The sequence below is a fragment of the Streptomyces sp. NPDC059668 genome (assembly GCF_042734135.1).
Classification (GTDB): Bacteria; Actinomycetota; Actinomycetes; order Streptomycetales; family Streptomycetaceae; genus Streptomyces.
This window is the reverse complement of the sequence record NZ_JBHWEL010000009.1, coordinates 46,468-103,521: the sequence shown is the minus strand read 5'-3', so window position 1 is coordinate 103,521 and position 57,054 is coordinate 46,468. Positions and strand designations below refer to the sequence as shown.

The following is a 57,054-nucleotide window of genomic DNA, read 5'->3' as shown; positions in this document are numbered from 1 at the left end:
CGAGGACCGGACGACCGTCCGCCGGACCGCCGGACCGCCGGGCGATCGGGCTGGGCGGGCGCTCCGGCGGACGATCCGTTGAGGCGGCCCCGAGCGGTCAGGCGGAGGCGATCGGGAGCACGTCCGGGGAGAGGGCGCCCGCGCGGGCGGTGGCCGCCGTCATCCGGCGGCGGTGGTGGCGACGGCACAAGACCTCGTAGCCGACGTTCTCCGCCTGGTTGACGTCGCCGACGACCACCTGGGCGCCCTCGACGACCATGGCGCCGCCTATCGTGCGGGCGTTGTGGGTGGCGCGGGCGCCGCACCAGCACAGGGCCTCGACCTGGAGGACCTCCACCCGGTCGGCCAGCTCCACCAGGCGCTGCGAGCCGGGGAAGAGCTTGGAGCGGAAGTCGGTGGTGATACCGAACGCGAAGACGTCGATGTCCAGTTCGTCGACCACACGTGCCAGTTGGTCGATCTGCCGGGGGGCCAGGAACTGGGCCTCGTCGGCGATCACGTAGTCGGCGCGGCCGCCCTGCGAGAGGTGTTCGACGAGGTAGGCGTACAGGTCCTGGTCGTCGGCGACCTCCACCGCGTCCGTGACCAGGCCCAGGCGTGAGGAGAGCTTGCCCTCGCCCGCGCGGTCGTCCCGCGTGAAGATCATGCCTTGCAGGCCCCGGGCCGAACGGTTGTGCTCGATCTGCAGAGCAAGCGTCGACTTCCCGCAGTCCATCGTTCCGGAGAAGAACACCAGCTCGGGCATGGGGAGTTGAGCACCTTTCGGCGAGGAGGGGGCGGGCGGACGGAGGGTCAGGAACGTACTTCCAGGAGCGGGACGTGCTGCTCCGCCGGGGTCATCGAACCGTGGTTGCCGACCATCGCGGACTCCTTCGGCTCCCGCTCGGTCGCGATGATCAGCACGTCGTCCCGGGCCGCCGCGACGACATCGCCGATCCTGGCGTACACCCGTTCGTCGACGCGGGGTCCGAACCAGCCCGCCGCGATCGCCTCGTCGCGCGAGGCCACCCAGAACTGCTCGCCGAGCACCTCGCGCCAGCAGGTCAGGACGTCCGCCTCGGCGCCCGGGACCGCGTACACGTGCCGGGCCCGGCCCTCGCCGCCGAGCAGGGCGACCCCGGCCCGCAGCTCCCAGTCCTCGTCGAAGTCGATGCGGTGCTGCTCGTCGAACGGGATGTCGATCATGCCGTGGTCCGCGGTGACGTACAGCGCGGAGCGCGGCGGCAGCTGTTCGGCGAGGCGCTGGACCAGTCGGTCGACGTACATCAGCTGGCCGCGCCAGGGGTCCGAGTCGACGCCGAACCGGTGGCCCTTGCCGTCCACCTCGGCGTAGTACGTGTACACCAGGGAGCGGTCCCCCGCGGCGAGTTGCGCGGCCGCGAAGTCCATCCGGTCCTCGCCGGTCAGCCGGCCGTGGAAGGTGCCGCCGCTCAGCGCGACCTTGGTGAGCGGAGTGTTCTGGAAGGCGGGGGACGAGACCTGGGCGGTGTGCACTCCCGCCGCGTCCGCCAGCTCGAAGACCGTGGGGTACGGCTGCCAGGTGCGGGGCTGGGTCCACGGGATCCAGCGGAGCTGGTTCATCAGCTCGCCGGTCCCGGGGTTGCGCACGGTGTACCCGGGCAGACCGTGCGCGCCGGGCGGCAGGCCCGTACCGACGGAGGCGAGGGAGGTCGCGGTGGTCGCCGGGTAGCCGGCGGTGATCGGCCGTCCGGTGCCGCCCCGGGAGGACTCCAGGAGCGACGCCATGAAGGGGGCCTCGTCGGGATGCGCCTTCAGCTGCTCCCAGCCGAGACCGTCGATCAGGAAGACGCAGTTGCGGTCGGCGCCGGTCAGCTCCGGTATGGCGGCGGTCGTCCCGGGGACCGACATGCCCGCGGCGAGCGTGGGCAGCAGATCCGCGAGCGAGCCGGCGCCGTACTCGGGGACGGGCGCGGACCCGACGGCCAGGGGTTCCGGGTGATCCCAGGTGGAGAGGGCCATCAGCGCGTGGGGTCCGCGGTCGCCTCGGAGAGGGACTGCGCGAAGGCCAGGGCCTGGCGGACCGTCTCCGGGCCGTCCCCGGCCTCGCTGACGCGCAGGCTCAGGTCGTCGGCCGTCGAATTGCCGGTGTAGCCGTGGTCCGCCTCGCAGTTGGGGTCGCCGCAGGCCGCGGGCTCCAGGTCGATACGGGCGACGGCGCCCCAGCCGATGGTCAGGACGACCTCGCGGGGCAGGGTGCCCGGCGCATACGACTCGGGGTTGGCGACGACACGGCTGACCACGACCGACGAGATCCGGCCGAGCTTCACGGACTCCGTCGACGTGGTCGCGTAGGGCGTCGGCGAGGTCGTGTCCGCGTTCTGCTCGTCGGTGTGGCTCACGATGAAGCGGTTGCCCGTCAGGACGAGCACGGTGACGTGCCGGCGCACCTCGTTGGCGTCGAACGTCGTCTCCTGGTGGACCAGGTACGACCGGATGGCCTCGCCGCCGATCGCGGCCTCCACCGCCTCGGCCACGAGGGCCGGGTAGTAGCCGCTGCGCTCGATCGCCGCTCGCAGCCCCTGGGTCGTCGTACTGGTCTTGGCCATGACGTCCATCCTACGGGGGCCCACTGACTGCGAGGCACCGCTCGTGGGTCTCTGTCGTGGACGGATCAGAACGAACGCGCGGACGGCGCCGGTGCGGCCCGGGACCGCCGGTCAGACGACGGGCAGCGTCCGGGGGCCGAGGTCGTCGCGGAGGGGGGCGCGGGCCAGCCGTACGGTGGCGCCGAGCACGCTCAGACCGTGCGGGGCCACCACCACGGGCTCCAGGGAGACTCCGACGACCTCCGGATGATCGTCCACCAGGCGCGACACCCGCAGCATCACCTCTTCGAGGGCCGCGGTGTCGACGGGTGCCGAGCCGCGCCAGCCGAACAGGAGCGGCGCCGTCCGGATCGACCGGACCAGCGAGCTCGCGTCCCGGTCGGTGACCGGGATCAACCGGTGCGCGGTGTCCCCCAGCAGCTCCGAGGCGGCTCCGGCCAGGCCGAACGAGAGCACCGCGCCGGCCGCGGGGTCGATGACGGCCCGGACGACCGTGTCCACCCCGCGCGGCGCCATGCCCTGCACGACCGGCCGCAGCTCCTGCGGTGTTCCGAAGAGCTCGGTCAACTCCGCGTACGCCCTGCGCAGTTGTTCCTCGTCCGCCAGGTCCAGGCGTACGCCGCCGAGGTCGGCGCGGTGCCGCAGGTGCGGGGCAGTGGTCTTGAGGGCCACGGGGTAGCCGAGGGTGCGCGCGGCCGCGGCGGCCTCGCCGGGTGTGGGGGCGGGCAGTGCCCGGCGCACGTCGACTCCGTACCGCGCGAGCAGCGCGCAGGTGTCCTCCGCCGCCAGCGTCAGCCCCGTGCCCCGGGAGAGCAGCGCGTCGATCTGCTCGGCGGCGCCCTTCTCGTCGATGTCGTCGTACTCGGGCACCCTGCCGGGCTCGGCCGCCTCGCGTCGCCACTGGGCGTACTTCACGGCCTCGGCGAGCGCGCGCACGGCGCGCTCGGCGGCGGGGTAGGCGGGGATGAGACGCGTCTCGTCGGGTGCACCGGCCCCGGCGGACGGCCCCTCCGGGTCCTGCCGCCCGACGGGAACGGGGTGCGCGCCGGGCCGGGCGGCCTCCGCGGGGCCGCCGGGACCGGTCTGCGGGGCCGTACTGGCGGCGGCCGACAGCGCCTCGGCGAGCCCACCGAGCTCGACGTGCGCCACCAGCACCGGCTTCGCCGGGGCCGACGCCGAGGCCGAGCGCAGCGCCTCCGCCAGGGCGGCGTCCTGCACGGAGCTCTCCCCCACCGCGGGGATGGCCGTCACCACGACGGCGTCGCACCTGTCGTCGGCCAGCGCACGTGCCAGCGCCCGGCGGAAGTCCTCCGCCGAGGCCTCGGTGGTCAGGTCCAGCGGCGGCAGCGGCCGCAGCCCCTCGGCGAGGCACGCGTCGAAGGTCAGCAGTCCCAGCGACTCGGAGTTGCCGAGGATCGCCACCCGGGGGCCGGGCGGGAGCGGCTGGCGCGCGAGCAGCAGGCCCGCGTCGACCAGCTCGGTGATCGTGTCGACCCGGATCACCCCGGCCTGCCCGAGCAGCGCGGAGACGGTGGCGTGCGGCAGCCGGGTGGCGCGTACCGCGTGGCCCTGGGGAGCCGCGGCGTGCCGCGCGCCCTGCACCACGACCAGGGGTTTCGCCGCCGCCGTCCGCCGCGCCAGCCGGGTGAACTTGCGCGGGTTGCCGATGGATTCGAGGTACATCAGGGCGACGTCGGTGTCCGGGTCGTCGTACCAGTACTGGAGGACGTCGTTGCCGGACACGTCCGCGCGGTTCCCGCTGGAGACGAAGGTGGACACGCCGGTGACGCCCGTGACGCCGCCGCCGCGCCGGTGCAGCCGGGACAGCAGGGCGATCCCGATGGCGCCGGACTGGGCGAACAGGCCTATCCGGCCGGGGCGTGGCATCTCCGGCGCCAGGGAGGCGTTGAGGCGCACGGCGGGCGAGGTGTTGATGATCCCGAAGGTGTTCGGGCCGATGATCCGCATGCCGTACGTGCGGGCCTGGCGGACGAGTTCGCGCTGGCGTTCGCGCCCGCCGGGACCGCTCTCCGCGTACCCGGCGGAGACGACGACGAGGCCCTGCACCCCGTGCTCGCCGCACTCCGCGACGACCTCGGGGACGTAGGGCGCGGGCACGGCGACGACCGCGAGGTCGACGGGCTCGCCGATGTCGCGGACGGAGCGGTGCGCGGGGACCCCGTCGAGCTCCTTCTCCTCGACCGACCTGTTCACCGCGTACAGCCGGCCCGTGAAGCCCGCCTCGCGGAGGTTGGCGAGGACGCTGCGGCCCACCCCGCCGGCCGTACGTCCGACGCCGACGACGGCGACCGAGCCGGGCGCGAGCAGCCGCTGCACGGAGCGGGCCTCGGCGCGCTGTTCCCGCGCGCGCTGCACGGCGACGGAGCGGTCGGTGGGTTCGAGGTCGAACTCCAGGCGTACGACGCCGTCCTCGAAGTGCCGCTTCTGCTGGTACCCGGCGTCCGTGAACACCTTGATCATCTTGGTGTTGGCGGGCAGTACCTCGGCGGCGAACCGGCGGATCTTCCGCTCCCTGGCCACCGCGGCGATGTGTTCCAGGAGGGCCGAGGCGACGCCGCGCCCCTGGTGCGCGTCCTGCACGAGGAAGGCGACCTCGGCCTCGTCGGCCGGCGCGGAGGCGGGCAGGCCCCCGACACCAATGCGATCATAGCGTACGGTGGCGATGAACTCGCCGCCGATGGTGGCCGCGAGCCCCACCCTGTCCACGAAGTCGTGGTGCGTGAAGCGGTGGACGTCCTTGGCGGACAGGCGCGGGTACGGCGCGAAGAAGCGGTAGTACTTCGACTCGTCCGAGACCTGCTCGTAGAAGCTGACCAGGCGCTCGGCGTCGTCGACGGTGATGGGCCTGACACGGGCCGTGCCTCCGTCGCGCAGCACCACGTCGGCCTCCCAGTGGGAGGGGTACTCGTGCCGGTCCGACGAGGTCTGCATGGGCCCCAGAGTACGGCTCGCGTCCGACAGCGGCGCGAGGCAGGCTAGGGGCAGCGGATTCGGATCCAGGCCGGGGTCCGAAGCCGGGTCCGGGGCAGGTACGACACCCGCTCCGGGCGCGCTTCACTCTATGGAACACTGGTCTAGACAACCCTGAACCCCTGAAGGGCAGCATCACATGGCTGAGCGCCGCGTCAACGTCGGCTGGGCCGAGGGCCTCCACGCCCGTCCCGCCTCCATCTTCGTCCGGGCGGCCACGGCCTCCGGCATCCCCGTGACGATCGCCAAGGCGGACGGCAGTCCCGTCAACGCGGCCTCCATGCTGGCGGTCCTCGGCCTGGGCGCCCAGGGCGGCGAGGAGGTCGTCCTCGCCTCGGAGGCCGAGGGCGCGGACGCCGCCCTCGACCGGCTGGCGAAGCTGGTGGCGGAAGGCCTCGAAGAGCTTCCCGAGACCGTCTGAGGAATCCCCCTCACGGGGTTCCCCACAGGCGGCGGTGAAGGCCTTTCACACCGAAGGACTTCGCCTCGTACGCATTTCGAAGGGCTCGCCCGAAAAAAACGGGCGGGCCCTTCTTTTTTTCGAATTGCGGGCAGCAGAAATAATCCCCCGCGAATTACCTCTCTTTGTATACGGCCCCCGTGTTAATGACGCAGGCCCGTCATGTTTACGGGATGTTGCGAAGTCCTCACACGGTCCGGGCGATCTCCCCCACCGGGAAACCTCAGCCGGTGCGCGGCCGTCGCGCGCTCGGTGTGCAGCGCCGTGACGGTCCGGGCCCGCTCACCGTCGCCGCGCGCCACCGCGTCCACGATGCCGCCGTGCTCCGCCCAGGACTCCACCGGGTCGGCGGGCGCCTCGACCGTGTACATCCAGGCGATCTTGTGCCGCAGCTGGGCCAGCGTGGACGTCAGCGCGGGACTCCCGGAAGCCTGCGCGAGCGTCTCGTGGAACCAGCCGCCCAGGGAGCGCAGATCCTCGCTGTTCCCCCTCCTGGAGCGTTCCTGACCCAGCCTGACCAGGCCTCGCAGCACCTTGAGGTGGGCCTCGGTGCGCCGCTGGGCGGCCCGGGACGCCCCCAGCGGCTCCAGGAGCATGCGCATCTCCAGCAGGTCCGCGGCCTCCTGCTCGGTGGGCTCCGCCACGCACGCGCCCGCGTGCCGGCGGGTGACGACGAACCCCTCGGCCTCCAGGGTGCGCAGGGCCTCGCGCACCGGGACGCGCGAGACGCCGTAGCGGCGGGCGAGCAGTTCCTCGGTGAGCCGGCCGCCGCGCTCGTAGACACCCGCGACGATGTCGTCGCGGATCGCCGTGCATACCGAGTGCGCGGGAATGCGCATGACCCGACCTCCGCCTTAATCCCCGCGAAACGCGGTCGATTGACGCTCGTTCGGCGACTCTATTGCAGCGAGCCGGAATTTCCGATGGCGGGCCGGAATCCATGGATATTTTTTGGACAGACAGCCGTTCGAAACGACGAAGCCCCGGCTCGGGTGAGCCGGGGCTTCGAAAGCGGGGACGCCGGGCGTCAGACGTTCACGCCGTGCGAGCGGAGGTAGGCGACCGGGTCGATGTCGGAGCCGTACTCCGCCGTGGTGCGGGCCTCGAAGTGGAGGTGGGGCCCGGTGGTGTTCCCGGTGGCCCCGGAGAGGCCCAGCCGGTCGCCGGGCGTGACGGTCTGGCCGACGGCGACACCGATGGACGACAGGTGGCCGTACATCGTGTACGTGCCGTCGTGCATCCGCAGGACGACCTGGTTGCCGTAGGCGCCGCCCCAGCCGGCCGTGACGACCGTGCCCGAGCCGACCGCGTGGACCGGGGTGCCGGACGCCGCGTGGAAGTCCACGCCGGTGTGACTGCCGGAGGACCAGAGGCTGCCGCCGGCCTTGTAGCCGGTGGAGACGTACGAGCCGGGGATCGGCAGGACGAAGGTGTTGAGGCGCTTGCGCTCGGCGGCGCGGGCGGCGCGCTCCTTGGCCTCGCGCTCCTTCTCGGCCTCCTCGACGGCCCGCTTGCGCGCGGCCTGTTCGGCCTGCCGGCGGGCGGCGGCCTCGTCGGCGGCGCGCTGCTGCGCGGCGGCCTGCGCGTCGATCTGGGCGGCGACCGTGTCGCCGATGGTGACGGCCTGGGTCAGCCCGGTCTGCTCGACGGAGCTGTCCGCGGCGAAGGCCGGGGCGGCCAGGGTTCCGATGACACCGGTGGTGGTGAGCGCCGCGACGCCGACGGCGTTCGAGGTGGTGCGCTTCACGCGGCTCGGACGACGGTGTTTCCCGGTGCCACAGGTGAACGCCATGAAGGGGCTTGGTCCTTTCCTTCCCTCTCGCCTACCGGGTTAGCTGACGGGTTCGGAGCAGGAAGGTCTCCTACGGACGCCCTCACGGGGAGGGGGGTCCGATTCACCCCAGGGACTGCGTACGGGTCCCCGGCTCCCCTGGCTCGCGCCGTACGGGGACTCGGCGATGACTGTCCGGTGCCGCGGACGCGGCGCACTGCCTGACGAACAGCCGGACCGACGCTAAGGGGGCCGACTTTCAATCAACAAACGGATCACGGTTTTTGTAGTGCATGCCACAGGGCAGAAAGGCAACCACCCCATCAATACGGACAAATTGAGGATGTTGTCCGGGCAAAAGGGGACCCGGGCGACTCTTCGGTCACCCGGGCCCCCTGGGACGTGCGTTTTCCGCCGCGTTCCCTGGCGCGTTCTTTGCCGCGCTCTCCGTCCGGCTTCTACTCCGCGGCCACGACGGTCACTTCACCGATACCGAGCGCCTTGACGGGCTCCTCGATCTGCGCGGCGTCGCCCACCAGGACGGTGACCAGACGGTCCACCGGGAAGGCGCTCACCGCCGCCGCGGTGGCCTCCACGGTGCCGGTCGCGGCGAGCTGCTGATACAGCGTCGCCTGGTAGTCGTCCGGCAGGTACTGCTCGACCTGGTCGGCGAGGGTGCCCGCGACGGCCGCCGCGGTCTCGAACTTGAGGGGCGCCACACCCACCAGGTTCTGCACGGCGACGTCCCGTTCGGCGTCCGTCAGACCGTCCGCGGCGAGGGTGCGCAGCACCTTCCAGAGATCGTCCAGCGCCGGCCCGGTGTTCGGGGTGTCCACGGAGCCGCTGATGGCGAGCATCGCGATACCCGTGCCGTCCGGGGCGGAACGCATCACCTGACCGAAGGCCCGCACCCCGTAGGTGTAGCCCTTCTCCTCACGCAGCACCCGGTCCAGGCGCGAGGTGAGGGTGCCGCCGAGGCAGTACGTGCCGAGCACCTGGGCGGGCCAGACCCGGTCGTGCCGGTCCGAGCCGACACGGCCGATCAGCAGCTGCGTCTGGACCGCGCCGGGGCGGTCCACGATGATCACGCGGCCGGTGTCGTCGGCGGTGACCGGCGGTACCGGACGCGGCTCGGCGGAGGAACCGGTCCAGGCGCCGAGCGTCTCGGCGAGCAGCCCGTCGAGGTCCACGCCGGTGAGGTCGCCGACGATCACGGCGGTGGACGTGGCCGGGCGCACGTGCCGGTCGTAGAAGGCGCGGACGCCCGCCGCGTCGATCTTCCGCACGGTCTCCTCGGTGCCCTGCCGGGGACGGGACATCCGCGAGGTCACCGGGAACAGCTCCTTGGAGAGCTCCTTGGCGGCACGGCGGGCCGGGTTCGCGCTCTCGTGCGGGATCTCGTCGAGCCGATTGCGCACCAGCCGCTCGATCTCGCTCTCCGCGAACGCCGGTGCCCTCAGGGCGTCGGCGAGCAGACCGAGCGCCTTGGGGAGGCGCGAGACGGGCACTTCGAGGGAGAGGCGTACACCGGGGTGGTCGGCGTGCGCGTCCAGGGTGGCGCCACAGCGCTCCAGCTCGGCGGCGAACTCCTCGGCGGAGAGCTTGTCGGTGCCCTCGGAGAACGCGCGCGCCATGATCGTGGCGATGCCGTCGAGTCCGGCCGGCTCGGCCTCCAGCGGCGCGGCGAGCAGCACCTCGACGGCCACGACCTGCTGGCCCGGCCGGTCGCAGTGCAGCAGCGTCAGGCCGTTGTCCAGCGTGCCGCGCTCGGGGGCGGGGAAGGCCCAGGGCTTGGGCCGACCGGCCTGGGGCTGCGGGTGGAAGTCCATGGTGGCGAGCTCGGTCACTTCGCCGCCTCCTCGTCGGTGTCGTCGGCGGCGTCGGCCGAGTCGGTGGCGTCGGTGGTCGGCTCGTAGACGAGCACCGCGCGGTTGTCGGGGCGCAGGCGGGCCTTGGCGACCTCCTGGACCTCCTCGGCGGTGATGTCGAGGATGCGCTGCACGGCCGTCAGGGCGAGCAGCGGGTCGCCGAACAGGACCGCGTACCGGCACAGTTCGTCGGCGCGGCCCGCGACCGTACCGAGCCGGTCCAGCCACTCGCGCTCCAACTGGGCCTGGGCGCGCTCCATCTCCTCGGCCGTGGGGCCCTCCTCGGCGAACCGGGCGAGCTCCTCGTCGACGGCCGCCTCGATGACCGGGACCTCGACGTCGCCGGACGTCTTCACGTCCAGCCAGCCCAGGGAGGGCGCCCCGGCGAGCCGCAGCAGACCGAACCCGGCCGCGACGGCGGTGCGGTCGCGGCGTACGAGCCGGTTGTACAGGCGGGAGGACTCACCGCCGCCGAGGACGGTCAGGGCGAGGTCGGCCGCGTCGGACGCGCGCGTGCCGTCCTCGGGGAGCCGGTAGGCGGCCATCAGGGCGCGCGCCGGGACCTCTTCCTCGACGACCTCGCGCAGCTGCCCGCCGATGGTCTCGGGCAGCGAACCGTCGCGCGGGGCGGGCTTCCCGTCGTGGCCGGGGATGGAGCCGAAGTACTTCTCGACCCAGGCGAGCGTCTCCTCGGGGTCGATGTCCCCGACGACCGAGAGCACCGCGTTGTTGGGCGCGTAGTAGGTGCGGAAGAAGGCGCGGGCGTCCTCCAGGGTCGCCGCGTCCAGGTCCGCCATCGACCCGATCGGGGTGTGGTGGTACGGGTGGCCCTCGGGGTACGCGAGCGCGGTCAGCTTTTCGAAGGCGGTGCCGTAGGGCACGTTGTCGTAGCGCTGCCTGCGCTCGTTCTTGACGACGTCCCGCTGGTTCTCCATGGACTCGTCGTCGAGCGCGGCGAGCAGCGAGCCCATCCGGTCCGCCTCCAGCCAGAGGGCGAGCTCCAGCTGGTGGGTCGGCATCGTCTCGAAGTAGTTGGTGCGCTCGAAGCTGGTGGTCCCGTTCAGGGAGCCGCCCGCGCCCTGCACCAGTTCGAAGTGGCCGTTGCCCTTCACCTGGCCCGATCCCTGGAACATCAGGTGCTCGAAGAGGTGGGCGAGTCCGGTGCGGCCCTCGACCTCGTGGCGCGAGCCGACGTCGTACCAGAGGCACACCGCCGCGACCGGGGTCAGATGGTCCTCGGAGAGCACCACGCGCAGGCCGTTGGCCAGGCGGTGCTCGGTCGCTGTCAGGCCGCCGGAGCCTGTCTCAGCTGTGGCCGTGTGACCCATGGGCATGTACGTCCCTTCGATCGCGGAAACTGCAGAATTCCTGCCGGTCCTGCCACTGTATGCAAGCGCGCCGACGGGTGGCGAAGTTCCCGCGCCCCGTACGCCGAGAGCGAGACTCACCTGCGCCGCGAGGGCGGCCCTCCGGTCGCCGGGAGCACGCGGAAAGGGGCTCCGCGCAGCCCCTACGGACGGGTCGCGGTCCGCGTTGTCAGTGGGGCGGTCCACAATGGTGCGCGTCAGATCCCGTTCATGCCCCGGCAGAGACTGTGAAGGAGCCGCAGCAGCGATGGCCCGCCGCAGCACGAAGACCCCGCCGCCCGACGACTCGTACGAGGAGAAGATCCTCGACATCGACGTCGTGGACGAGATGCAGGGCTCCTTCCTCGAATACGCGTACTCGGTCATCTATTCGCGAGCCCTGCCGGACGCCCGTGACGGCCTCAAGCCCGTGCACCGACGCATCGTCTACCAGATGAACGAGATGGGGTTGCGCCCCGACCGCGGTTACGTGAAGTGCGCCCGTGTCGTCGGCGAGGTCATGGGCAAGCTCCACCCGCACGGCGACGCGTCGATCTACGACGCGCTGGTGCGGCTCGCCCAGCCCTTCTCGATGCGCCTGCCGCTCGTCGACGGCCACGGCAACTTCGGTTCGCTCGGCAACGACGACCCGCCGGCCGCCATGCGTTACACCGAGTGCCGGATGGCCGACGCCACGTCACTGATGACCGAGTCCATCGACGAGGACACGGTCGATTTCGCGCCGAACTACGACGGCCAGGAGCAGGAGCCCGGCGTCCTCCCCGCGGCGTACCCGAACCTCCTGGTCAACGGCTCGTCGGGGATCGCCGTCGGTATGGCGACCAACATGCCGCCGCACAACCTCGGCGAGGTCGTCGCCGCCGCCCGGCACCTGATCCGCTACCCGGGCGCCGACCTGGACACGCTGATGAAGTACGTGCCGGGACCCGACCTGCCCACGGGTGGCCGGATCGTCGGCCTGTCCGGGATCAGGGACGCCTACGAGTCGGGCCGCGGCACCTTCAAGATCCGTGCCACGGTGTCCGTGGAGGACGTGACGGCGCGCCGCAAGGGCCTCGTCGTCACCGAACTGCCCTTCACCGTCGGTCCGGAGAAGGTGATCGCCAAGATCAAGGACCTGGTCGGCGCCAAGAAGCTGCAGGGCATCGCCGACGTGAAGGACCTCACCGACCGCGCGCACGGCCTGCGCCTCGTCATCGAGGTCAAGAACGGCTTCGTGCCGGAAGCGGTCCTGGAGCAGCTCTACAAGCTGACGCCGATGGAGGAGTCCTTCGGCATCAACAACGTGGCCCTGGTGGACGGCCAGCCCCTCACCCTGGGCCTCAAGGAGCTCCTGGAGGTCTATCTCGACCACCGCTTCGAGGTCGTACGCCGGCGCAGCGAGTTCCGCCGCGGCAAGAAGCGCGACCGGCTCCACCTGGTCGAGGGTCTCCTCGTCGCGCTGATCGACATCGACGAGGTCATCCGTCTGATCCGGTCCAGCGAGAACTCGGCGCAGGCCAAGGAGCGCCTGATCGAGCGCTTCTCGCTCTCCGAGGTCCAGACGCAGTACATCCTGGACACCCCGCTGCGCCGCCTCACCAGGTTCGACCGCATCGAGCTGGAGTCGGAGCGCGACCGGCTCAACGGCGAGATCGACGAGCTGACCGGCATCCTGGAGTCGGACGCCGAGCTGCGCAAGCTGGTCTCGACCGAACTGGCCGCGGTGGCCAAGAAGTTCGGCACCGACCGGCGCACGGTGCTCCTGGAGTCGGCCGGCTCGCTCGCGACGACGGTTCCGCTCCAGGTGGCGGACGACCCGTGCCGGGTACTGCTGTCCTCGACGGGGCTGCTCGCCCGTACGGCCAACGGTGATCCCTTCGCCGAGGCGGAGGACGCCAAGCGCACCAAGCACGACCTGATCGTCTCCGCGGTGCCCGCGACGGCCCGTGGTGAGATCGGGGTGGTCATCTCCTCGGGCCGGCTGCTCCGGCTGAACGTGATCGACCTCCCGCAGCTGCCGGAGACCGCGTCGGCGCCCAACCTCTCGGGGGGTGCGCCGATCTCGGAGTTCCTGTCCTCCCTGGAGCCGGACGAGACGGTCGTGTGCCTGACGACCCTCGACGAGTCGTCGCCCGGTCTGGCGCTCGGCACCGAGCAGGGCGTCGTGAAGCGTGTGGTACCCGACTACCCCCTGAACAAGGAGGAGTTGGAGGTCATCACGCTCAAGGACGGTGACCGGATCGTCGGCGCGGTCGAGCTGCGCACCGGCGAGGAGGACCTGGTCTTCGTGGCCGACGACGCCCAGCTGCTGCGCTACCAGGCCTCCCAGGTCCGCCCGCAGGGCAGGGCCGCGGGCGGCATGGCGGGCATCAAGCTCACCGACGGCGCCAAGGTGATCTCCTTCACCGCGGTCGACCCCGCGGTGGACGCGGTGGTCTTCACCGTGGCGGGCTCCCGCGGCACGCTGGACGACTCCGTCCAGACCACGGCCAAGCTGACACCGTTCGACCAGTACCCGCGCAAGGGCCGGGCCACGGGTGGCGTGCGCTGCCAGCGGTTCCTGAAGGGCGAGGACTGCCTGTCGCTGGCCTGGGCGGGCGCGGCTCCGGCGCGCGCCGCGCAGAAGAACGGCACACCGGCCGAGCTGCCGGAGATGGACCCGCGCCGCGACGGCTCGGGCGTGTCGCTGGCGAAGACGGTGTCGGTGGTGGCGGGTCCGGTGTAGCGCCGGTTCAGTCCTCCGGGCCCTGTTCCTGAGTGCCGGTCGAGTCCTCCGGGCCCTGTTCCTGTACGTAGCGCAGGACGCCCCACATGCTGTGCTCGTCGGCGTGCGGGGCGTCCTCCTCGCACGCCGCCAGCGCCTTGCCCAGGGCGGTGGTGTCGATGCCGGAGCCGATCAGTACGAGCTGGGTGCGGCGTCCGCCGACGGCCCCGGGCTCCGGACCGGCCGCCCAGGGCTCCGGGCGGAACCGCAGGAACGGTCCGACCGCGTGCACGGCGTAGCGGTTGCGGCGGTCGTGGGCGCCGAAGTCGACGTACCCCTTGATGCGGTAGAGCCCTTCGGGCCTGCTGTCGAGGAACTCCATCAACCGCCTCGGGGAGAGCGGGACTTCGGAGGTGAAGGAGAGGGATTCGTAGGCCGCGTGCAGGTGGCCTGTGTGACCGTCGGGGTCCGTGCGGCCGGCCTCGTCGTACGCGTGGAGGTCGTCGAAGGAGAGCTGGCCGACGCGGTCCACGCTCGGCCTGCGGTCGAAGAGCAACTCGGGGTCGACGCGGCCGTACGCGGCGGGCACGACGGCGGCGCGGTCCACGAGGTCCCGTACGGTGCGCAGCACCCTCTCCCCGTCGTCGGCGCGGTCGGTCTTGTTGACGACGACGAGGTCGGCGAGGGCGAGATGCCGGTCGATCTCGGGATGCTTCTCGCGCGTGCCGTCGAACTCGGCCGCGTCGACGACCTCGACGAGTCCGCCGTAGACGATCCGCGGGTTCTCACCGGCGAGCACCATCCGCACGAGCTCCTGGGGCTCGGCCAGGCCGCTCGCCTCGATGACGATGACGTCGATACGGGCCGAGGGCCGGGTGAGCCGCTCCAGATAGCCGTCGAGCTCACTGGCGTCGACGGCACAGCACAGACAGCCGTTCCCGAGCGACACGGTGGAGTCGCCGAGCGCTCCGGCCACCGCCATCGCGTCGATCTCGATCGCCCCGAAGTCGTTGACGACGGCGCCGATGCGGCTGCCCCCGCTGTGGTGCAGGAGGTGGTTGAGCAGTGTGGTCTTGCCGGAGCCGAGGAAACCGGCGAGGACGATGACGGGGATCTGCCGGTCACCGGCCGGGGGCAGCCCGTCCGGGGCGAGCGGGACCTGCTGCGGGCTTGGCTGGCTCAACGAGCGACCTCTTTCACACCGACGCGTGCGCCGGCTCGTGAACCGGCTCTTCGACGAGGGCGGCTCGCGGACCGGCGCTCGTACGGGGAATGGCTGTCGTCCCAGGATACGAGTGGGGGGAATCGCCCCGAAGTGAACGATTGTTAGCGGCGCTCGCGGGGCACACGTTGGGCATGGCGCCGGGACGCGCAACCCTCACTTCCCTCCGTGCGCCTCCTCTCCGCCTCCCCGCCGATCAGCGCCGCTCGGCAAGATTGGGAGACGGCAAGCGCGCCGCCCACCGCTCGCCGGTCCGCTCCCTGTCGCCCCACAACCGACGACCGGCGGAACGGTCGCCTGATTCGGGGGTTGACATGGCCACACAGAAATTCGGGGTACAGGGGTGGGGTTCCGCGGCCGTCGCGGGGCTCGCCTTCGCGGCGGGGGCCCTCGCCGTCCTCGCCACCCGACGACAACGCTACGAAGAACTGCGCCTGCGGGTCGCGGAAGTGGAGCGGGGAGCCCGGCAGAACGCCATGCTCGACCAACAGCGCGCCCAGCACTACCTGCTGAGCAAGGCCATGGACGACGCCGATCTGGCAGCGGTGTACAGCACCGTCCAGGCGGATTCCCCCGTCCGGCAGCGCCAGTATCTCTTCGCGAACGCCATGTACACCAACGCCCTTCTCGCCTACCGTGTCGAGGTGGTCACGTGGGAGGAGCTCCACGGCCACCTCCGGATGTTCTGCCAGAACCCGATCTTTCGCGCCTACTGGGACGCGCACCGCCCTCACCGGGCGAGCCTCGAGGGCAACTCGACGGAAGCACGTGTGGGCCGAATGGTTGACCGTCTCATCCTCGATCTTGACGAGGCCGACACGGAGGAATGGTGGGTGGTCGGCGAACCACCAACGGAGTGAACGAAGTTGATCCGTCTCGCCCCTTCTGTCGACCCGGTCAACCAATGGGTCAACCAAACGGTCAAGGGGGTACCCGAGACCATCAACGTGGAAACCCTCGGCAATAATGCCGCTATTCTGACCCCGCCCTCAGCCGTCGAGACGTGAGGACCCGGGGTCCATCGGCGTTCTAGACACGAGGGCAGGGATCTTGAAAATCGTTCGTCGCATCGGCGCGTCCCCACGCGAGAGAGGCAGCATGTCCGGCGATTCATGCCCGGACATCTTCGAGCTCAGCGACGGCAACTTCGCCGTCATCGGAACCGAGGCCACGGCGGCCCTCGACAACGAGCTCCCCTCCGACGCCGCTCGCGCCGACTACGAGCGCATCGTGATCGTCAGCAGAGAAACACTGGTACGCGCCAAGGCCGACATTCCCGATAAGTGACGCAACCGTAGGACCGCGGCATGGACTGCTCCGTCAACCGTTTGCTCCGTCAACCGTTGAGGCCGACACCCCGGTCACCCCGTTGAGGCTCGATCTCCGGACGCGGCACCCCAGCAGGCCCGTGCGAACATGAACAGCCTTCGCCCCGCGCAAGACCCTTGACGCGCTGGGCCGCTCCGAGCACACCGCGTCCACCGCGCCCGGCGATGCTCGACCACTCCTTCGTGAGGTCCGATACCGGACCGGTGCCGGACCTCACGCAACGCGCTCAGGGCGCCTCACACTCCCCCTCGGACCACTGGCGGAACCGCCACCGGCGGCACCGGCCCCACGTACCGCGCGGCCGGACGGATGATCTTCGAGTCCTGTGCCTGCTCCAGGATGTTGGCGCTCCAGCCGACGACCCGGGCCGCCGCGAAGGTGGGGGTGAACATCTCGCGCGGCAAGCCGCACAGCTCCATGACCACACCGGCGTAGAACTCGACGTTGGTGTGGAGTTCACGGCCGGGCTTGAGCTCCGCCAGGATCGCCTCCACCCGGTGTTCGACCTCGACGGCGAAGTCGACCAGGGAGCCGCCGAACCCCTGGGCGATGTCACGGAGCATCCGGGAGCGCGGGTCCTCGGTGCGGTAGACGGCATGCCCGAAGCCCATGATGCGCTCACCCGCGTGGACCCGCGCGCGGATCCACGGGTCGACGCGGTCGGCGGTGCCGATCGCGTCGAGCGTGTCCAGGGCACGGCTCGGCGCGCCACCGTGCAGCGGTCCCGACAGCGCCCCCACGGCTCCCACGAGACAGGCGGCGACGTCCGCTCCCGTCGACGCGATCACCCGCGCCGTGAACGTCGACGCGTTGAATCCGTGGTCGATGGTGGAGATCAGGTACTGCTCGACCGCCCGCGCCCGTGCCGCGTCCGGTTCCGAACCCGTGAGCATGTACAGGTAGTTCGCGGCGTACGGGAGGTCCTCGCGCGGCTCGACCGGCTCCAGCCCCCGGCCCAGCCGGTACAGCGCGGTGAGCAACGTCGGCACGGCCGCGCACGCGGCCAGCGTGTCCGCCAGACGCCGGTCCGCGTCGATGTCGTAGACCGGCCGGAACCCCGACGCCGCCCCGAGCAGCGACAACGCGGTCCGCAGGCCCGCGAGCGGTCCGGACGGTCCGGTCGCCGCCGCGATCGCGGGAAGCGCGGCACGCACCTCGTCCGGGAGCCGGCGCAGCGCCGCGGTCCGCGCGGCGAAGGCGGCACCGCGGGCCGCGTCCGGCAGTTCACCGTGGACCAGCAGGTGCCAGACATCCTCGAACCCGCGGGTCCGCGCGAGGTCGACGGCCGAGTACTGGCGGTAGTGGTAGAAGCCCTCCAGCCCCCTGACGTCCCCCAGCGCGGTCTCCGTGACGACGACGCCCGCGAGCCCTCGCGGGATGTCGGCAGGGGCGGCGGCTGTCGCGGGGGCCGTGGCGGTGGCGGTGGCGGCCCGGTTGTTCGGCATGACTTTCCTCCCTGGAAACTTGATTCGACTGTCCATGCTTGACTGGATCTCTGTCAATATTGATTGCATCAATACATCGATCCATAGATACGGTGTCGTCCATGAGCGATCAGGAACCGGGAACGCCGGCGCACGCGGGCCGACGGCTCAGCACCAGGGAGACCGCCGACCTGCTCGGCGTGAAGGCGGAGACCGTGTACGCGTACGTGAGCCGCGGTCAGCTCAGCAGCCGGCGGGACCCCGGCGGCCGGGGCAGCACCTTCGACGCCGACGAGGTGGAGAACCTCGCGCGACGCAACAGGCGTGATTCCGGCGGGAGTTCGACTGCGGTCGGTGAGCTGTCCGTCCGCACCCGCATCACCCTGATCGAGGAGGACCGGTACTACTACCGCGGTGTCGACGCGACCGAACTGGCCGCGCGCCACTCGTACGAAGAGATCGCGGAGTGGCTGTGGACCGGACGGCTGCGCCCCGGCATCACGTTCACCGCTCCGGAGGCGACCGTCGCCGCCGCCCGCCGGGCCGTCGACGCGCTGCCCGAACACAGCGGCCCGACGGACCGGCTGCGCGTCGCCGCGATCGCCGCCTCGGCCGCCGACCCGCTGCGCTTCGACCTGTCGGAGAGCGCCGTCCTCGGCACCGCGCGCACCCTCATCCCCACCCTCGTCGCCGCCCTCCCGCCGAAGCGCCACGACCACCGCGACGAGGGACCGCTGGCCCACCGGCTGTGGCCGCGGCTCACCGGCCGGAATCCTGACGAGGCGTCACTGAGGGCGCTGGACACGGCACTCGGCCTGCTCGTCGACCACGACCTGGCCGCCTCGACGCTCGCGGTACGGGTCGCCGCGTCGGCCCGGGCGCACCCGTACGCCGCCGTGTCCGCGGGCCTGGGCGTGCTGGAAGGACCCCTGCACGGCGCCGCCGGAGGCCTGGCCCACCGGCTGCTCCTCGACGTACTGGACCAGGGCACCGCGGCACCGGTGGTCGCGGACGAACTGCGCGCCGGGCGCCGCGTCCCCGGTCTCGGCCACCGGCTCTACCCCGCCGAGGACCCGCGCGCGCGTGCCCTGTTCGCCCTCCTGGAGGAGGTACCCGACGCGGCGCCGGCCCTGGCGGCGGCGCGGGACATCGTGACCACCACCGCCCGCCACACCCCCCTGCACGCCAACGTCGATCTCGCGCTGGCCGTGCTCACGGTCTCCTCCGGCATGTCCGCCTCCGCCGCGGAGACGGTGTTCGCCGTCGCCCGGACGGCCGGGTGGATCGCCCACGCCCTGGAGGAGTACGGGGAACGGCCGCTGCGCATGCGTCCCAGTGGCCAGTACGTGGGAGCGCGGCCGCCACAGCCACTCCCGGAGTGCGCCCCCTGAGCCTCCTGAAGCCTCTCCGAGCGCCGAATGCGCCCAGAGCGCGCCCCTGTTCACACGGCCGGAGGCCACCCTGGCCCAAGGTCGGAAGTCGCCTTGGCCGAAGTCAGGTTAGGCTCACCTCTGTGAGTAGGTGCACGACCGCGTCCCGCGACTTCGACGAGCCCCTCGCGGGGACCGCGGCCACCGCGAGGACATGGTTGCTGCTCGAGCAGCCCGGACCCTGGGGAGCCAAGGCGCTCACGTCGAGCCACCTGGACCCCGCGCTCGGGCGCGCCCTCGAAGCGGCCGCCGAGGGCACCGGCGTACGGATCGCGCTCATCCGGCGCCCCGGACGGCACGCGGACAGCGGGGCCTCCGCCGAGCGCCAGGTGTACGCGGCCCACACCACTCCGGGACGCGCGTGGCTGCACAGCGCCACGACCCGCACCCCCGAGCAGCTGCTCGACCTGGACTTCACCGCACTCGGCGCGGGGGATCCGTACGCCTTCGACACGGTGCTGCGGGGCCGCCCGCACCAGGGCGACCCGCTCGCGCTCGTCTGCACCAACGGCAAGCGCGACCGTTGCTGCGCCCTCCTGGGGCGGCCTCTCGCCGCCGAGCTCGCCGCCTCGGGGGTGGGCGGCGCCTGGGAGGTCACTCATCTGGGTGGTCACCGTTTCTCGCCCACCCTGCTCGTCCTGCCGTACGGCTACGCGTACGGACGGGCCGCGGCCCACTCCGTCAAGGAGATCCTCCAGGGCGTCCGGGAGGGGCGCATCGTCACCGAGGGCTGCCGGGGCTGCTCGGCCTGGGACCGGCCGGGACAGGCGGCCGAGCTGGCCGTGCGCACGGCCACCTCGGAGCACGCGGCGGACGCCTTCCGGGTCCTGCGCACCCGCGGGGCGGCACCGCGCTGGGAGGTGACCGTCACCCACACCGACGGTCGTGTGTGGCGGGTCGTCGTCGCGCAGGGCGCCTCGCTGCCGCCCCGCCCGGAGAGCTGCGGCTCGGCGCTCGGTTCCCCGGCCCGCATGGACGTGGTGGCCGTACGGGAGCTGCCCCGCACACCGATCCCGATCGCCTGCTGACCGCGGCTCACCAGGACTGGGCCCCATGTGCCGGGCCCGTGCGCCCCCGGGACCACGTACCACCGCCCCCGCACACATGACGCGGCCGGTGACACACGGCACCCCACAGCCCCGCCCGCGCCGCCCGCACGGCGATCAGGAGATCCACGCCACACCCCCTACGGCGGGCAGCGCCCTCCCCCGTACGGTCATGGGTATGAGCTCCCCTCCCCGTGCCCGACGACTGCGCCTCGGGCTGCCGCGGCGGGTGTTCTCGCAGGTGCTGCTGATGCAGGTGACGATCGCCGCCGGAGTCGCCGTCCTCGCGACCGGGCTGTTCCTCGCCCCGCTGAGCGCGCAGCTCGACGACCAGGCCATGCGCCGCGCGCTCGCGATCGCGCAGACCACGGCGGCCCAGCCGCGCATCGCCGAGGACCTCCAGACGTCCCTGCCGTCCGTGAACGGGCCCGTGCAGACCGCCGCCGAGCGGATCCGCCGGGCAAGCGGAGCGGAGTACGTGGTGGTGATGAACACGCACGGCGTGCGCTGGTCGCACAAGGACGTCAAACAGATAGGCGGAGTCGTCTCCACCGATCCCAGCCGGCCCCTGGCAGGCAAGGACGTCATGCAGATCGACAGCGGCACGCTGGGGCGCTCGGCACGCGGCAAGGTGCCCCTGCGCGACGTCCACGGGCGCATCATCGGCGCGGTCTCGGTCGGCATCGAGTACGACAGCGTGCGCGGCCGGCTGATCCACGCCATCCCGGGCCTGTTCGCCTATGCGGGGGGAGCACTGGCCGTCGGTGCCTTCGCCGCGTATCTGCTCTCCCGCCGGGTCCAGCGACAGACCCGTGACCTGGCCTTCTCCGACATCTCGGCGCTGCTCGCGGAACGTGAGGCGATGCTGCACAGCATCCGGGAGGGCGTCGTGGCCCTGGACCGGACCGGCCGGGTACGCCTCCTCAACGACGAGGCCCAGCGGCTGCTCGGGCTCGACGCGGCAGCCATCGGCCGGCCGCTCGACGACGTGCTCGGTCCGGGCCGTACCACCGACGTGCTGGCCGGCCGGGTCACCGGTACCGATCTGCTGACCGTGCGCGGTCAGCGCGTCCTGGTCGCCAACCGGATGCCGACCGACGAAGGCGGCGCCGTGGCCACCCTGCGCGACCGCACCGAACTGGAACAGCTCGGCCGTGAACTCGACTCCACGCACGGACTGATCGACGCTCTGCGGGCCCAGGACCACGAGCACGCCAACCGGATGCACACACTTCTGGGCCTGCTCGAACTGGAGATGTACGACGACGCCGTGGAGTTCGTCGGCGAGGTGGTCGGCGACCACCGGATCACCGCGGAACAGGTCACCGAGAAGGTCCACGATCCGCTGCTCGCCGCCCTGTTGGTCGGCAAGGCCACCGTCGCGGCCGAGCGCGGCGTGGCCCTGTGGATCTCGGACGGGACCCTGCTGCCCGACCGGCTGGTCGACCCGCGCGGACTGGTCACCGTCGTCGGGAACCTCGTCGACAACGCGCTCGACGCCGTGGCCGGTACGCCGCACGCGCGCGTGGAGGTCGAACTGCTCGCCAGGGGACGTACCGCCGTGCTGCGCGTGCGGGACACCGGGCCGGGCATCCCGGCGGACCGGCGGGAGCTGATCTTCACGGACGGGTGGTCCACCAAGAAGCCGCCTGCGCACGGCAAACGCGGGATCGGTCTCTCCCTGGTCAGCCGGCTCGCCGAGCGGCAGGGCGGCAGCGCGGAGGTGGCCGAGGCGAGCGGCGGGGGCGCGGAGTTCACGGTCGTCCTGCCCGAGGCGCTGACGGAGCCGGACCCGACGGCGGAACCCACCGTCCCCACGGCCGCCGAGGAGGGGTCGCGATGATCGAGGTGCTGGTCGTGGACGACGACACCCGGGTCGCGCGGGTCAACGCCGCCTACGTCACCAAGGTGCCCGGCTTCCGGGTCGCGGGCGAGGCGCACAGCGCCACCGAGGCGATGCGTCTCGTGGAGACACTGCCGCACCTGGACCTGGTTCTGCTGGACCACTACCTGCCCGACGAGACGGGCCTCACGGTCGTCCGGGAGATGCGCCGTCGCGGTCATCAGACCGACGTCATCATGGTGACGGCCGCCCGCGACATCTCCACCGTGCAGGCGGCCATGCGGCAGGGCGCGCTCCAGTACCTGGTCAAGCCGTTCGCCTTCGCGGGCCTGCGCGCCAAGCTGGAGGCGTACGCGGATCTGCGCCGTACCCTCGACGGCGGGGGCGAGGCCGAACAGGCCCAGGTGGACCGGATCTTCGGCGCCCTGTCGACGACCGCCGAGCGGGACCTGCCCAAGGGGCACTCCCCCTCGACGGCGGAACTCGTACGCCGCGCCCTGGTGAACGCCGAGGGGCCGCTGTCGGCCCAGGAGGTCGCCGAGGAGACCGGACTGAGCCGGCAGACCGCCCAGCGCTACCTGAAGCTCCTGGAGCGCACGGGACGGGCCAGGCTGACCCTCAGATACGGCGACGCGGGCCGCCCGGAGCATCGCTACGCCTGGGCGACCCGCGTCTGAGAACACGGCTCAGGAGGCACGGGGCCGTGCCTGACCGCGCGTCCGGCCGCCGGGGAAGAACAGCCGTGCGCGCGGTGGGCTGTCCGGACTGTTCTGCCCGCGGTTCGGGCCGATCAGCCGGCGGCCTTCACGAACTCCGTGGTGAAGGTCTTGGCGAGGTCCACCTTGGCGTTCTTGATGTTGGGGTTGAACGCCTTGAGCACCTTCTCGACGGTCTCGGGGCCGCCCTCGGGCATCACCCCGTCCTTGGTGAACATCGGCAGCGTGCTCTCGATGGCGGTGACGTAGAGCGCCTTGTCGCCCTGCGAGTAGTCGGCGGGCATCTTGGCGGCGATCTCGGACGCGCTGTGCGTGGCCATCCACGCGAGCGTCTTGACGAAGGCGTTGGCCAGCTTCTGGACCGTCTCCTTGTGGCCGTTCACCCAGTCCGTCTGCATGTAGAGGCTGGACGAGGGGTACGGGCCGCCGAACGCCTCCACCGAACCCTTCGGCGTACGCATGTCGATGAGCACCTTGCCCAGGCCCTTCTTCAGGACCGTGGCGACCGTCGGATCCGTCGTCATACCGCCGTCGATCGCCCCCTTCTGGAGCGCGGAGATGAAGGTCGGTCCGGCGCCGACGGCGACCGGCGAGAAGTCGCTGACCTTCACCCCGTTCTTGACCGCCAGGTACTTGGTGAGGAAGTCGGTGGAGGAACCGAGCCCGGTGATGCCCAGCTTCTTTCCCTTGAAGTCCTTGGGCGACGTGATGTCGCCCGCGCGCTTGGCGGAGACCAGTTCCACCTCCCCGGGCGCGTGCGAGAACTGGACGACGGACTCCACGGACTTGTGCTTGGTCTGCAGGTCGAGCGTGTGGTCGTAGAAGCCGACGGCCCCCTGCACCTGACCGGAGACGAGGGCGGTCTCCGCCTGCACACCGGCCGGCTCGCTGAGGAGTTCGACATCCAGGCCCTGGTCACTGAAGTAGCCGAGCCGCTGGGTGAGCATCGCCGGCATGTAGATGACCTTGTCGAGGCCGCCCACCATGATCTTGACGTGCTCCCCCTTGCCGCCGCCCGAGCCGCTGCCGCTGTCGGCGGTGGAGGAGGCCGCGTCGTTGGCGCAGGCGGTGAGCGAGGAGAGGGCGAGCAGACCGGCGGCTGCCAGCGCGGAGTATCTGGCGGTCTTGCGCATGATAGGTCACGTCCTTGTGAGAGGGCGGTGCGGGCGGAACGGACGCCCTGAGGGGCGTCGAATCGGGAACGGACGTCCTGAAGAGGGAGGTTGAGCCAGGAACGGACGTCGTGGGGTGAGGCGTAGGGGTGGGTGACCGGGCGGTCGGGAACCCGGGCCCCCGGGCAGGTCAGCTCTCGGAGTCCGACGGCTTCCAGCGGAAGATGCGGCGCTCGGCGAAGGTGAGCAGCCCCTCGGCCAGCAGCGCGACCACGGCGAGGATGACCATCGCGGCGTACACACCGGCCGCGTTGAAGGTGCCCTGGGACTGCGCGACGAGCAGACCGATGCCCTTGGTGGCGCCGATGTACTCACCGACGATCGCGCCGATGAGGGCGAAGCCGAAGCTGACGTGGAGGCTGGTGAAGATCCATGAGGTGGCCGACGGGATGACGACCTGAAGCGTCACCCGGCGGTCGCTCGCGCCGAGGATCCGGGCGTTGGCGACCAGGTTGCGGTCGACCTCACGGGCACCCTGGAACGCGTTGAAGAAGACCGGGAAGAACACCAGGACCACCGCGGAGGCGACCTTGGAGGCGGGGCCGAGCCCGAACCAGATCACGAAGATCGGGGCCAGCACGATCCTCGGTATGGAGTTGAGCACCTTGATGTACGGACCAAGGACATCGGCGAGGAAGGCGACGCGTCCCAGCGCGATACCGAAGACCACACCGGACACCACGCCGATGATCCAGCCGAGCAGCGCCTCGTGGAGCGTGAACCAGATCTGCTCGCCGAGCGAACCGAGCGCGGTCCCGTGGGCCGTCCAGGTGTAGATCTGGTCCCAGATCTTCGACGGCATGGAGAAGTTGAACGGGTCGATGATCTCGGCTCGCGCGAACACCTCCCACAGACCGAGCACGGCGACCAGAAGCACCGCGCGGACCGCGGCTACGATCGTCCTGCGTCTGCGAGCGGCTCGGGCCCGTGAGTGGGCGCGCCCCGGCTTCACGGGTTCGCTGTCGGCCGGAGTGACGACGGCCTCGGGTATGACGTCAGGCGACATCGGCCGCACCCCTCTCGCGCGTGATGCGGACCTCTTCGCCCAGCGACTCCCAGATCTCGCGGTAGATCTCGATGAACCGCGGCTCCAGGCGTACCGCCTCGACCTTGCGGGGCCGGGGCAGATCGATGTCGAAGATCTGCTTCACGGTGGCCGGGCCCGCCGTCATCACGACCACCTTGTCGGCGAGCGCGATGGACTCCTCCAGGTCGTGGGTGACGAAGACGACCGAGGCGCCCGTGCCCTCCCACAGCTCCAGCAGTTCGTCCGACATCAGAGCCCTGGTCTGCACGTCGAGCGCCGAGAAGGGCTCGTCCATCAGCAGGATCTCGGGGTCGTTGACGAAGGTCGCGGCGAGCGCGACACGCTTGCGCTGACCGCCGGAGAGCTGGTGCGGATAGCGGTCCTCGAAGGCGGCGAGACCGACCCTGGCCAGCCATTCGCGGGCCCGCTTCTTCGCCTCCGCCTTGGGCACCCCACGAAATCGCGGGCCGGCCATGACGTTCGACAGGACCGTGCGCCACGGGAAGGTGGCGTCCTGCTGGAAGACGAAACCGACCTTGTCGCCGACACCCTCGACCGGCGCGCCCGCCACCAGGACCTCGCCCTCGGTGGGCTCCTCCAGGCCGCTCACCAGGGTCAGTGTGGTCGACTTCCCACAGCCCGTGGGCCCGACGACGGCCACGAACTCGCCACGGCCTATGGTCAGGTCCAGTTCCCTGACCGCCGTGTGCAGACCCCCTGACGGGGTCTTGAAGATCTTGCTGGCGCCCCGCAACTCGATGGCGGGGCCGGTGTCTGCGCTCATGGGCCCGGACGGTAGATGTGGTGCGGGCCACAGCATCAGTCTTCTGGGCGCAAGGTGTTCTTCTGCTTGCAAGAGTCTGTTGTGCTCGTTTTGCTCGCGCTACAACAGCGGAGCCGAAACACGGGCTTAACGCTCGCCCAGGGCTTGAGAGGAAGAGGCCCGATGATTGACGTCCTGGTCGTGGACGACGACTTCCGCGTCGCTGAGATCAACGCGAAGTACGTGGGGAAGGTTCCCGGATTCCGGGTGGCCGCCCGCGCGCACAGCGCTGCCCAGGCCCTGGCCGCCGTGGAGCGCGCGCCCGTCGACCTGGTCCTGCTCGACCACTATCTGCCCGACCAGACAGGCCTCGAACTCGTCCACCACATGCGCGAACGGGGTCACGGAACCGACGTCATCATGATCACCGCGGCGAGCGACGTGGTGACCGTCCGGGCCGCGATGCGTCTGGGCGCCCTGCACTATCTGGTCAAGCCGTTCACCTTCGCCGCGCTGCGCACCCGCCTGGACTCCTACGCGGCCCTGCGGCGGACCGTCGACCGGGTGGGCGGGCGCGGCGTGGCCGGCCAGGAGCAGGTCGACCGGATCTTCGGCGCTCTGCGTACGGCGCCCACACCGGCGTCTCCCGGGCTGCCGAGGGGCCACTCGGAACCCACCACCGACCTGATCTGCGGTGTGCTGCACCGTTCGGGCCAAGCGTTGTCGGCCCACGAGGTGGCCGCCGAGACAGGCCTCAGCCGCTCCACCGCCCAGCGCTACCTGCGCCATCTCGAACAGGCGGGACGCCTGCGCCTGTCCCTCAGGTACGGCGACACCGGACGCCCGGAACATCGGTACGCGTGGGTGGCGCCCTGAGGGCTGCCCCACGCGCGACGGCCGCCCCCGCCTGGCGGCGCGAGTCGGATTCTCCCCCGGCCCCGGCACGGACCCGCGGCGGACGGGGTACTCCGCTGGAGGCCCGCGCCGCCGCGGGCCTCCACCACGGGACTCCTCAAGGGCCCCTCGCCTCGCCACGGACTTGGCGCCACCTGGGTACCGCGCGGCCCTCAGACCGCACCGGCCCCCGTCAACGACCGCACCTCGGTCTCCGCGTGCTTGGCCTCGTCCGGCGGCTCCACCGAGGTGACCGTCCCCAGCCAGCCCGAGAGGAAGCCGAGCGGGATCGACACCAGGCCGGGGTTCTGCAGCGGGAAGTACTGGAAATCCACGCCCGGGAACAGGGAGTCGGGACTGCCCGACACCACCGGCGACAGCAGTACGAGCACCAGCGCGGGCACCAGCCCTCCGTATACGGCCCAGACCGCGCCGCGGGTGGTGAAGCTCCGCCAGAACAACGAGTACAGCAGCACCGGCAGGTTCGCGGACGCGGCGACGGCGAAGGCGAGGCCCACCAGGAAGGCCACGTTCAGGTCGCGGGCCACCAGCCCGAGCGCGATCGCGACGACTCCGATGCCCACCGCCGCCGCCCGCGCCACCGCGACCTCGCTGCGTACCTTCGCGTGCCGGCGTCGCAGGGAGGTGTACAGGTCGTGCGCCACGGACGCGGAGGACGCCAGGGTGATGCCGGCCACGACCGCGAGGATCGTGGCGAAGGCGATGGCCGCCACGACCGCGAACAGCACTGTCCCGCCGGTCGAGTCGGGGCCGCCGCCCAGGTCGAGCGCGAGCAGCGGAACCGCCGTGTTCCCCGCCGCGTTCGACTCCCTCACCGCCTTCGGTCCGACGATCGCCGCAGCGCCGAAGCCCAGCACGATCGTCATCAGGTAGAAGCCCCCGATGAGTCCGATCGCCCAGACCACCGAACGCCGTGCGGCCCGCGCGGTCGGCACGGTGTAGAAGCGCGACAGGATGTGCGGCAGTCCGGCCGTGCCGAGCACCAGCGCGAGGCCCAGGCTGATGAAGTCGAGACGCGCCGTCCAGTCCCCGCCGTACTTCAGACCGGGCACGAGAAACGCGTCGCCGTGCCCGCTGCGCCCGGCGGCCGAGAGCAGCAACTGGTTGAAGTCCCCGTGGAAACGCACCAGGACGAGCACGGTCAGCGCGACGGCGCCGCCCATCAACAGGACCGCCTTGACGATCTGGATCCATGTGGTGGCCCGCATCCCGCCCAGCGACACATAGATCACCATGAGCGCGCCGACACCGATCACCGTCCAGTTCCGCGCCGCGCCGCTCGTACCTCCCAGGAGCAGCGCGACCAGGCTGCCCGCGCCCACCATCTGCGCGACCAGATACAGGACGGACACCGTCACCGAGGCCGTTCCCGCGGCGATCCGCACCGGTCGCTCGCTCATCCGCGCCGCGACGACGTCGGCGAGGGTGAACCGCCCGCAATTGCGCACGAGTTCGGCGACGAGGAACAGAACGACGAGCCAGGCGACGAAGAATCCGACGACGTACAGCAGTCCGTCGTAGCCGTAGAGCGCGATGAGTCCCGTGACCCCGAGGAAGGACGCCGCCGAAATATAGTCACCAGAAATGGCAAAACCATTCTCCATTGATGAGAACAGTCGCCCCCCGGCGTAGAACTCCTCGGCCGAACCGTGCCGGTTGCGGCTCACCCACGTGGTGATCGCCAGCGTCACCGCCACGAACACGCTGAACAGCAGGAGCGCCAGCGTCTGATGGTTGCCGGTCACCGCTCGGCTCCTCCGACGCTGCGCGTCAACTCCTGGGTGTCCCAACGCAGTTCGAGAGCGGCCCGGTCACGGCGCAGCCGCGCGTGGCGCGCGTAGGCCCAGGTGAGCAGGAACGTGGTGAGGAACTGCCCGAGTCCCGCCACCATGCCCACGTTCACCGCGCCGGCGACCGACCGGGCCATGAACCCGGGCGCTGCCGTGGCGGTCACCACGTAGCCGACGTACCAGGTGAAGAACACGGCGAAGGCTGGCACCACGAACCTCCGGTACCGGCCGCGCACCTCCTGGAAGGCCGCGCTGCGCTGCACCTTCAGATAGACCTCGGCCGTGCCGCCCGTGCGGCCTCCCTGCCCCTGGCGCGCGGGCGGGACGACGGGCGCGGGCGCCCCCGTGCCGTCCAACTCGCCCCAGCCGGAGGCGAGCGCGTCATACCAGGGGTCGTCGAACCGGACCTCCCCCGTGTCGCGGCCGTCGTGCTTCTCCACCGAACTCTCCTTGTCCGCGACCTGATTCGGCCGCGTACCCAAGGATGTACAGATCGGGAAGATCCCGGACTCTTCTACCCACCCACTTCACCCCATCAGGTGACTCAATTCACCGGTGGCCGGACGAGACCCTTCCCATAGGCATAACGCACCGCTTGGGCACGGTCCTTGAGCCCGGTCTTGGCGAAGAGATTGTTGATGTGGGTCTTCACCGTGGCGGTGGAGACGTGCAACTTGCGGGCGATCTCCTGGTTGGTGAGTCCGTCGGCGATCAGCAGCAGCACCTCTGTCTCACGCGCGGTGAGTCCGTCGGGCGGCGCCACGGGCGCGGCCGGCGGCGGTTCCGGCTGCGACAGCCGTTCCAGCAGCCGCCGTTGGACACTCGGGGAGAGTCCCGCGTTTCCGGACAGCACGCTCTCCACGGCGCGCACGATCTCGTCGCCGCCCGCGTCCTTGGTGAGATATCCGCGGGCCCCGGCCCGGAGCGCCGGGAACAGCGACTCGTCGTCGGCGTACGTGGTGAGCACGACCACCTGCGTCCCCGGATGCTCGGCGCGGATGCGCCGGGTCGCCTCGACGCCGTCGCAGCGCGGCATGCGCAGGTCCATCAGCACGACGTCCGGGGCGAGTTCGGCGACGAGCGCCACGGCCTCCTCCCCGTCTCCGGCCGCACCCACGACCTCGATCCCCGGCAGCAGGCCCAGCAGCATCACGATGCCCTCGCGCACCACCGTCTGGTCGTCCGCCACCACGACCCGAGCCGCCCTTCCGGTCTCCTCCGTCGTCATACGGGCACCTTCAGCGTGACCACGAACCCCTCCTCGTCCGGCCCGGCCTCCAACGAGCCGCCCAACAGCTCGGCACGCTCCCGCATGCCCAGCAGACCGTACCCGGCACCTGCGGTACCGAGCTCTCCCGGCGCTCCCCCTGAGTCCCGTACGGCCAGCGTCACTTCGTGTTCGCCGTAGTCCAGCCGCACGTGGACCTTGGCCCCCGGCGCGTGCTTGCGGACGTTCGTCAGGGCCTCCTGCGCGACCCTGCGCACCGCCTGCGAGGCCTCGGCCGGCAGCAGCTGGCGTTCACCCGTGACGGTGACGTCGGCACCGTCGGACGTGGCGACCAGTTCACCCAGGAATTCCTCCACCGGGGACATCTCGCCCCGCAGCGCGGAGAGCGCCTGCCGTGTCTCGGCGAGCCCCTCCCTGGCCATCCCGCGCGCCGCCACGACGCGTTCGAGGATCGTCTCCCGGTCGGCGCCCCGCTCGATCAGCAGCCTGGCCGCCTCGAGGTGCACCATCTGCGCCGAGAGGCTGTGCGCCAGCACGTCGTGGATCTCCCGGGCGATCCTGGCGCGCTCCGCGAGCGCCGCCGACTCCGCCTCGGCCGCACGTGCCGCGCGCTCCTGGTCGAGGAGCCGCTGGGCGCTGCCCCGTGCCTCCGCGTCGAGGCGCAGTACGTATCCCGCCAGGACGAGCCCCACGGCGGTGGCCACCGTGGTGAGCCAGATGTCGTCGTTGACCGCCGCGTAGGCGCTCAGCGCCACCGTGGTGAGGGGCAGCGCCGCCGCCAGGGGCAGCCTCTCGACGGCGCTGATCCCGCACGCGCACCACAGCACGAGCGCCGGAACCCTGAATCCCGTGCTCGCCGCCACCGTCGCCATCGCGAGCAGCAGCGCGAGCAGCGCCACGGAGGGCAGCAGCCGGTGCTGGAGCGTGCACTGCCAGAACGCCCAGGCGGCGGCCGCGCAGACGATGACCCCGAGCGCCGCCGCCGCGGTCTGCCATCCGCTCAGATCGCTCTTCGAGAAGGTCGTCCACAGGAGCACGCCCAGTCCGAAGAGGCGCGTCGCCCAGGCGAGCACGCGCCTGGCCCTGGTCACTCCCGCTCGGGAGAGCGCCTCGCGGGAGGGCCAGCGGGTCCAGGAATGCTCGCTCACACGCGCTCCTTCCACGGGGCCTGGGGCACGCCGCCACCGTACGCCGCGTCCTGCGCGACCGCCGGGCGCAGGGACTGCGAACGCCAGAGCAGGAGTCCGGAGCGGACCAGCAGGGTGGCCGCGAGCGCGAGCAGCAGCGCGGAGCTGTTCTGACGCACACCGAGCAGCGCACCGATCCCGTAGAGCCCCAGCCGCGCGGCTATGCCCACGCCCCAGACGGCCGCGCCGGTCTTGGTGCTCCTGCTCCAGACCGTGCCGTCCGGCTCCATCCACATCCGCGTGGTCCACGCCCAGGCGGCTCCGACGGCCAGCCCGATGACGATCTCGGTCCCTATGAGGAGGATCGCCCCGGTCCGGTGGTGGGAGTCGACGAGCCCGGGCTCACGCAGAGCGATCACGGCCAGCACGGCCGGCACGATCCACCAGCGCCTGTCCGTGCTCACCCTGCGCGTACGGAATTGGCGTGCGACGACCAGAACAACAACGGCGACGATCACCAAGGCGTTGACGAGCCCGGACATCGCGACCTCCATGGGCGAGGAAGAGCGGCTACCGACAGCGAGCGCTGCCGACGCCTTCGACGCTACGGAAATCGCGAGGTCAGCAGATCGGAGCCCGGGTGGATCCCGGGTGGACCCACCCGACCCCCAGCCCTCCACCCCCAGGTGGAGCCAAGTCCGTCAGCCCCTGGTCCGAAGCCCCGCGCGTTCCCCCGCACCCGACGAGCACGCGAGGGGCCGTGCCGGCACGTCGCAGCCCGTCGCTTACGCCCGGATCGAACAACGGCTCCCATGCCCGGCCCACATCTGATCCAGCGGCGACGGGCTCGACGTACCGGCACGGCCCCGCCCCACCACCGGCCGCACCCGCACCCGCACGCACCTCAGGCCGGCGAACCCGCAGCAGTGCTCAAGCCCACGAACCCGCAGCCGCACGCACCCACACACCCGCTTCCCAAGCGCGCGAACCCACAGCCGCTCTCAAGCGCCCGAACCCACAGCCGTAGCCACACCCGCACCCAAGCCCGCGAACGCCCCGGCCCACCCCGACCGCCCGCGCAGCCCCTACGCATCGATGCGCGACCGGTCCAACGTCGCCGCGGACCTGGAGATGAACTCCTTCCGCGGGGCCACGTCGTTCCCCATCAGCAGATCGAACACCTGCTCGGAGGCGTCCAGGTCGGAGATGTTGATCCGCCGCAGCGTCCGGTACCTGGGGTCCATCGTCGTCTCGGCCAGCTGATCGGCGTCCATCTCGCCGAGACCCTTGTACCGCTGGATCGAGTCCTTGTACCGCACGTTCTTGCGCTGCAACTCCAGCAGCGTCTCCCGCAGCTCACGGTCCGAGTACGTGTAGACGTACTTGTCCTGCCCCTTCTTGGGCTGGCTGAGCTCGATGCGGTGCAGCGGCGGCACCGCCGCGAACACCCGCCCGGCCTCGACCATCGGCCGCATGTACCGCTGGAACAGCGTGAGCAGCAGGATCCGGATGTGCGCGCCGTCGACGTCGGCGTCGACCAGGAGAATGATCTTCCCGTAGCGCGCGGCGTCGATGTCGAACGTCCGCCCGGACCCGGCCCCTATGACCTGGATGATCGCACCGCACTCGGCGTTCTTGAGCATGTCCGTCACGGACGACTTCTGAACGTTCAGGATCTTGCCCCGGATGGGCAGCAGCGCCTGGAACTCCGAGTTCCGCGCCAGCTTGGCCGTACCGAGCGCGGAGTCGCCCTCGACGATGAACAGCTCGCTGCGCTCGACGTCGTCGCTGCGGCAGTCGGCGAGCTTGGCGGGCAGCGACGAGGACTCGAGGGCCGTCTTCCGGCGCTGCGCGTCCTTGTGCTGGCGCGCGGCGATCCTCGTGCGCGCGGCGGAGACGGCCTTCTCCATCACGACGCGGGCCTGCGCGGCGGCGTCCCGCTTGGCGGAGGTCAGGAACGCCTTGAGCTCCTTGGACACCACGTTGGTCACGATGCGGCGGGCCGCCGAGGTCCCGAGGACCTCCTTGGTCTGGCCCTCGAACTGCGGCTCGGCGAGACGCACGGTGACGACGGCGGTCAGGCCCTCCAGGGCGTCGTCCTTGACGATGTCGTCCTCGGCGACGCGCAGCAGCTTCTTCGCCCGCAGCACCTCGTTCATCGTCTTGGCGACGGCCTGCTCGAAGCCCGCGACATGGGTGCCGCCCTTGGGGGTGGCGATGATGTTCACGAACGACTTCAGGGTCGTGTCGTAGCCGGTGCCCCAGCGCAGCGCCACGTCCACGCCGAGCTCACGGGTGACCTCGGTCGGCGTCATCTGTCCGTGGTCGTCGAGGACCGGGACGGTCTCCTTGAAGCTGCCCTGCCCGGAGAAGCGGAGCACGTCGCAGACGGGCTTGTCCGTGGCCAGGTACTCGCAGAACTCACTGATGCCGCCGTCGAAGCGGAAGGACTCCTCGCCCTTGCTGCCGCCCTCGCCGAGCCCGTACTCGTCGCGTACGACGATGGTGAGGCCCGGGACCAGGAATGCGGTCTGGCGGGCACGCTGGTGCAGGTGGTCCAGGGAGAGCTTGGCGTCCTTGAGGAAGATCTGCCGGTCGGCCCAGTAGCGCACCCGCGTGCCGGTGCGGGTCTTGGGGACCCGCTTGAGCTTGCGCAGCCCGCTCGTCGCGTCGAAGGCCGCCTCGGGCCCGTCCGCCTTGAACGCTCCCGGGGTGCCGCGGCGGAAGCTGACCGCGTGCGTGTTGCCGCCGCGGTCCACCTCGACGTCCAGACGGGCGGAGAGCGCGTTCACCACGGAGGCGCCCACGCCGTGCAGACCGCCGGAGGCCGCGTAGGAGCCGCCGCCGAACTTTCCGCCGGCGTGCAGCTTGGTCATCACGACCTCGACGCCGGAAAGGCCGGTCTTGGGCTCCACGTCGACCGGGATGCCACGGCCGTTGTCCCGCACTTCCACCGAGCCGTCGTCGTGCAGGATCACGTCGATGTGGTCGCAGTACCCGCCCAGGGCCTCGTCCACGGAGTTGTCGATGATCTCCCACAGGCAGTGCATCAGACCGCGACTGTCGGTCGATCCGATGTACATGCCAGGGCGCTTGCGGACGGCTTCGAGCCCCTCGAGGACGAGCAGGTGCCGCGCGGTGTAGTTGGAACCGTCCCGGTCTGATCCGGTCAGCAACGCTGTGGACGGCACGGACGTGTCGGCGGTCACGCGGTTCGCTCCTCGCTGAATTTCAGATGGGGCCCTTTTGGGTAAGGGGCCGGCTTCGGTCACCGCTGAGAGGGTACCGAGGCCTGGTAGAGCCGTTGTAACGCCACCCTCGCATGAACTCAGACTAGTCCAGGGTCGCATGGGTGTTCGATCCCTCGATGGAGTGAAGTACATATCACGTTCCCTTCGGGGCATGAACCATTTAGGCTCCGGGCACGTCCTCTTGAACAACCGGCAAGCCAGCCGGGAGGACCGACCCTGACAGACAGCGCGAACCCGTAAGACGCGAAGACCACGCAATACGGCTCATTCGCCGCCACCCGGCAGCAGACAGCCGCCCCGAAGAGAAATTTTCGAGGAAAAGCCACGAGCGGGAACGTTTTCGGCCTGGTTGGATGTTGACCCTGGTACGACAGCTCGTCGAGCTAGAGAAGAGGCGACGTGACTACTGTTCTGACCCCCGCGAGCCCGCTGACGGCCGCTGACCGCTGCGACCGTTGCGGCGCCCAGGCATATCTGCGCGTCGTCCTCCTCAGCGGCGGTGAGCTGCTCTTCTGCGCCCATCACGGGCGTAAGTTCGAGCCGGAACTCAAGAAGATCGCCGCTGAGATACAGGACGAGACGGAGCGACTGACGTCGGTCCCGGCAACGTCCGAACCCGAAGAGCGCTGACACTTCGCATCAACGACGAGCCAGCTCCGGCCCAGGCCGGGTGTACGGGCGGCCATCCCTGTCACCAGGGGTGGCCGCCCGTATGCGTACCGCTCGCCGTTCCGCTCGGTGAACGCGCCGTCGCACACGGCTCAGGCCGCTTCCACGCCACGGCAGGAACGGCCCTGGCGGTCCGCATTTAGGTCCGCACCCCTCCCGGACCCCCACGGAGCCCTCTCCGGGGCCGCGGAGCTTCCGAGGGCGCAGCGCCCGCACCACGGGACCGCACGGCCCCCACGGCGTCCGTGCGCACCCGGAGCGGCCGACGACCCTCTTCCGACCCGCGCGCCGTCAGCGCCGCGCGCCGAGCACCCTGGCGACTTCGGAGACCCGCGTGTAGACCCCGGGGCTTCCCGGCTGCCCGCAGCCGCTGCCCCACGACACGAGGCCGATCAGCCGGCCCCTCGCGACCAGCGGCCCACCGCTGTCGCCCTGGCAGGCGTCCCGCCCGCCCTCGATCTCGCCGGCGCACAGCATGGAGGCGGCCCGGTAGGTGCCGTCCGCGTTTCCCGGATAGGCTCGCTCGCACACGGCGTCGGACAGCACGTTCACGCCCACGGAGCGCAGGGTGAGCGCGTAGTCACCCCCGCCCGACGTGTCTCCCCAGCCGTAGACCGCTGCCTGTGTACCGGGCGCGTAGGCGGCGTCCCCGGTGGTCGCCATCTTGATGACCGAGCTCTGGGGCAGTGGGGAGGCGAGCGTGAGAACCGCGAAGTCCCCGGCGTTCGCGGTGGCGTCGTAGGCCGGATTGACCCAGGTCTTGCTGACCGGGATCTCCTCACCCTTGCTGGAGAGCAGATCCCCCCGGCCGGCGATGATCCTCAGGTCGCGGACCCGCTGGGGCGGCCCTCCGAGTACGAGCGGTCCCAGGCAGTGGGCCGCGGTCAGTACGAGCTTCGGACCGATCACCGCACCGCCGCAGAACTGCCCGGCCCGCGTACCCCCGAACCGGTCACGGCTGGACAGTGCCACGGTCCACGGGCTCTGGGCGATGTCGACGGGTTGGCCTCCGATGATGACGTCACCGGTCGCGGCCGGGGCGGGGGACGCCAGCGGTATCACGGCCGCGGCGGCCGCAAGGGCCAGCGCGGCGACAAGGGGGCGGCGCATGCGCGCTCCTCACTCTGGGATGGTCCTGGAACACCCAGAGTGATCCAGCGCGTGACGACGCGCACTCCGCGCACAGACCGAGGGCCCGGCTCCCCAGCGGGAGTCGGGCCCTCGTGACGTGCGGCCGAGACCTAGTCGAGGTAGTCGCGCAGCACCTGCGAGCGCGACGGGTGACGCAGCTTCGACATCGTCTTGGACTCGATCTGACGGATCCGCTCTCGCGTGACGCCGTACACCTTGCCGATCTCGTCGAGGGTCTTCGGCTGACCGTCGGTGAGACCGAAGCGCATGGAGACGACGCCCGCCTCGCGCTCGGACAGGGTGTCGAGAACGGAGTGCAGCTGCTCCTGGAGGAGCGTGAAGCTGACCGCGTCGGCCGGGACGACGGCCTCGGAGTCCTCGATGAGGTCACCGAACTCGCTGTCGCCGTCCTCACCCAGGGGGGTGTGCAGCGAGATGGGCTCGCGGCCGTACTTCTGGACCTCGATGACCTTCTCCGGGGTCATGTCGAGTTCCTTGGCCAGCTCCTCCGGGGTGGGCTCGCGGCCCAGGTCCTGGAGCATCTGGCGCTGCACGCGCGCGAGCTTGTTGATGACCTCGACCATGTGCACCGGGATACGGATGGTGCGGGCCTGGTCGGCCATGGCGCGGGTGATCGCCTGACGGATCCACCAGGTGGCGTACGTGGAGAACTTGTAGCCCTTGGTGTAGTCGAACTTCTCGACCGCGCGGATCAGACCGAGGTTGCCCTCCTGGATGAGGTCCAGGAAGAGCATGCCGCGGCCGGTGTAACGCTTGGCCAGGGAGACCACCAGACGGAGGTTGGCCTCCAGGAGGTGGTTCTTCGCCCGACGGCCGTCCTCGGCGATGATCTCCAGCTCGCGCTTGAGCTTCGGCGCGAGCTTGTCGGCGTTGGCCAGCTTGTCCTCGGCGAAGAGGCCCGCCTCGATGCGCTTGGCGAGCTCCACCTCCTGCTCGGCGTTGAGCAGGGGGACCTTGCCGATCTGCTTCAGGTAGTCCTTGACCGGGTCCGCGGTGGCACCGGCGGCGGCGACCTGCTGCGCGGGCGCGTCGTCCTCGTCCTCGTCGGACAGTACGAAGCCCTGGGCGCCGTCCTCGGCGGGCTCCTCGGCACCGGGCTTGCCCGGGGTCTCCTCGACCGCCTCGTCGTCGACGAGCTCGGCGTCGTCCTTCTTGGCGGTGGTCTTCTTGGCCGCCGTCTTCTTGGCGACCGTCTTCTTCGCGACGGCCTTCTTGGCGACCGTCTTCTTGGCTGCGACCCGGCCGTCGGACGTGTCCTCGGCCGGATCGTGGGTGGCAGGTACGGCCGGGGCTGCGCCGGCGGTGGCCTTCTTGGTGGTCACCGTCTTCGCCGCGACCGTCTTGGTGGCGGTGCGCTTGGCCGGACTCTTCGCTGCGACGCTCTTTCGGGTGCGCTTGGGCTCCGCGGCACTGACCATCAGCGTCACACCCTCTTCCTCGAGGATCTGGTTGAGGCTGCGCAGTACGTTCTTCCACTGAGTGGCCGGAATCTGGTCAGCTTCGAAGGCCCGACGCACGTCATCGCCGGCGATCTGCCCCTCAGCCTTTCCCCGCTCGATGAGCGCCATGACAGAGACGGACTCGGCGATCTCCGGCGGGAGCGTACGGGATGTGCTGGCCGACACGAACAACCTCTCGGAACGTTGGAAAACGGCTTCCGGCCCCGTCCGGTACGGACTGGGACCGACGACCGCCGACTTGGGGATGGGTCGACGGCGCGGGCGGGGGCCGGGAAGATTCACAGCGCCGTGAACGGCGTCCGTATTCCTTCCTCGGCTGTCACCTCTTAGGTCATCGCGCAGTTCCGAAGAGCGTTACGCCCAATCTGCGTGGCCCGAGTCACACCCCGTAAGAGCCCAAAAGCGGCCAGATACGGTCAAAGAGTGTCAGCTGATGGACTCATCACCTCAAACCGACAGGTGCATCACCTCATCACATCACCGGACCCCGCCGGATCCCGGAAGGATCCGAAGGAGTCCGGCGAGAGATGGTTCACCGGCCGGGCGATGCCACGCGAGGACACACGCCCCCGTCCGCGCCGCCCACGGAACGCGGTCAGTGCTCGCGCGGCGCGGGCACCACGCGCTCCACCTCGGGGTGGACGGTGAGCAACTGGCGCATGGCGGTCTCGGCCGCCGTGCCGTCGGCCGCGGCCAGCGCGTCGACGATGCGGCCGTGGTGCAGCAAAGAGGCCTCGGTCGGCCGGTCACAGCCGGTGACGGGACCCCCGGAGACCTGGAGTGCGGCCGACACGATCCCGGAAAGGTGCTCCAGCATGCGGTTGCCCGCGACCTGGATGAGCAGCGAATGGAACTCGGCGTCGGCCCGCGAGAAGGTGAGCGAGTCACCCTGCGCCAAGGCGTGGCCCATGATCTCGACCATGTCGCCGAGACGCTGCTGCACCTCCTCCCGGCCGTGCCCGGCGGCGAGGCGGGCGGCGAGCGGTTCGATCGTCCAGCGCAGTTCGCTCAGCTCGCGCCGCTGGTCGTCGCGCTGCGGACCGAAGGCACGCCACTCGATGATGTCCGGGTCGAGAAGGTTCCAGTCACTGACGGGGCGTACCCGCGTACCGACGTTGGGCCGGGCACTGACCAGGCCCTTCGCCTCCAGGACGCGGAGCGACTCACGGACGACGGTGCGCGAGACTTCGAACCTCTGTCCGATCTCCTCGGGGACGAGCGGGCGGTCCGCGCCGAGGTCGCCGGAGACGATCATCTGACCCAGCTGCTGAACGAGCTGGCCGTGCAGTCCGCGCCCGCGGTTGCCCGCGGCGCGCCGGCCCACGCGGCCGAGCTCCTGGTCGGTGTTCTCCCACGCGGGGAGCCCGAGGCGTTCGGTACCGGGGGAGTCGCTATAGGGGTAGCGGTCGAGTTCGCCCGGGCCGGCCAGGCCGGAGTCTGTCGAACGGGCGGCGGTCATCATGGTGTGCGCAAGGGTACTCACGGATCATTTGTCGGCGTTGTCTCCAACTCCCTTGAGGTCTTTGGTGAAAAGCACACGAAAGGGTGATCGCTCACCCCGTCGCAATTGACGCCTTATCGGAAAGAAATGGGCGTTCTCCAAGGAGTTGTGCGCAGGGCGGAAACGGAAGGGCTCGGACGGTCGTCATCGAACCCGGCTCCGCAGGGTCGTGAGCAGATATGCGCAGAGCAGTGCGGTCAGCGACAACGTCAGCGCGCCACCGACGGGTTGGGCCACCAACCGCGCCACGGCCGTCAGATAGCGCACTCCCCCGAACGGCCACTGCACCAGCGTGAGCTCGCGCAGCCGCTCCGGGAACCCGGCCGCCGTCCGCACGGATGGCCCCGACAAGGCCTTTTGTACGAGTGGGACGACGACGACCGGAACGGCGAGAACGGCCGCGAGACCGGCGGTGGTGGACCGGAAGAGACCCGCCGCCAGCACCCCGGCCCAGGCGCAGCCCACCACGAGGCCGATCCAACTCGCCCCCAGGGAAAGCCAGTCGCCGGGAATTGCGGTGAGTTCCCGCCCGTAGACGAGATAGAGGATTTCGAGATCGCAGCCCACGGTGAGAAAGGCCAGCATGAGCGCGGTGCCCGAGGTGACGAGGAGTTTGGCCGCCAGCAGTCCCAGCCGGCGCGGGACGGTTCCGCGGTCCGCGGCCAGGGCGGGGTAGCGGAATTCCTCGCCGAAGGCGATCGCGCCGAGCAGTCCGGCGCCCAGCGCCGCGGGCGGCAGGGGGCTTTCGCGCGGCCAGGCGGCCAGCAGTCGTGGGGTGGGTGTGTGACCGATTCTGGCGAGGAACACGGACAGCAGGGCGGAGACGAGCAGTACGGCGGCGGAGGTGAGGTAGCCGGTACCGACACCGGCGGCGCGGCGCAGTTCGTAGCGCAGTGGACGCAGCGGGCTCGGTGCCTGGCGTACGGCGATGGCGGGCGCGGAGGCGGGCCGCACCTGCGTGGCCGGGGCCTCCGCCCGGGAAGAATCGTCACTCCCGACAGCCTCACCGGCGGCCGACGGAGCGCGGGAAGTTCCCATGTCGCCGATCTCGTCCGCGAGTTGGTGTACGAGGACGCCGTGCCGGAAGGCGGTCTCGCCGACGTCGGCGCAGGTGCTGCCGTACACCGAGAGCCGGTTGCCCTCCTCGTGTACGACCTCGACGGAGCGCTGGTCGGTCCGGGCCTCCTTGGCGAGCAGGGCGCCGAGGCGGACGGCGTGCGGGCTGCGGACGGCCACCCGGGGGCGCAACCGGGTGCGGGCGAAGTCCTCGACCTCCTGGTCGGCGACGAGACGGCCCTCCCGCAGCGTGACGACCCGGTCGGCCACCCTCGCCGCCTCCTTGGGATCGCCCGTGCTGAGCAGGACCGTGCCGCCCTGGTTCGCGTGCGCGCGCAGGATCCCGTGCAGCCAGCGGCCTTCGCGGACGGAGAGTCCGGCGGCCGGGTCGTCGAGGACGAGGGTGTGCGGGTCGGTCAGCAGTGCGCAGGCGAGGCCCAGGCGGCGGTCCAGGCCGCGCGAGAGGGTGCTCAGGCGCTCGTCGCACAGGCTGACGAGACCGACCAGTTCGAGGACCTCGTCGACGCGCCGTACCGGCACACCGGCCGCGGCACACAGCATGCGGAGCTGTCCGTGGACCGTGCGCGCCGGATGACCGGGCACATCGCCGAGAAGTACACCGACCTCGCGTGACGGATGGGCGATCCGGTGCAGCGGCCGGCCTCTGAAGTAGGTGATTCCTCGGCCCTGCCGGAGTTCGAGCATGAGCTTGAGCGTCGTCGTCTTGCCCGCACCGGAAGCTCCGAGGAGGGCTGTGACGTGGCCCGCGCGCGCCTCGAAGGACACGTCGTCGACGGCGGGCGGAAGCTCCCTGCGGGGGTTGCTGGTCAATCCGATGGCCTGGATCACTCACAGCAAGATAGCGCGACATTTACGTTTTTTCGGGCACCGGGCGGTCGGTCTCTGCCGGGCCTTCCCTCTGTCGCGTGACGGGCCACCCGGGAGCCGGGCCGTTCGTCAGACCTCGGGGCGCAGCATCGGCGGATTGAGCAGGGTGGCACCACCCGCGCGGAACAGCTGGGCGGGGCGGCCACCCTGGCGCGTGGTCGTGCCTCCGGTGGGCACGAGGAAGCCCGGCGTACCCGTCACCTTGCGGTGGAAGTTGCGCGGATCGAGCGCGACGCCCCACACCGCCTCGTAGACACGGCGCAGCTCGCCGACGGTGAATTCGGTCGGGCAGAAGGCGGTGGCCAACGAGGAGTACTCGATCTTGGACCGGGCGCGTTCCACGCCGTCCGCGAGGATCGTCGCGTGGTCGAAGGCGAGTGGCGCCGCCTGCTCTCCGTCGCGGCCGTAACCGCCTTGCTGGAGCAGCTCCTCCACCGGCGCCCAGCGCGCGCTCTTGGCGTCCCCTCCGGCCCTGGGCGCGGGCAGGTCGGGGGCGAGCGCGAGATGGGCCACGCTGACGACCCTCATGCGCGGGTCGCGTTCGGGGTCGCCGTACGTCGCGAGCTGTTCGAGGTGCGCGCCGTTGTCCTGGGCCGGCACGGACGGGTCGTGGGCGCGCAGACCGGTCTCCTCGGTGAGCTCGCGCGCCGCCGCCTGGGCCAGATTCTCGTCGGCCCGTACGAACCCGCCCGGCAGCGCCCATCGGCCCTGGAAGGGCTGCTCGCCCCTGCGTACCGCCAGTGCGCACAGGGCGTGGCGACGCACGGTCAGCACGACCAGGTCCACGGTCACGGCGAAGGGCGGAAAGGCTGACGGGTCGTAGGGCATGCCGCGATCATAGTCGTCTCCTTGACGATAAACACGCCCTTCGCCGACCACGTCCGACCGTGATCCACTTCCGTTCGCGACAGGTCCGGGGGCCGCCGTCCGATCACGACCGGACGGCGCCCGCGGCGGGGTCACATTCCCAACTGCAGTCCGTCGGCGGCCTCCTCGACCATGGCGAGGCCGAGCCTGCTGATGCGTACGGAGAAGGGTCCGCCCGCGATCCGCAGTCCCGTCAGCCCGATCTCGCCGAGCGGTGCGCTGCCGACCGGGCGCAGCGTCACCGTCCCCGCCGGAGCGTCGGGGCGGATGCCCGCGAGGGCGGTGACGAGCAGCACCACGGCCGCGGCCGCCGTGGCGGCGGGCCGGCAGGCCGCGGGGTGCGGTACCGGGGCGCCGTCCTGGGTGCGCTGCTCGCCCGCGTACATCTCTGGCAGCCGGTGTCCGAAGGTCTCGGCGGCGGCCAGGAGCCCGCGCAGCAGCGCGCTCGCCTCCTTCTCGTAGCCGGCGGCCATCAACCCCGCGACGGCGACGGCGGTCTCGTGGACGCGCACGGCACCGCTGCGGTGGCCGAAGGGGTTGTACGCCGCCTCCTTGGCGCCGAGGCTGCGCAGCCCCCAGCCGGAGTCCATGGCGGGGCCTCCGAGCGACCGGGCGAGCTGCTCGGTCCGTGTCTTGTCCAGCAGGCCGGGGGCGAGGGCTCCGGAACCCAGGAGTCCCGTGTCGAGGAGATGGACGGTGCCCGCGCCGAGCTGCGGCACCAGGCGTCCGTCCGGGGCGCGGGCGGCCGCGGGTCTTCCGCCGCTTCGGTCCTCGATCCAGAACTCCTCGTGGAACGCCGCGCGCAGTTCCCGCGCCCACTCCCGCAGGCCCGCGCCGCCTGGCCGGCCGGTGTCGTCGAGCAGGTCGGCGCCCAGCACGGCCGCCCGATGGGCGTGGGCCTGCGTCTCGCAGCGGAACGGTCCGCCCGGTTGTGGGTCGGGCAGGTAGGTGCCGTCGCCCACGGTGGTCCGCAGCCAGGCGAGGCACCGCTCGGCGGCGGGCAGCAGTTCCTCCGTCACCTGCTCAGCCAGCCCCCAGCGCCGGGCCTCCGCGAGGAGCACGGGGAACAGCAGGGTCGCTTCGGTCGCCGTGCATCCCGGCGGCAGGTACGGACCCGCGTCCCGGTGGGGCCCGGGGATCAGGCCGGATCGCGCCTCCTGGCCCGCGATCTGGGTACGGGCGAGAGTGCGCAGGGTGCCCGCGGCGAGACGGGTGCCGAGCGGCAGCGTCATCCGGGCGGCGGCGAGTGCGTCGGCCGGCGCCAGGCCGCAGCGCCACGGCACGCCCGCGGCGAGGTACGGGTCCGACGGGTGCGCGGGGTCGCGCAGCAGCAGGGCCCGGAGATCCTCCACGCTGGTGTGCAGGAGCGCCTGGATCCTGGGGTCGTCGCCCACTGCCCGCGCCTGGGCCAGCGGGCTCGTGGCGCCTCGCCCCACGGCTCTGTGGGGACCCGAGCCGTCGGGCCGTACCCGCAGCTCCACGGTTCGCGTGCCACCGGGCGGCAGCTCCAGCTGCCAGCGGAGCAGTCCCGCGGAGGCCAGGGCGTCGGCGGGTGGCGGGTCGGCGGTGACGGCCGAGTTCCCCGCGGGGCAGGTCCAGCGGAGGCCCGAGTCGCTGACGGTGGCGGGCAGTTCGGGCCCGGCTCGGCCCGAGGCGACCGAACCGAGTTCCGCGAGGTCCGTGCCGAGGGCGACCTCGAGCGAGAGGCGCAGCGCGCGGGAGGCGGCGCTGTGCAGGACGATCCGCTCGGTGCCGTCCGCGCCTCTCGTCCGTTCCACGATCACGTCCGGGTCGGGACCCGAGTCGGCGGACGCGCGCACCGTCCCCACGAAGCGGGCCCGGTCGGCGCCGAGCATCCGGGCCTGTACGGGGAGCGGTTCGCGGCCTGCCACCTTGACCTGGCAGCGGGACAGCATCCGCCGGCCCGCGCGGTAGAACCCGTCAAGTCCGCGGCCGGTCAGCTGTCCCTGCTCCGTGGAGATCGCCAGTCCCGGCAGGGCGACGCAGATGAGCGTGGTGTGCACGGGGGGCAGGTCCGTGGACCGGCGCGGGACGGGAACCGGTGCCGGGCGGGCCGCGCCCGCCGCCGTCGCGAACGGGCTCAACGCGGTCTCGGCGCCCGCGAACGGGGGCGTCGAACCGCCTCGGCGGTGGAGGTGCCGCGCGGGGCCGCGCGGCGGCGGGAGCTCGCCGCCCGGTTCGGCGGGTGGGTTGGGCAGGGGCATGCGGCTACCTCCGCGCTCGGTGCGCTGCGGGCGCGCTCGGCGCCGGGTCGGGGACTCCGGAGGGTCGGGGGCGTTCGGCGGCGCGGCCCGGCCGCGGGTACCGCCACACAGGTGAACGGAACGGCCCTGCTCCGGGTCACGCCCTCGGTGCCGGAAGCCGACCGAATGGCGGTGGGGCGGGAGGCCGTCCGGGACGGTGCCTCCGGCGTGTGGGCGGAACACGGCACGGACGCGCCGGGCGGACACGGGAGCGCGCGGCTTGTCTCCGGGACACCGAAGGGAGTGACTGCTCATGTCTCCTCCCCCGCACCCTGACGACCCCCGTCACGGCGAGCCCGCGCCCGGTCGTTCGTCCGCCTGAACGCCCGCCCCGGTCCGTCGCCTGCGGGCGAGGCGTCATCGGCGGGCCGGAGGGCGGGGAGACCGCGCGTCCCGAGGGAGTGGCGGCCCGAACGCGTTTCCCCGTTCCCCGCCGGTCGCGCCTTGCGCCGACGGCGGACAGCCGTCCCGGAGGGCCGCGGCGTGACGCCGGGCGTCCGGGCGGGATCCGGTGCTCCTGGGCCCGGTGACGGTTCCGTGGCCTCGAACGGTGCCGTGTGGACGCCTCCCGAGGTCCGTCCGGCGTCCGGCCCCGGCCTTCCGGTGCGCTCCGCGCGCAGGCAGCGGCGGATCGACTCGGGGTCCAGTCCCTCGTTGCAGGCCTGATGCAGAAGGCGCGCGAAGAGATAGTCGGGATCAGCGCCCAGTGCCATGGCCAGGGCCTCCCGGGCCTCCAGTTCGTCACCGCTCGACCAGGCGACCCATCCGGCGAGGGTCAGTGGGGCCGCGGCGTGCTCGCCGTAGGAGCCGACGCAGCGGCGGGCCAGCGCGCGCCACAGGCGCAGGGCGGGGCCCGCCTCGTCGCCCTCCATCCACTCGGCGGCGCGGTCGCGGGTCGTACGGTCCTGCAGGCCGAGGATCAGGGTGGCGGCCTCCTCCGCTTCCAGGAGTCCGTCGTCGCGGAGGTCGGCCGGGCGGACGCCGGAGACGGGCGAGGCGTCCGCGAACCGCTTCAGGAGCCGTCGCGCCTGTTCGAGGGTCTCCTCGGACACGGTCGCGCGGCTCTCGTCGTCCAGGATCCTGGGGATCAAGGCCCTGTTCGCCGCGTCGAGCGCCACCTCCTGGTCCACGGCGGCCCCGCGCTCCCAGGGGATGAGGCGCGCCGTGAGCTCCCGGAGCGTTCCGCGCACCTGAAGGCCCGCGTAGGTCGCCGCGGCGGCGAGGACGGAGGTGCCGGGCAGCCCCATCGTCTCCCCCTCGGGCGAGCAGCATCCCTGACCGGGGCAGCAGTACGACCAGAAGCGGCCGTCGGAGATGCAGAGGGCCTCGATCACGGGGACGTCGAGGCGGCCGCAGGCCGTCCGCAGCAACTGGGCGAGCGGGCGCAGCCGCTCCATGACGTCCCGGCCCGACTCGCCGCTCCCGGGCTCCTGGCAGAGGTACACGACCATGCTCTCCGGCCGGGCGCCTCTGCGCTCGCTCCCCCTCACCAGCCCGTGCGCCAGCTGCTCGGCCACGGACGGCCAGTCGTCCGCCTGCGGCGGGACGCCGAGTCGCGCCCGCCCGCCGAAGCGGCCCCGCCTCTCCCCGTCGTGCAGGGCGGCGAGCACGATGCTGTCCTGCGGCCGGTAGCCGAGCAGGTACGGCAGGGCGTCCGCCAGCTCGGCCGGTGTCCGCAGGGTGATCTGGTGCCCGCCGGGCAGATCGCGTCCGTCGTGCCCGGACCGCTTCCTCCACCGTCCGCCGCGCGTGTCCCGGGCCCCGTACTCGTCACGGCCGGGGTGCGCACCGCCGTCATCGCGTCCGCCGTGCCGCCCGTCTCCGCCGTGCGGTCCGTCTCCCCCGTGCACACCGCTGATGTCGCTGTCGCCGGACGCACCGGCCGCTTCGTCGTGATTCGTCATGCCGTGACCATCCCGCGGATCACGAAATCCCGCTGCGACCTGTGGATAACCATGGCCATGGCCACGACAGAAGTTGTCCACAACGTGGCGGCCTCATTCGCGCGATGTCCGACCCATCGGGTTGCATGGGGCCATGACCAACGAAGACCCGCGACCCACGTCCGGCGAAGACCTGCGCATCGCGGCCGATGCCGTACTCGCCCGCCTCGTCGGCGCACCGGCGGGCGAGGCCCGGTTGCGCGAGGACCAGTGGCGCGCCATCGAGGCCCTGGTGGCCGACAAGCGCAGGGCGCTGGTCGTGCAGCGCACCGGCTGGGGCAAGTCCGCGGTGTACTTCGTCGCGACCGCGCTGCTGCGCGAACGGGGTGCCGGGCCGACCGTCATCGTCTCCCCGCTCCTCGCCCTGATGCGCAACCAGGTGGAGGCGGCGGCCCGCGCCGGCATTCACGCCCGCAGCATCAACTCGTCCAACACGGAGGAGTGGGAGACCATTCAGGCCGAGGTGGCCGCGAGCGAGGTCGACGTGCTCCTGGTGAGCCCCGAGCGGCTCAACAATCCGGACTTCCGCGATCAGGTGCTGCCCAAGCTGGCGGCGGCGACCGGCCTGCTCGTGGTCGACGAGGCCCACTGCATCTCCGACTGGGGACACGACTTCCGGCCGGACTACCGCAGACTGCGCACGATGCTCGCCGACCTCCCGCCCGGCGTTCCGGTCCTGGCCACCACGGCGACGGCCAACGCGCGCGTGACCGCGGATGTGGCCGAGCAGCTGGGCACCGGGGCGAGCACGGACGCGCTCGTCCTGCGCGGGCCGCTGGACCGGGAGAGCCTGAGCCTCGGCGTGCTGCAGTTGCCGGACGCGGCCCACCGGATGGCCTGGCTCGCCGAGCGTCTGGACGACCTGCCGGGTTCCGGCATCATCTACACCCTCACCGTGGCCGCGGCGGAGGAGGTCACCGCCTTCCTCCGCCAGGCCGGGCACACGGTGGCGTCGTACACCGGGAAGACGGAGAACGCGGACCGCCAGCAGGCCGAGGAGGATCTGCTCGCCAACCGGGTCAAGGCCCTGGTCGCCACGTCGGCGCTGGGCATGGGTTTCGACAAGCCCGACCTCGGGTTCGTGGTACACCTGGGCTCCCCCTCGTCCCCGATCGCGTACTACCAGCAGGTGGGACGTGCGGGCCGCGGTGTGAAGCACGCCGAAGTGCTCCTGCTCCCCGGCAAGGAGGACCAGGCGATCTGGCAGTACTTCGCGTCGATCGCCTTCCCTCCCGAGGAGCAGGTGCGCCGCACCCTGGACGTCCTGGCCCGCGCCGAGAGGCCGCTCTCGCTGCCCGCCCTCGAACCCCTGGTGGAGCTGCGCCGGTCCCGTCTGGAGACGATGCTCAAGGTGCTCGACGTGGACGGAGCGGTACGACGTGTCCAGGGCGGCTGGATCTCCACCGGGGTTCCCTGGACGTACGACAGCGAGCGCTACGCATGGGTGGCCAAGCAGCGGGCCGCCGAGCAGCAGGCGATGCGGGACTACGTGTCGACGACGGGCTGCCGGATGGAGTTCCTGCGGCGACAGCTGGACGACGAGCGAGCCGCACCGTGCGGGCGCTGCGACACCTGTGCGGGAGCCCGGTTCGAGGCTGCCGTGTCCGCGTCGGCACTCGACGCCGCCAACGGCGAGCTGAGCCGCGCGGGCGTCGACGTGGAGCCCCGCAAGATGTGGCCGACGGGCCTGCCGGCGGTGGGTGTCGACCTGAAGGGCCGTATCCCGGCGGGCGAACTGGCCGCACCGGGGCGCGCCCTGGGCCGGCTCTCGGACATCGGCTGGGGCAACCGGCTGCGTCCCCTGCTCGCCCGCCAGGCCTCCGACGGACCCGTGCCGGACGATGTGGCGAAGGCCGTGGTCGGTGTCCTGGCCGACTGGGCGAAGGGGCCCGGCGGCTGGGCATCGGGGCGGCCCGACGCGGGGCCTCGACCCGTGGGCGTCGTCACCATGGCCTCGCGCACGCGTCCGCAACTGATCCAGTCGCTGGGCGCACGGATCGCGGAGATCGGCCGGCTGCCGCTGCTGGGGTCCGTGGAGTACGTCGGCGAGGCCTCACCGCTCTCGCGGAGCAACAGCGCACAGCGTCTCAAGGCTCTCGACGGGTCGCTGACCGTGCCTCCCCCGCTGGCCGAAGCGCTCAGAGCGGCGGGCGGCCCGGTGCTGCTCGTGGACGACGCGACGGAGACCGGATGGACGCTCGCGGTCGCCGCGCGACTGCTCCGCCGGTCCGGGGCGCAGGGAGTGTTGCCGCTGGTCCTGGCCGTACAGGCGTGAACCATGTGTCGTCATCAAGAACAGAGGGCAAGGATATAAGCGGCGTATAGCAAGAATTCGGCCGGTGGCCCCAATTGCTCGTTGCCGCAACCAAGTTCGACAGGAAGAATTGAGTCCGCTCCCCCGCACGGCTCGCCCGTGGTCCGGTAGGGCTCTGCCGTGACGTGCGCTCCCCCAAGTCCGACCCCGCCCGAAGTATGGGCGCGTAGCCGAAGGGAGGACCGTGACCTTCGGATTCGCTCCGTCCTCGGCGGCGTCCATGTCGACGTCTGCCGATCTGTCCGCCGCTTCCGCCAACCCACTGGCCCGCATGCTCGAACCCGCAGAATGGGCAGCCGCGGGCATTCCGCTGCTGCGCAATCCCCGTGAGGTCGTCAGTGGTCTGCACGCTCGGCACCGGCCCAGACCGGCGACCGCGGTCGTGGCCGTCCTCGACGCGGAGGAGCGGTTGAGGGCGAGCGCCTCGTTCATCCGACGCCCGACTCCGGCCGACGGCTGGATGTTCCGCAACGCCCTCCTCGCGCAGCTGCGCCGGGTCATCCCGCACGACCTGCGGCGGCGCACGCCGGTGCGGACGGCGGTCCTGCTCTACTGCCGCGAGGGCGACGCGCGTTGGACACAGGAGGACGGGGCGTGGATGTGGGGGCTGCGTGACGCGTGCACCCTGCACGGGCTGCGCTGCGGGGCGTACATCACGCTGACGCACGACGGCTGGCAGGTTCTCGGCGAGGGCCGGGGTGGCCGTCGTCCCAACGCGGACTCACCGCCGGAGCCCTTCGCCTTGGCCGAGGCACCGCCACCGCTGCCGCGCACCGGAGGCGTCGCGTCGGAGGTGTTGCGGCGGGCCGCCGCCCGCTGACTCCGAGCACCTCGGACACCGCCGGGCGCCCGCGCACTGTCGGTCACCCGGCACACCGGCCTCCCGGCACGCAGTCGTTTCCCGACGGACGGACTCCCCCAACCGGAAGCACCAGGGAGGGACCGCACCCAAGGGCGGGACGGCACCCGAGGGCAGGTCACGGCGTGGCAGGACGGCAACCCGCTGCCCGCCCCCGCCGACGGGCGGTCGCCGACACACGAGGCGCTCCGTCCACGACGGGCTCCACGGACCCGCGCCGCCTCCCGGAGCCAACGACAACGGCGTACGCCGGACGGCACTCCCGTACTGGACATGCGTACGGGACATCCGTACTCGGCACCGGAACTCGACGCCCGCGCTCGACAGCCGAACCGGACGCCCGAAACCAGAACCCACACGCGCGGCGCCCGCACCGAACCCGCGCCGGGGCCCGTCTCCGGGCAGCCCCGACCCGGGCACCCCGACCAGGAACGTCGCGCGGCAGGACACACCCCTGGGGCAGCATGCGGAAGCGGCCTGGGGAACCACGAGGAAGGATGTCCGAGGAACCCCTCATCGCGATCACGGGGCAAGCGGCGGCTCACCGGCAGTGATCTGCGGGCACGCCGAAACGATCACCTCGCGGAGGTCACCACGGCACGGCGTCTCCGAGCGAATCCCGGACGGCCTCGGACGGCCTCGGACGACGTCGGACGGCGTCCGGGATTCGTTCAGACTCCGACGCCCAGGACCGAGTTGATCTGCTGCGGGTCGCCGCAGACGATCAGCAGGGCGCCGGCCCGGCCGAGGGCCAGGGGCAGAGCGGTGGCGACAGCGTCGGAACCGCCGTTGACGGCGACCACGACGACGGGACGGGACTTGGCCCGGCCCACGACGGAGGCATCGGCGTAGAACACGTCGTCGCCCGCGTCGTGCTGCGCCCAGTAGGCGGTCTCGCCGAAGGAGAGCTCGTGCGCGGCCCACGGGTGCGGTTGGCCGGTGGTGATCACCAGCACCTCACCGGGGGCACGGCCCGACTCCAACAGCAGATCGACCGCTTCTTCGGCGGCGTCCAGCGCGCCCTCGGCCGAGGCCGGGAGCAGCTGGATCTGCGGGGTGGCGGCAGCAGGTGCGGCCGCCGGGACGGACGACCCCGGCGCGGCCACGACCGGCTCGCGCGGGGTGCGTTGGGCCGGCATCGGCCGGACAGGTCCCGGACGTCCGGGACGCGGCGGAGCCACGGGACGGGGACCGGGTACGGGACGAGGGGTCGGCGCGGTACGGCCACTGGCCGGAGTTGCGCGGGGACCCTGGGCACTCTCGTGAATCTGAGGCTCCTCGGGAATGAGAGGCATGAGCTGATTTTTATCAAACGCCGGTGCGACTCGCGTCGGCGGGTGGCACATGAGTGCGAGCGGAACCGTCAGAAATCGAAGCCGAGCTGCCCCTCGATCTCCGGACCGCTTCCGTCCGCCCAGCTGCGGACCTTCTTGAGATGCCGCCACTGGGGCAGCGCATCAAGATACGCCCATGTCAGCCGGTGGTACGGGGTGGGGCCCCGCTCCGCCAGTGCGGCCTTGTGCACGGGAGACGGATACCCGGCGTTGGCCGCAAAACCGAAGTCTGCATGGTCGACACCCAGTTCGGCCATCATTTTGTCGCGCTGAACCTTGGCGATCACCGAGGCCGCCGCGACGGCCACGCAGGACTGGTCACCCTTGATCACCGTGCGGACCTGCCACGGCGACCCGAGGTAGTCGTGCTTCCCATCGAGGATGACCGCGTCGGGGCGCACGGGCAAGGCCTCCAGGGCCCGTACCGCCGCGAGGCGCAGGGCGGCCGTCATCCCCAGCTCGTCGATCTCCTCAGGAGAGGAGTGCCCGAGGGCGTACGACGTCACCCACTTCTCCAACTCCACGGCCAGGGACGTTCGCCGCTTGACGGTGAGGAGCTTGGAGTCGGTGAGACCTTCGGGGGGACGGCGCAGACCCGTGACCGCGGCACAGACGGTGACCGGGCCGGCCCACGCGCCGCGGCCCACCTCGTCGACACCGGCGATGGTCTTCGCTCCGGTCGTGGCGCGGAGGGAGCGCTCGACAGTGTGGGTGGGTGGTTCGTACGGCATGGCGCCCTCAGCCTACGCCGCCCGGAGCCCCTCGCGACACCAGGGTTTGCCCGCGCGACCTGGGCCCCTCCGCCGACCCGGTTCAGGCACCGTCGGGCCGTAGCAGCGGAACCATCAGCTGGTCGATCATCTCCTCCAGGTCCCGCTCACCCCATTCGCTCGCGCACACCTTGGAGCGGTACATCATCATCGCCGGGATGGCATCGAAGACGTAGGGGTTCGCGGCGTCCGGACGCACCTCCCCCCGCTCGATACCACGGCGAACGATGTCCTGAAGCAAGTGTGTGGTCGGCTCGATGACCCCGCCGAGGATCACGCCGTGAAAGCGCTCGGCCTGAGCCACGTCGCATTCGTGAAGGACCGCGCGCAGTGCGAATCCGGGTTGCGAGTACATCGCCTCCCGCACCAGCCGGCACAGCTCCAGCAGGTCCTCCCGGACACTCCCGAGGTCGGGTGCCTCGGTCAGTCGTGGCAGTCCGGCCTTCAGCGCGTCCGCGACGAGATCCTCCTTGGAGGGCCAGCGTCGGTAGACCGCCGCCTTCCCGGTCTGGGCCCGCGCGGCGACGCCCTCCATGGTGAGACCGCTCCAGCCGACCGTGCTGAGCTGCTCCAGTGCGGCGTCGAGGATCGCGCGTTCGAGCACAGCACCGCGTCGGCGCAGAGAGGCCGCCTGAGCGGGGGCGGTCGTCCAACGCGAAGTAACCATCTGAGTGTCTCCGTTGTGCGGGGAGGCGGGGAGAGGACCGGGGAAGGGGTTGGCGGGCGGGGAGGGACGGGGGTCAGGGAGGGGACTGGAGGCGGCGCCGGAGGACCTCCGAGGGAGGGCCGGCACCGGCCGTTGCGGTCGGTGTTGCGGTCGGTGCGTTCGGCGCATTCGGTGCGTTCGGTACCGGTACGAGCGGCCGCGCGACGTCACACCGCGGTGTCACGCGGCAGCGACTTCAGTGAACGCTTGCGTTCACTGTCGGGGACTCACTACCGTTGACGCGGCAGTGAACGCGAGCGTTCACTAACGCACTTGTGGGGGACCCATAGTGACAACCTCTCAGCTGATTCAGGATTCGAAGCCAGGAGCGGCTCGTCGGGAAGGACATCCCGGCCTCGCGCTCGCCGTCATCGCGGCCTGCCAACTCATGGTGGTACTCGACGCGACGATTGTGAACATCGCCCTCCCGCATATTCAAGACGCGCTCAAGTTCAGCACGACGGACCTGACCTGGGTGGTCAGCGCGTACACCCTCACCTTCGGTGGCCTGCTGCTTCTCGGCGGCAGGGCAGGCGACATCCTCGGTCGTCGCCGGGTCTTCATGACCGGCATCCTGCTCTTCACCCTCGCCTCGCTGCTCGGCGGACTCGCCCAGGAACCCTGGCAGTTGCTGGCCGCGCGGGCCCTCCAGGGCATGGGTGGCGCGATCGCGTCGCCCACCGCGCTGGCGCTCATCACCACGACCTTCCCCGAAGGCCCGGAACGCAACAGGGCGTTCGCCGTGTTCGCCGGGGTCTCCGCGGGCGGCGGCGCGATCGGGCTCCTCGCGGGCGGCATGCTCACCGAGTGGCTCGACTGGCGCTGGGTGCTCTTCGTCAACGTGCCCATCGGTGTGCTGATCGCCGTCCTCGCGCCGATGTACATCAACGAGTCCGAGCGGCATCCCGGACGGTTCGACATCGCCGGCGCGCTGACCTCGACGGCCGGTATGGCCTCCCTGGTGTACGGCTTCATCCGCGCCGCGGCGGAGGGCTGGCGGGACAGTCTCACCATCGGGTCGTTCGCCGCGGCGCTCCTCCTGCTGCTGGCCTTCGCCTTCACCGAGACCCGGGCGAAGGAGCCGATCACCCCGCTCAAGATGTTCGCCGACCGCAACCGCTCGGGCACGTACGTGATCATGCTCAGTCTGGCCGCGGCGATGTTCGGGATGTTCTTCTTCATCGTTCTGTTCGTGCAGAACGTGCTGGGTTACACCCCGATCCAGGCGGGTCTGGCCTTCCTCCCGGTGACGGCGGCGATCGGCATCGGCGCGGCTCTGTCGCAGCGGTTCCTGCCCGTGCTCGGACCCAAGCCCTTCATGATGGGCGGTTCGGCCCTCGTCGCGCTCGGGCTCGGCTGGCTGACCTTCATGAGCCCCGACAGCACCTATGTCGGCGGGATTCTCGGCCCGATGCTGCTCTTCGCCTTCGGTATGGGCCTGAACTTCGTGACCCTGACCGTCACCGCGGTCTCCGGTGTCGCCCAGCACGAGGCGGGCGCGGCGTCCGGACTTCTCAACGTCACGCAGCAGGTGGGAGGTTCGCTCGGTCTCTCCATCCTGACCACGGTCTTCGGCTCCGCGAGCCGGGACGAGGCGAAGAAGCAGGTGCCGAAGTTCCTGGGCGGCTCCTCGCCGGAGCAGAAGGCGGAGTTCGCCAAGACGCATCAACTCCCCGCTCCCTGGGGGAATGAGGTGCTCGCCCACGGCATCTCGACCGCCTTCATCCCGGCCGTCGCGATGGCCGTACTGGCCCTCGTCACCGCCTCCGTGGTGATCCGCGTCCGCAAGAGCGACCTGGACGCACTCGCCGGCACGGCGGGACCGGCCGGAGTCTGACGGGCAGACCCCGCAGGGAGACCCGACAAGGAGAACTGAGCCCGACAAGAAGTACCCAGGAGAACCGCGGAGGCCGGACCCGGACCGAGGGAAGATCGGTGCGGTCCACGGTCCGGCCTCCCGCAGCACACGACACCGCTGCCGGGCGTCACGGACGCACGGCAGCACGCCGCACGCCTGCCGCGCATCGCGGGCACACGAGAGCACACGGCAACGCGCCGCGCCCCGTGGCCCCGCGCCCCGCGTCAAGTCAAGGCCCACCGCACCACACGGCACCAGCGAGGAACGGCACCACAGCCGCAGTGCGCGACACCTCACCTACACCGCGGCAGCCATCCAGCCCGGCAGGCTCTCCGTCCGTGCCACCCACTCCCCCGGTGGCGTCCCCGCCTTCCCCGAGGCGACCACGCCGCCGACGATGGCACAGGTCGTGTCCATGTCGCCGCCCACCTGGGCCGTCGCCCAGAAGGCCGCTTCGTAGTCCCCGAGGGCCCGCGCCGCCGACCAGAGCGCGAACGGCACCGTGTCGTGCGCCGTCGTGCGCCGCCCGCAGCCCAGGACGGCCGCGACCGTCGCGGTGTCCCCGTAGTCGAGCATGTCCCGGGCCCGGCGCAGCCCCGCGCCCACGGCGCTGCGCGGTACCAGCGCGATGACGCCGTCGAGCAGTTCCGCGGGGCTCGGCGGTCCGGCCGGGTCGGCCGCCAGGGCGGCGGCCGCGGCGACGGCCATGGCGCCGACGACGGCCTCGCGGTGCTGGTGGGTGGGGTACGCCGAGATCTCCGCCTGGTGGACCGCCTGCTCGGGGTCGTCCGCGTACCAAGCTCCCAGGGGAGCGATGCGCATGGCCGCGCCGTTGCCCCACGAACCCTGCCCCTTGAAGAGGGCGGAGGCCAGCTGCCGCCAGTCGCCGCCTTCGCGGACCTGCCGCAGCAGCCGGTTGACCGCGGGGCCGTAACCGCGGTCGAAGTCGTGGTGCTCGGCGAAGGAGCGGGCCAGGTCGTCCTGGTCGATGCGGCGGTGGCGGGCCAGGACGGCCACCACGGAGGAGGCCATCTCGGTGTCGTCCGTCCACTGCCAGGGGCCGGGCGGAAGGTCGCGGCGCTTGAGCAGCGGGTAGTGCGCGGGCACGAAGAACTGCGAGCCCAGCGCGTCCCCCACCGCGAGTCCGCGCAGGCTGGCCAGGGCGCGGCCCACGCGTGCGTCGGGAGAGGTGTCAGCGGTCATCGCCCTGCCACTCTATCCCGCTGACCCCGTACGGCTCCGGATCGCGCCAGCGCTCGAACGGACGATCGAGCGTGTACTTGTCGTCGTCGCCGAGGACGAGCATCCGCATCTCCGCGTTCCCCGGGTTCGACAGCGCCTCGAACTCGGCGACCGTCCAGTGGAACCAGCGCATGCAGAACAGACGCATGGCCAGACCATGAGTCACCAGGAGCACGTTCGGCGGGTGGTCGGGCGCCTCGAAGCTGCGGTAGAGGCTCTCCAGGAAGCCGCCGACCCGGTCGTACACGTCGGCACCGGACTCACCCTGGGCGAAGCGGTAGAAGAAGTGCCCGTACGCGTCCCGGTACGACTTCTGAAGGCGTACGTCGTCGCGGTCCTGCCAGTTCCCCCAGTCCTGCTCGCGCAGCCGGGGCTCCTCGCGCACGCGCATGAGCTCCGGGTCGAGGTGAAAGGCACGGAGCGTCTCGTGCGTACGCCGGTACGGGGACACGTACACGCTGACGCGCTCCCGTCCCAGCACCTCCCGCAACCGTTTTCCGGTCTCCTCGGCCTGCTGCCAGCCCTTCTCGGTGAGCGCCAGAGCGTGGTCGGGCTCGCGTTCGTACACGGTGTCGTCCGCGTTGCCCGCTGACTCGCCGTGCCGGACAAGGACGATGCGCCGTGGTCTTACCATGCCAAGACCCTAATTCGGGTGACGGCCGATCGAGCACTCGTACGGGCCCCATACGGCACAGATCACACGCGTCCCCCACATCGGGCACCCATGGTCACCACGCGTCAGACCGTCCAGGTGGGCTCCAGCGCCACTATGTCACCCGCGAGTGCCGCGACATCGGCGTCCGTCTGGGCACGCAGCGTGAGCCGCTCGACACGCTCGGCGCGGTACTTGCCGTGCTCGGCGGCCGACAGCCACATGGACAGGATCAGGAACTCGTGGCCCGGTGCCTCGCCGAACAGGCCCCGCACCATGCCGGGCGACCCGGCCATCGCCGGGTTCCAGACCTTCTCCTGCATCAGCGCGAAGTGCTCGGCCCGGTCCTCGTGGACACGGCAGTGAGCCACCCGCAGCACGTCGGTGTCGGTGAAGCGCGGCTCGAAGCCGGTCTTCACATCGAACCGGTGATCGAAGAGCTTGACCTGCGCGTCCTTGAAGGTCCCGGACTGAGCGGTGGCGAGCCGATCGTGCGAGCGGGCCATGAAGGAGTCGTAGAAGGCACGGCTCTCCCAGAAGGTGAAGAGGTGCGCCACACCGGGCCGCCCCCGGCTCCAGCCCCCGCCCTGTCCCCGGAATCCCGGCTCGCCCAGAAGCCCCGCCCACTTTCGCTGCCCGCGCTCGAAACCGCGACGGTCCACCACGGTGCAGCGAATCCACTTGACCAGCACCGCGCCATCGTAAGGCCACGGAGCGTGGCGTCGGTCACTCTCCGGCGGAGTGCGCCCGCGCGAGCGCTCCCGCGCGCGTGGCACGATGGACAACCGACCCCAGTCGCACAGCAGTTGGGGCAGGAAACGGACGGAATGCGGGGAGGGGGAGATTCGGATGAACGGTCTCAACAAGGGGATACGCAAGGTCGAGCTCGCGGTGAAATGGGACCCCAGTCCCGTCGGCGAGCCGGCGACCGACCTCGACATCATCGCGGCGACCTACGGGGCCGACGACCCGTACGGAACTCCCGTCTACGTGGTGCACTTCGACAGCCGCTCCCCGGACGGCACGATCTACCTCAACCGGGACAGCAAGGACGGCAAGGGCTTCGGCTGGGACGAGGTCATGACGCTGGAGCTGGACCGCCTCAACAGCCGCTACACGCGGGTGGTGGCCGGGGTGCTGATCCAGCAGCGCTCCGGCCACAAGGCGTTCGTCGGCGTGCTCAACCCCGGTCTGCGCATGCGCGAGGGCTACACCGTGCTGGCGGAGGACAACTTCGGCGGTGTCCTCGGCGCGACGGCCGCGACGGTCGGCGAGTTCGTCCGCGACGACTCCGGGGAGTGGACCTTCCACCCGGGCATCCACGGCTACGACACGGACCCGGCGGCGTTCCCCGCGATCATGGGCCGTCGGCACGACTCCTGAACCGCGCCCGGAGGAACCGCCCTCTCCGTAGGGCCCCGAAAACGCCGAAGGGGGGGGGGGGCGCGGGGGGGGGGGGGGGGGGGGGCGCGCGGGGGCGGGGGGCCCCGCGGGGGACGAGCCCCACCCCCCCGCCGCAGCGCAGA

Annotated in this window: 46 protein-coding genes and 1 riboswitch; of the genes, 14 read left to right on the top strand and 32 right to left on the bottom strand. The window is 71.3% G+C overall.

Going from position 1 to position 57,054, the window contains the following annotated elements:
• Positions 1-97: 97 nt before the first annotated feature.
• The 4 genes from ACFV2J_RS09985 to ACFV2J_RS09970 all read right to left on the bottom strand — a co-directional run bounded on the left by ACFV2J_RS09985 (position 98) and on the right by ACFV2J_RS09970 (position 5,519).
• The gene (locus tag ACFV2J_RS09985) at positions 98-745 is read right to left on the bottom strand and encodes a thymidine kinase (protein ID WP_385084020.1); all 648 of its coding nucleotides are present in this window, start codon (positions 743-745) and stop codon (positions 98-100) included.
• A 47-nt stretch (positions 746-792) separates the two neighbouring features.
• A complete protein-coding gene (locus ACFV2J_RS09980; protein ID WP_385084019.1) occupies positions 793-1,980 on the bottom strand; it encodes an alkaline phosphatase family protein in 1,188 nt (395 codons plus the stop codon).
• A complete protein-coding gene (locus ACFV2J_RS09975) occupies positions 1,980-2,567 on the bottom strand; it encodes a DUF5998 family protein (protein ID WP_148010892.1) in 588 nt (195 codons plus the stop codon). The genes ACFV2J_RS09980 and ACFV2J_RS09975 overlap by 1 nt, the downstream gene beginning before the upstream one ends.
• A gap of 111 nt (positions 2,568-2,678) precedes the next feature.
• Entirely contained in the window at positions 2,679-5,519 is a 2,841-nt protein-coding gene (locus tag ACFV2J_RS09970; protein WP_385084018.1) for a GNAT family N-acetyltransferase, read from the bottom strand.
• A 178-nt stretch (positions 5,520-5,697) separates the two neighbouring features.
• Here ACFV2J_RS09970 and ACFV2J_RS09965 point away from each other — a divergent pair, with 178 nt between their 5' ends.
• Positions 5,698-5,979, top strand: coding sequence for an HPr family phosphocarrier protein (locus tag ACFV2J_RS09965; protein WP_385084017.1), 282 nt, complete (start codon positions 5,698-5,700; stop codon positions 5,977-5,979).
• Positions 5,980-6,161: 182 nt separating this feature from the next.
• On the opposite strand, the gene ACFV2J_RS09960 is transcribed toward ACFV2J_RS09965, so the two are convergent.
• The 4 genes from ACFV2J_RS09960 to ACFV2J_RS09945 all read right to left on the bottom strand — a co-directional run bounded on the left by ACFV2J_RS09960 (position 6,162) and on the right by ACFV2J_RS09945 (position 10,985).
• The gene (locus ACFV2J_RS09960; protein ID WP_385084016.1) at positions 6,162-6,857 is read right to left on the bottom strand and encodes a GntR family transcriptional regulator; all 696 of its coding nucleotides are present in this window, start codon (positions 6,855-6,857) and stop codon (positions 6,162-6,164) included.
• Positions 6,858-7,045: 188 nt separating this feature from the next.
• On the bottom strand, positions 7,046-7,810 hold the full coding sequence (locus tag ACFV2J_RS09955; protein WP_385084015.1) for a M23 family metallopeptidase: 765 nt from the start codon (positions 7,808-7,810) through the stop codon (positions 7,046-7,048).
• 13 nt (positions 7,811-7,823) lie between these two features.
• A riboswitch (cyclic di-AMP (ydaO/yuaA leader) is annotated at positions 7,824-7,986 on the bottom strand.
• Positions 7,987-8,247: 261 nt separating this feature from the next.
• Positions 8,248-9,636 (bottom strand): M16 family metallopeptidase, encoded by a 1,389-nt coding sequence (locus tag ACFV2J_RS09950; protein WP_385084014.1) that lies wholly within the window; start codon positions 9,634-9,636, stop codon positions 8,248-8,250.
• The gene (locus ACFV2J_RS09945) at positions 9,633-10,985 is read right to left on the bottom strand and encodes a M16 family metallopeptidase (RefSeq protein ID WP_385084029.1); all 1,353 of its coding nucleotides are present in this window, start codon (positions 10,983-10,985) and stop codon (positions 9,633-9,635) included. Before ACFV2J_RS09945 ends, ACFV2J_RS09950 begins: the two co-directional genes overlap by 4 nt.
• Positions 10,986-11,271: 286 nt before the next feature.
• Here ACFV2J_RS09945 and ACFV2J_RS09940 point away from each other — a divergent pair, with 286 nt between their 5' ends.
• Positions 11,272-13,731 (top strand): DNA topoisomerase (ATP-hydrolyzing) subunit A, encoded by a 2,460-nt coding sequence (locus ACFV2J_RS09940; protein ID WP_385084013.1) that lies wholly within the window; start codon positions 11,272-11,274, stop codon positions 13,729-13,731.
• Between the two features lie 7 nt (positions 13,732-13,738).
• Here ACFV2J_RS09940 and ACFV2J_RS09935 read toward each other — a convergent pair whose 3' ends face one another.
• On the bottom strand, positions 13,739-14,893 hold the full coding sequence (locus ACFV2J_RS09935; RefSeq protein WP_385084012.1) for a CobW family GTP-binding protein: 1,155 nt from the start codon (positions 14,891-14,893) through the stop codon (positions 13,739-13,741).
• A 353-nt stretch (positions 14,894-15,246) separates the two neighbouring features.
• Between ACFV2J_RS09935 and ACFV2J_RS09930 the strand changes: the two genes are divergently transcribed.
• Complete coding sequence (locus tag ACFV2J_RS09930; protein ID WP_385084011.1) at positions 15,247-15,792, top strand: DUF6082 family protein; 546 nt, start codon at positions 15,247-15,249, stop codon at positions 15,790-15,792.
• Between the two features lie 190 nt (positions 15,793-15,982).
• Entirely contained in the window at positions 15,983-16,219 is a 237-nt protein-coding gene (locus ACFV2J_RS09925) for a hypothetical protein (RefSeq protein WP_266702119.1), read from the top strand.
• Positions 16,220-16,497: 278 nt separating this feature from the next.
• Here ACFV2J_RS09925 and ACFV2J_RS09920 read toward each other — a convergent pair whose 3' ends face one another.
• The gene (locus tag ACFV2J_RS09920) at positions 16,498-17,706 is read right to left on the bottom strand and encodes a citrate synthase/methylcitrate synthase (protein ID WP_385438047.1); all 1,209 of its coding nucleotides are present in this window, start codon (positions 17,704-17,706) and stop codon (positions 16,498-16,500) included.
• A gap of 101 nt (positions 17,707-17,807) precedes the next feature.
• On the opposite strand from ACFV2J_RS09920, the gene ACFV2J_RS09915 reads away from it, so the two are divergent.
• From ACFV2J_RS09915 to ACFV2J_RS09900, 4 genes are all read left to right on the top strand, one after another.
• On the top strand, positions 17,808-19,076 hold the full coding sequence (locus tag ACFV2J_RS09915) for a citrate/2-methylcitrate synthase (protein WP_385088339.1): 1,269 nt from the start codon (positions 17,808-17,810) through the stop codon (positions 19,074-19,076).
• Positions 19,077-19,198: 122 nt separating this feature from the next.
• Entirely contained in the window at positions 19,199-20,143 is a 945-nt protein-coding gene (locus tag ACFV2J_RS09910) for a sucrase ferredoxin (protein WP_385088337.1), read from the top strand.
• Positions 20,144-20,339: 196 nt separating this feature from the next.
• Positions 20,340-22,004, top strand: a complete 1,665-nt coding sequence (locus tag ACFV2J_RS09905; protein WP_385088335.1) for an ATP-binding protein — start codon at positions 20,340-20,342, stop codon at positions 22,002-22,004.
• Positions 22,001-22,681 (top strand): response regulator, encoded by a 681-nt coding sequence (locus ACFV2J_RS09900; RefSeq protein WP_385088333.1) that lies wholly within the window; start codon positions 22,001-22,003, stop codon positions 22,679-22,681. Before ACFV2J_RS09905 ends, ACFV2J_RS09900 begins: the two co-directional genes overlap by 4 nt.
• A 113-nt stretch (positions 22,682-22,794) precedes the next feature.
• On the opposite strand, the gene ACFV2J_RS09895 is transcribed toward ACFV2J_RS09900, so the two are convergent.
• The 3 genes from ACFV2J_RS09895 to ACFV2J_RS09885 all read right to left on the bottom strand — a co-directional run bounded on the left by ACFV2J_RS09895 (position 22,795) and on the right by ACFV2J_RS09885 (position 25,703).
• On the bottom strand, positions 22,795-23,853 hold the full coding sequence (locus ACFV2J_RS09895; RefSeq protein WP_385088331.1) for an ABC transporter substrate-binding protein: 1,059 nt from the start codon (positions 23,851-23,853) through the stop codon (positions 22,795-22,797).
• 169 nt (positions 23,854-24,022) lie between these two features.
• The gene (locus ACFV2J_RS09890; RefSeq protein WP_385088329.1) at positions 24,023-24,898 is read right to left on the bottom strand and encodes an ABC transporter permease; all 876 of its coding nucleotides are present in this window, start codon (positions 24,896-24,898) and stop codon (positions 24,023-24,025) included.
• On the bottom strand, positions 24,888-25,703 hold the full coding sequence (locus ACFV2J_RS09885) for an ABC transporter ATP-binding protein (RefSeq protein WP_385088327.1): 816 nt from the start codon (positions 25,701-25,703) through the stop codon (positions 24,888-24,890). The genes ACFV2J_RS09890 and ACFV2J_RS09885 overlap by 11 nt, the downstream gene beginning before the upstream one ends.
• A 162-nt stretch (positions 25,704-25,865) precedes the next feature.
• On the opposite strand from ACFV2J_RS09885, the gene ACFV2J_RS09880 reads away from it, so the two are divergent.
• A complete protein-coding gene (locus tag ACFV2J_RS09880; protein WP_385088325.1) occupies positions 25,866-26,558 on the top strand; it encodes a response regulator in 693 nt (230 codons plus the stop codon).
• A 191-nt stretch (positions 26,559-26,749) separates the two neighbouring features.
• On the opposite strand, the gene ACFV2J_RS09875 is transcribed toward ACFV2J_RS09880, so the two are convergent.
• The 6 genes from ACFV2J_RS09875 to ACFV2J_RS09850 all read right to left on the bottom strand — a co-directional run bounded on the left by ACFV2J_RS09875 (position 26,750) and on the right by ACFV2J_RS09850 (position 33,951).
• A complete protein-coding gene (locus tag ACFV2J_RS09875; RefSeq protein ID WP_385088323.1) occupies positions 26,750-28,342 on the bottom strand; it encodes a cation acetate symporter in 1,593 nt (530 codons plus the stop codon).
• Positions 28,339-28,827: a DUF485 domain-containing protein gene (locus ACFV2J_RS09870; protein WP_385088321.1), complete on the bottom strand. Its 489-nt coding sequence runs from the start codon at positions 28,825-28,827 to the stop codon at positions 28,339-28,341. The genes ACFV2J_RS09875 and ACFV2J_RS09870 overlap by 4 nt, the downstream gene beginning before the upstream one ends.
• Before the next feature lie 104 nt (positions 28,828-28,931).
• Entirely contained in the window at positions 28,932-29,615 is a 684-nt protein-coding gene (locus ACFV2J_RS09865; protein ID WP_385088320.1) for a response regulator, read from the bottom strand.
• Positions 29,612-30,763, bottom strand: a complete 1,152-nt coding sequence (locus tag ACFV2J_RS09860; RefSeq protein WP_385088318.1) for a sensor histidine kinase — start codon at positions 30,761-30,763, stop codon at positions 29,612-29,614. Before ACFV2J_RS09860 ends, ACFV2J_RS09865 begins: the two co-directional genes overlap by 4 nt.
• Positions 30,760-31,284, bottom strand: coding sequence for a DUF1453 domain-containing protein (locus ACFV2J_RS09855; protein WP_385088316.1), 525 nt, complete (start codon positions 31,282-31,284; stop codon positions 30,760-30,762). The genes ACFV2J_RS09860 and ACFV2J_RS09855 overlap by 4 nt, the downstream gene beginning before the upstream one ends.
• A gap of 543 nt (positions 31,285-31,827) precedes the next feature.
• A complete protein-coding gene (locus ACFV2J_RS09850) occupies positions 31,828-33,951 on the bottom strand; it encodes a type IIA DNA topoisomerase subunit B (RefSeq protein WP_385082632.1) in 2,124 nt (707 codons plus the stop codon).
• 441 nt (positions 33,952-34,392) lie between these two features.
• Here ACFV2J_RS09850 and ACFV2J_RS09845 point away from each other — a divergent pair, with 441 nt between their 5' ends.
• A complete protein-coding gene (locus ACFV2J_RS09845) occupies positions 34,393-34,623 on the top strand; it encodes a hypothetical protein (protein WP_385082633.1) in 231 nt (76 codons plus the stop codon).
• A gap of 330 nt (positions 34,624-34,953) precedes the next feature.
• Here ACFV2J_RS09845 and ACFV2J_RS09840 read toward each other — a convergent pair whose 3' ends face one another.
• The 7 genes from ACFV2J_RS09840 to ACFV2J_RS09810 form a co-directional block, all read right to left on the bottom strand.
• The gene (locus ACFV2J_RS09840) at positions 34,954-35,772 is read right to left on the bottom strand and encodes a serine protease (RefSeq protein ID WP_385082636.1); all 819 of its coding nucleotides are present in this window, start codon (positions 35,770-35,772) and stop codon (positions 34,954-34,956) included.
• Between the two features lie 131 nt (positions 35,773-35,903).
• Positions 35,904-37,439, bottom strand: a complete 1,536-nt coding sequence (locus ACFV2J_RS09835; RefSeq protein WP_385082638.1) for an RNA polymerase sigma factor — start codon at positions 37,437-37,439, stop codon at positions 35,904-35,906.
• 430 nt (positions 37,440-37,869) lie between these two features.
• On the bottom strand, positions 37,870-38,757 hold the full coding sequence (locus ACFV2J_RS09830; RefSeq protein ID WP_385438035.1) for a FadR/GntR family transcriptional regulator: 888 nt from the start codon (positions 38,755-38,757) through the stop codon (positions 37,870-37,872).
• A gap of 162 nt (positions 38,758-38,919) precedes the next feature.
• A complete protein-coding gene (locus ACFV2J_RS09825; protein WP_385082644.1) occupies positions 38,920-40,680 on the bottom strand; it encodes an ATP-binding cassette domain-containing protein in 1,761 nt (586 codons plus the stop codon).
• A 108-nt stretch (positions 40,681-40,788) separates the two neighbouring features.
• Positions 40,789-41,547 (bottom strand): NUDIX domain-containing protein, encoded by a 759-nt coding sequence (locus ACFV2J_RS09820; RefSeq protein WP_148010848.1) that lies wholly within the window; start codon positions 41,545-41,547, stop codon positions 40,789-40,791.
• A 131-nt stretch (positions 41,548-41,678) separates the two neighbouring features.
• Positions 41,679-43,811 (bottom strand): glycogen debranching N-terminal domain-containing protein, encoded by a 2,133-nt coding sequence (locus tag ACFV2J_RS09815; protein WP_385082646.1) that lies wholly within the window; start codon positions 43,809-43,811, stop codon positions 41,679-41,681.
• A gap of 290 nt (positions 43,812-44,101) precedes the next feature.
• Entirely contained in the window at positions 44,102-45,754 is a 1,653-nt protein-coding gene (locus ACFV2J_RS09810; RefSeq protein WP_385438029.1) for a DUF4192 family protein, read from the bottom strand.
• 133 nt (positions 45,755-45,887) lie between these two features.
• Here ACFV2J_RS09810 and ACFV2J_RS09805 point away from each other — a divergent pair, with 133 nt between their 5' ends.
• On the top strand, positions 45,888-48,068 hold the full coding sequence (locus tag ACFV2J_RS09805) for a RecQ family ATP-dependent DNA helicase (RefSeq protein ID WP_385082649.1): 2,181 nt from the start codon (positions 45,888-45,890) through the stop codon (positions 48,066-48,068).
• A gap of 223 nt (positions 48,069-48,291) precedes the next feature.
• A complete protein-coding gene (locus ACFV2J_RS09800) occupies positions 48,292-48,927 on the top strand; it encodes a hypothetical protein (protein WP_385082650.1) in 636 nt (211 codons plus the stop codon).
• Positions 48,928-49,637: 710 nt separating this feature from the next.
• Here the strand turns inward: ACFV2J_RS09800 and ACFV2J_RS09795 are convergent.
• The 3 genes from ACFV2J_RS09795 to ACFV2J_RS09785 form a co-directional block, all read right to left on the bottom strand.
• On the bottom strand, positions 49,638-50,261 hold the full coding sequence (locus ACFV2J_RS09795) for a hypothetical protein (protein ID WP_385438025.1): 624 nt from the start codon (positions 50,259-50,261) through the stop codon (positions 49,638-49,640).
• A 68-nt stretch (positions 50,262-50,329) separates the two neighbouring features.
• Positions 50,330-51,031, bottom strand: coding sequence for a ribonuclease HII (locus ACFV2J_RS09790; RefSeq protein WP_385082655.1), 702 nt, complete (start codon positions 51,029-51,031; stop codon positions 50,330-50,332).
• Positions 51,032-51,113: 82 nt separating this feature from the next.
• Complete coding sequence (locus ACFV2J_RS09785; RefSeq protein ID WP_385082658.1) at positions 51,114-51,737, bottom strand: TetR/AcrR family transcriptional regulator; 624 nt, start codon at positions 51,735-51,737, stop codon at positions 51,114-51,116.
• 328 nt (positions 51,738-52,065) lie between these two features.
• On the opposite strand from ACFV2J_RS09785, the gene ACFV2J_RS09780 reads away from it, so the two are divergent.
• Positions 52,066-53,613, top strand: a complete 1,548-nt coding sequence (locus tag ACFV2J_RS09780) for an MFS transporter (protein ID WP_385082660.1) — start codon at positions 52,066-52,068, stop codon at positions 53,611-53,613.
• Positions 53,614-53,931: 318 nt separating this feature from the next.
• Here ACFV2J_RS09780 and ACFV2J_RS09775 read toward each other — a convergent pair whose 3' ends face one another.
• The 3 genes from ACFV2J_RS09775 to ACFV2J_RS09765 form a co-directional block, all read right to left on the bottom strand.
• On the bottom strand, positions 53,932-54,837 hold the full coding sequence (locus ACFV2J_RS09775; RefSeq protein WP_385082661.1) for an ADP-ribosylglycohydrolase family protein: 906 nt from the start codon (positions 54,835-54,837) through the stop codon (positions 53,932-53,934).
• The gene (locus ACFV2J_RS09770; protein ID WP_148010839.1) at positions 54,827-55,510 is read right to left on the bottom strand and encodes a histidine phosphatase family protein; all 684 of its coding nucleotides are present in this window, start codon (positions 55,508-55,510) and stop codon (positions 54,827-54,829) included. Before ACFV2J_RS09770 ends, ACFV2J_RS09775 begins: the two co-directional genes overlap by 11 nt.
• Before the next feature lie 104 nt (positions 55,511-55,614).
• The gene (locus tag ACFV2J_RS09765; protein ID WP_385082664.1) at positions 55,615-56,220 is read right to left on the bottom strand and encodes a YdbC family protein; all 606 of its coding nucleotides are present in this window, start codon (positions 56,218-56,220) and stop codon (positions 55,615-55,617) included.
• Positions 56,221-56,377: 157 nt separating this feature from the next.
• Here ACFV2J_RS09765 and ACFV2J_RS09760 point away from each other — a divergent pair, with 157 nt between their 5' ends.
• Complete coding sequence (locus ACFV2J_RS09760) at positions 56,378-56,911, top strand: TerD family protein (RefSeq protein WP_385082666.1); 534 nt, start codon at positions 56,378-56,380, stop codon at positions 56,909-56,911.
• Positions 56,912-57,054: the final 143 nt, after the last annotated feature.

What these genes read in the sequence shown, in the direction of transcription:
- ACFV2J_RS09810 (WP_385438029.1), bottom strand. Translation starts at nt 45,754, where the DNA reads ATGACGAATCACGACGAAGCGGCCGGTGCGTCCGGCGACAGCGACATC.
- ACFV2J_RS09945 (WP_385084029.1), bottom strand. Translation starts at nt 10,985, where the DNA reads ATGGGTCACACGGCCACAGCTGAGACAGGCTCCGGCGGCCTGACAGCG.
- ACFV2J_RS09970 (WP_385084018.1), bottom strand. Translation starts at nt 5,519, where the DNA reads ATGCAGACCTCGTCGGACCGGCACGAGTACCCCTCCCACTGGGAGGCC.
- ACFV2J_RS09955 (WP_385084015.1), bottom strand. Translation starts at nt 7,810, where the DNA reads ATGGCGTTCACCTGTGGCACCGGGAAACACCGTCGTCCGAGCCGCGTG.
- ACFV2J_RS09985 (WP_385084020.1), bottom strand. Translation starts at nt 745, where the DNA reads ATGCCCGAGCTGGTGTTCTTCTCCGGAACGATGGACTGCGGGAAGTCG.
- ACFV2J_RS09975 (WP_148010892.1), bottom strand. Translation starts at nt 2,567, where the DNA reads ATGGCCAAGACCAGTACGACGACCCAGGGGCTGCGAGCGGCGATCGAG.
- ACFV2J_RS09905 (WP_385088335.1), top strand. Translation starts at nt 20,340, where the DNA reads ATGAGCTCCCCTCCCCGTGCCCGACGACTGCGCCTCGGGCTGCCGCGG.
- ACFV2J_RS09865 (WP_385088320.1), bottom strand. Translation starts at nt 29,615, where the DNA reads ATGACGACGGAGGAGACCGGAAGGGCGGCTCGGGTCGTGGTGGCGGAC.
- ACFV2J_RS09885 (WP_385088327.1), bottom strand. Translation starts at nt 25,703, where the DNA reads ATGAGCGCAGACACCGGCCCCGCCATCGAGTTGCGGGGCGCCAGCAAG.
- ACFV2J_RS09890 (WP_385088329.1), bottom strand. Translation starts at nt 24,898, where the DNA reads ATGTCGCCTGACGTCATACCCGAGGCCGTCGTCACTCCGGCCGACAGC.
- ACFV2J_RS09880 (WP_385088325.1), top strand. Translation starts at nt 25,866, where the DNA reads ATGATTGACGTCCTGGTCGTGGACGACGACTTCCGCGTCGCTGAGATC.
- ACFV2J_RS09940 (WP_385084013.1), top strand. Translation starts at nt 11,272, where the DNA reads ATGGCCCGCCGCAGCACGAAGACCCCGCCGCCCGACGACTCGTACGAG.
- ACFV2J_RS09900 (WP_385088333.1), top strand. Translation starts at nt 22,001, where the DNA reads ATGATCGAGGTGCTGGTCGTGGACGACGACACCCGGGTCGCGCGGGTC.
- ACFV2J_RS09965 (WP_385084017.1), top strand. Translation starts at nt 5,698, where the DNA reads ATGGCTGAGCGCCGCGTCAACGTCGGCTGGGCCGAGGGCCTCCACGCC.
- ACFV2J_RS09915 (WP_385088339.1), top strand. Translation starts at nt 17,808, where the DNA reads ATGAGCGATCAGGAACCGGGAACGCCGGCGCACGCGGGCCGACGGCTC.
- ACFV2J_RS09760 (WP_385082666.1), top strand. Translation starts at nt 56,378, where the DNA reads ATGAACGGTCTCAACAAGGGGATACGCAAGGTCGAGCTCGCGGTGAAA.
- ACFV2J_RS09785 (WP_385082658.1), bottom strand. Translation starts at nt 51,737, where the DNA reads ATGGTTACTTCGCGTTGGACGACCGCCCCCGCTCAGGCGGCCTCTCTG.
- ACFV2J_RS09920 (WP_385438047.1), bottom strand. Translation starts at nt 17,706, where the DNA reads ATGCCGAACAACCGGGCCGCCACCGCCACCGCCACGGCCCCCGCGACA.
- ACFV2J_RS09855 (WP_385088316.1), bottom strand. Translation starts at nt 31,284, where the DNA reads ATGTCCGGGCTCGTCAACGCCTTGGTGATCGTCGCCGTTGTTGTTCTG.
- ACFV2J_RS09795 (WP_385438025.1), bottom strand. Translation starts at nt 50,261, where the DNA reads ATGCCTCTCATTCCCGAGGAGCCTCAGATTCACGAGAGTGCCCAGGGT.
- ACFV2J_RS09930 (WP_385084011.1), top strand. Translation starts at nt 15,247, where the DNA reads ATGGCCACACAGAAATTCGGGGTACAGGGGTGGGGTTCCGCGGCCGTC.
- ACFV2J_RS09820 (WP_148010848.1), bottom strand. Translation starts at nt 41,547, where the DNA reads ATGCCCTACGACCCGTCAGCCTTTCCGCCCTTCGCCGTGACCGTGGAC.
- ACFV2J_RS09840 (WP_385082636.1), bottom strand. Translation starts at nt 35,772, where the DNA reads ATGCGCCGCCCCCTTGTCGCCGCGCTGGCCCTTGCGGCCGCCGCGGCC.
- ACFV2J_RS09770 (WP_148010839.1), bottom strand. Translation starts at nt 55,510, where the DNA reads ATGGTAAGACCACGGCGCATCGTCCTTGTCCGGCACGGCGAGTCAGCG.
- ACFV2J_RS09960 (WP_385084016.1), bottom strand. Translation starts at nt 6,857, where the DNA reads ATGCGCATTCCCGCGCACTCGGTATGCACGGCGATCCGCGACGACATC.
- ACFV2J_RS09790 (WP_385082655.1), bottom strand. Translation starts at nt 51,031, where the DNA reads ATGCCGTACGAACCACCCACCCACACTGTCGAGCGCTCCCTCCGCGCC.
- ACFV2J_RS09815 (WP_385082646.1), bottom strand. Translation starts at nt 43,811, where the DNA reads ATGCCCCTGCCCAACCCACCCGCCGAACCGGGCGGCGAGCTCCCGCCG.
- ACFV2J_RS09895 (WP_385088331.1), bottom strand. Translation starts at nt 23,853, where the DNA reads ATGCGCAAGACCGCCAGATACTCCGCGCTGGCAGCCGCCGGTCTGCTC.
- ACFV2J_RS09775 (WP_385082661.1), bottom strand. Translation starts at nt 54,837, where the DNA reads ATGACCGCTGACACCTCTCCCGACGCACGCGTGGGCCGCGCCCTGGCC.
- ACFV2J_RS09805 (WP_385082649.1), top strand. Translation starts at nt 45,888, where the DNA reads ATGACCAACGAAGACCCGCGACCCACGTCCGGCGAAGACCTGCGCATC.
- ACFV2J_RS09980 (WP_385084019.1), bottom strand. Translation starts at nt 1,980, where the DNA reads ATGGCCCTCTCCACCTGGGATCACCCGGAACCCCTGGCCGTCGGGTCC.